At 54.0% G+C, this 45,817-nt stretch carries 45 protein-coding genes, 2 tRNA genes and 3 rRNA genes (1 of these 50 only partly in view); 25 read left to right on the top strand and 25 right to left on the bottom strand.

Going from position 1 to position 45,817, the window contains the following annotated elements; all coding sequences use genetic code 11:
• The 5 genes from CBW42_RS01375 to rrf form a co-directional block, all read left to right on the top strand.
• Positions 1–91 (top strand): 16S ribosomal RNA (locus CBW42_RS01375); the annotation flags it as partial.
• Positions 92–435: 344 nt separating this feature from the next.
• A 23S ribosomal RNA gene (locus CBW42_RS01370) occupies positions 436–3,274 on the top strand.
• Positions 3,275–3,378: 104 nt separating this feature from the next.
• Positions 3,379–3,454, top strand: a tRNA-Lys gene (locus tag CBW42_RS01365).
• Positions 3,455–3,492: 38 nt separating this feature from the next.
• Positions 3,493–3,567, top strand: a tRNA-Glu gene (locus CBW42_RS01360).
• Between the two features lie 67 nt (positions 3,568–3,634).
• Positions 3,635–3,751 (top strand): 5S ribosomal RNA (rrf, locus tag CBW42_RS01355).
• 357 nt (positions 3,752–4,108) lie between these two features.
• Here rrf and CBW42_RS01350 read toward each other — a convergent pair.
• The gene (locus CBW42_RS01350) at positions 4,109–4,351 is read right to left on the bottom strand and encodes a helix-turn-helix domain-containing protein (RefSeq protein WP_087016977.1); all 243 of its coding nucleotides are present in this window, start codon (positions 4,349–4,351) and stop codon (positions 4,109–4,111) included.
• 114 nt (positions 4,352–4,465) lie between these two features.
• On the opposite strand from CBW42_RS01350, the gene CBW42_RS01345 reads away from it, so the two are divergent.
• Both CBW42_RS01345 and CBW42_RS01340 read left to right on the top strand, forming a co-directional pair.
• Positions 4,466–4,882, top strand: a complete 417-nt coding sequence (locus tag CBW42_RS01345; RefSeq protein WP_087016975.1) for a hypothetical protein — start codon at positions 4,466–4,468, stop codon at positions 4,880–4,882.
• Positions 4,883–5,120: 238 nt separating this feature from the next.
• Positions 5,121–5,960: a prephenate dehydrogenase gene (locus CBW42_RS01340; RefSeq protein ID WP_087016973.1), complete on the top strand. Its 840-nt coding sequence runs from the start codon at positions 5,121–5,123 to the stop codon at positions 5,958–5,960.
• Between the two features lie 450 nt (positions 5,961–6,410).
• Here the strand turns inward: CBW42_RS01340 and CBW42_RS01335 are convergent, their stop codons facing one another.
• The 3 genes from CBW42_RS01335 to CBW42_RS01325 form a co-directional block, all read right to left on the bottom strand.
• Positions 6,411–6,713, bottom strand: a complete 303-nt coding sequence (locus tag CBW42_RS01335) for a sigma-70 family RNA polymerase sigma factor (RefSeq protein ID WP_165761002.1) — start codon at positions 6,711–6,713, stop codon at positions 6,411–6,413.
• A 538-nt stretch (positions 6,714–7,251) separates the two neighbouring features.
• Positions 7,252–8,196, bottom strand: coding sequence for a TIGR03943 family putative permease subunit (locus tag CBW42_RS01330; RefSeq protein ID WP_087016968.1), 945 nt, complete (start codon positions 8,194–8,196; stop codon positions 7,252–7,254).
• A 9-nt stretch (positions 8,197–8,205) separates the two neighbouring features.
• Complete coding sequence (locus CBW42_RS01325) at positions 8,206–9,342, bottom strand: CobW family GTP-binding protein (protein ID WP_087016965.1); 1,137 nt, start codon at positions 9,340–9,342, stop codon at positions 8,206–8,208.
• A gap of 245 nt (positions 9,343–9,587) precedes the next feature.
• On the opposite strand from CBW42_RS01325, the gene CBW42_RS01320 reads away from it, so the two are divergent.
• The 5 genes from CBW42_RS01320 (at position 9,588) to CBW42_RS01300 (ending at position 11,989) form a co-directional block, all read left to right on the top strand.
• Positions 9,588–10,187, top strand: a complete 600-nt coding sequence (locus tag CBW42_RS01320) for an HdeD family acid-resistance protein (protein WP_165761001.1) — start codon at positions 9,588–9,590, stop codon at positions 10,185–10,187.
• 26 nt (positions 10,188–10,213) lie between these two features.
• Positions 10,214–10,537, top strand: a complete 324-nt coding sequence (locus tag CBW42_RS01315; protein ID WP_087017004.1) for an ArsR/SmtB family transcription factor — start codon at positions 10,214–10,216, stop codon at positions 10,535–10,537.
• A gap of 100 nt (positions 10,538–10,637) precedes the next feature.
• Entirely contained in the window at positions 10,638–11,273 is a 636-nt protein-coding gene (locus CBW42_RS01310) for a hypothetical protein (RefSeq protein WP_087016961.1), read from the top strand.
• Between the two features lie 25 nt (positions 11,274–11,298).
• Positions 11,299–11,505, top strand: a complete 207-nt coding sequence (locus CBW42_RS15310) for an S-layer homology domain-containing protein (RefSeq protein ID WP_407922946.1) — start codon at positions 11,299–11,301, stop codon at positions 11,503–11,505.
• Positions 11,506–11,536: 31 nt separating this feature from the next.
• A complete protein-coding gene (locus tag CBW42_RS01300; RefSeq protein WP_242969756.1) occupies positions 11,537–11,989 on the top strand; it encodes a S24/S26 family peptidase in 453 nt (150 codons plus the stop codon).
• Positions 11,990–12,040: 51 nt separating this feature from the next.
• Here CBW42_RS01300 and CBW42_RS01295 read toward each other — a convergent pair whose 3' ends face one another.
• From CBW42_RS01295 to CBW42_RS01260, 8 genes are all read right to left on the bottom strand, one after another.
• Complete coding sequence (locus tag CBW42_RS01295; RefSeq protein ID WP_087016957.1) at positions 12,041–12,493, bottom strand: YjbQ family protein; 453 nt, start codon at positions 12,491–12,493, stop codon at positions 12,041–12,043.
• 26 nt (positions 12,494–12,519) lie between these two features.
• Complete coding sequence (locus CBW42_RS01290; RefSeq protein ID WP_087016955.1) at positions 12,520–13,518, bottom strand: ion transporter; 999 nt, start codon at positions 13,516–13,518, stop codon at positions 12,520–12,522.
• Positions 13,519–13,605: 87 nt separating this feature from the next.
• Positions 13,606–14,580 carry a phosphate acetyltransferase gene (gene pta / locus CBW42_RS01285; protein WP_087016953.1) on the bottom strand — a complete coding sequence of 325 codons (975 nt, stop codon included), beginning with the start codon at positions 14,578–14,580 and terminating at the stop codon, positions 13,606–13,608.
• Positions 14,581–14,830: 250 nt separating this feature from the next.
• On the bottom strand, positions 14,831–15,469 hold the full coding sequence (locus tag CBW42_RS01280; protein ID WP_165760999.1) for a VanZ family protein: 639 nt from the start codon (positions 15,467–15,469) through the stop codon (positions 14,831–14,833).
• Positions 15,470–15,557: 88 nt separating this feature from the next.
• A complete protein-coding gene (locus CBW42_RS01275; RefSeq protein WP_087016949.1) occupies positions 15,558–16,118 on the bottom strand; it encodes an RNA 2'-phosphotransferase in 561 nt (186 codons plus the stop codon).
• Between the two features lie 24 nt (positions 16,119–16,142).
• Complete coding sequence (locus tag CBW42_RS01270) at positions 16,143–17,954, bottom strand: ABC transporter ATP-binding protein (protein ID WP_242969755.1); 1,812 nt, start codon at positions 17,952–17,954, stop codon at positions 16,143–16,145.
• Positions 17,955–18,029: 75 nt separating this feature from the next.
• The gene (locus CBW42_RS01265) at positions 18,030–18,338 is read right to left on the bottom strand and encodes an AzlD domain-containing protein (RefSeq protein WP_087016947.1); all 309 of its coding nucleotides are present in this window, start codon (positions 18,336–18,338) and stop codon (positions 18,030–18,032) included.
• Positions 18,328–19,053 carry an AzlC family ABC transporter permease gene (locus CBW42_RS01260; RefSeq protein WP_087016945.1) on the bottom strand — a complete coding sequence of 242 codons (726 nt, stop codon included), beginning with the start codon at positions 19,051–19,053 and terminating at the stop codon, positions 18,328–18,330. The genes CBW42_RS01265 and CBW42_RS01260 overlap by 11 nt, the downstream gene beginning before the upstream one ends.
• A gap of 154 nt (positions 19,054–19,207) precedes the next feature.
• Between CBW42_RS01260 and CBW42_RS01255 the strand changes: the two genes are divergently transcribed.
• Positions 19,208–20,536 carry an MATE family efflux transporter gene (locus tag CBW42_RS01255; protein WP_087016943.1) on the top strand — a complete coding sequence of 443 codons (1,329 nt, stop codon included), beginning with the start codon at positions 19,208–19,210 and terminating at the stop codon, positions 20,534–20,536.
• 79 nt (positions 20,537–20,615) lie between these two features.
• On the opposite strand, the gene CBW42_RS01250 is transcribed toward CBW42_RS01255, so the two are convergent.
• Together CBW42_RS01250 and CBW42_RS01245 are read right to left on the bottom strand one after the other, a co-directional pair.
• Positions 20,616–21,773, bottom strand: coding sequence for an FprA family A-type flavoprotein (locus tag CBW42_RS01250; RefSeq protein ID WP_087016941.1), 1,158 nt, complete (start codon positions 21,771–21,773; stop codon positions 20,616–20,618).
• 134 nt (positions 21,774–21,907) lie between these two features.
• On the bottom strand, positions 21,908–22,393 hold the full coding sequence (locus tag CBW42_RS01245; RefSeq protein WP_087016939.1) for a helix-turn-helix domain-containing protein: 486 nt from the start codon (positions 22,391–22,393) through the stop codon (positions 21,908–21,910).
• A 223-nt stretch (positions 22,394–22,616) separates the two neighbouring features.
• Here CBW42_RS01245 and CBW42_RS01240 point away from each other — a divergent pair, with 223 nt between their 5' ends.
• From CBW42_RS01240 to CBW42_RS01225, 4 genes are all read left to right on the top strand, one after another.
• Positions 22,617–23,501, top strand: a complete 885-nt coding sequence (locus tag CBW42_RS01240) for a ComEC/Rec2 family competence protein (RefSeq protein ID WP_087016937.1) — start codon at positions 22,617–22,619, stop codon at positions 23,499–23,501.
• Positions 23,498–23,713, top strand: coding sequence for a DUF3006 family protein (locus CBW42_RS01235; protein ID WP_087016935.1), 216 nt, complete (start codon positions 23,498–23,500; stop codon positions 23,711–23,713). Before CBW42_RS01240 ends, CBW42_RS01235 begins: the two co-directional genes overlap by 4 nt.
• A 166-nt stretch (positions 23,714–23,879) precedes the next feature.
• Positions 23,880–24,083: a helix-turn-helix transcriptional regulator gene (locus tag CBW42_RS01230; protein ID WP_087016933.1), complete on the top strand. Its 204-nt coding sequence runs from the start codon at positions 23,880–23,882 to the stop codon at positions 24,081–24,083.
• The gene (locus tag CBW42_RS01225) at positions 24,080–24,550 is read left to right on the top strand and encodes a DUF6773 family protein (RefSeq protein ID WP_242969754.1); all 471 of its coding nucleotides are present in this window, start codon (positions 24,080–24,082) and stop codon (positions 24,548–24,550) included. The genes CBW42_RS01230 and CBW42_RS01225 overlap by 4 nt, the downstream gene beginning before the upstream one ends.
• Before the next feature lie 253 nt (positions 24,551–24,803).
• On the opposite strand, the gene CBW42_RS01220 is transcribed toward CBW42_RS01225, so the two are convergent.
• The 6 genes from CBW42_RS01220 to CBW42_RS01195 form a co-directional block, all read right to left on the bottom strand.
• Positions 24,804–25,517, bottom strand: coding sequence for a hypothetical protein (locus CBW42_RS01220; RefSeq protein WP_087016932.1), 714 nt, complete (start codon positions 25,515–25,517; stop codon positions 24,804–24,806).
• On the bottom strand, positions 25,514–26,290 hold the full coding sequence (locus CBW42_RS01215) for a hypothetical protein (RefSeq protein ID WP_087016930.1): 777 nt from the start codon (positions 26,288–26,290) through the stop codon (positions 25,514–25,516). Before CBW42_RS01215 ends, CBW42_RS01220 begins: the two co-directional genes overlap by 4 nt.
• Before the next feature lie 20 nt (positions 26,291–26,310).
• Positions 26,311–27,339 carry a hypothetical protein gene (locus CBW42_RS01210; RefSeq protein ID WP_087016929.1) on the bottom strand — a complete coding sequence of 343 codons (1,029 nt, stop codon included), beginning with the start codon at positions 27,337–27,339 and terminating at the stop codon, positions 26,311–26,313.
• A gap of 18 nt (positions 27,340–27,357) precedes the next feature.
• A complete protein-coding gene (locus CBW42_RS01205) occupies positions 27,358–28,404 on the bottom strand; it encodes a YARHG domain-containing protein (protein ID WP_087016927.1) in 1,047 nt (348 codons plus the stop codon).
• A 247-nt stretch (positions 28,405–28,651) separates the two neighbouring features.
• The gene (locus tag CBW42_RS01200) at positions 28,652–29,686 is read right to left on the bottom strand and encodes a sugar ABC transporter substrate-binding protein (RefSeq protein WP_087016925.1); all 1,035 of its coding nucleotides are present in this window, start codon (positions 29,684–29,686) and stop codon (positions 28,652–28,654) included.
• Positions 29,687–29,876: 190 nt separating this feature from the next.
• Positions 29,877–30,620, bottom strand: a complete 744-nt coding sequence (locus CBW42_RS01195) for a tyrosine-protein phosphatase (RefSeq protein WP_087016923.1) — start codon at positions 30,618–30,620, stop codon at positions 29,877–29,879.
• Between the two features lie 229 nt (positions 30,621–30,849).
• Here CBW42_RS01195 and CBW42_RS01190 point away from each other — a divergent pair, with 229 nt between their 5' ends.
• From CBW42_RS01190 to CBW42_RS01180, 3 genes are read left to right on the top strand one after another with little or no spacing between them, the layout of a single operon-like run.
• Positions 30,850–32,787 (top strand): polysaccharide biosynthesis protein, encoded by a 1,938-nt coding sequence (locus CBW42_RS01190; protein WP_242969753.1) that lies wholly within the window; start codon positions 30,850–30,852, stop codon positions 32,785–32,787.
• A gap of 7 nt (positions 32,788–32,794) precedes the next feature.
• Complete coding sequence (gene galE / locus CBW42_RS01185; protein ID WP_087016921.1) at positions 32,795–33,808, top strand: UDP-glucose 4-epimerase GalE; 1,014 nt, start codon at positions 32,795–32,797, stop codon at positions 33,806–33,808.
• A complete protein-coding gene (locus CBW42_RS01180; RefSeq protein ID WP_087016919.1) occupies positions 33,805–34,710 on the top strand; it encodes an LCP family protein in 906 nt (301 codons plus the stop codon). The genes galE and CBW42_RS01180 overlap by 4 nt, the downstream gene beginning before the upstream one ends.
• Before the next feature lie 40 nt (positions 34,711–34,750).
• Here the strand turns inward: CBW42_RS01180 and CBW42_RS01175 are convergent, their stop codons facing one another.
• From CBW42_RS01175 to lepA, 5 genes are all read right to left on the bottom strand, one after another.
• Positions 34,751–35,110 (bottom strand): helix-turn-helix domain-containing protein, encoded by a 360-nt coding sequence (locus CBW42_RS01175; RefSeq protein ID WP_087016917.1) that lies wholly within the window; start codon positions 35,108–35,110, stop codon positions 34,751–34,753.
• A 559-nt stretch (positions 35,111–35,669) separates the two neighbouring features.
• Entirely contained in the window at positions 35,670–37,028 is a 1,359-nt protein-coding gene (locus CBW42_RS01170; RefSeq protein ID WP_087016914.1) for a PFL family protein, read from the bottom strand.
• Between the two features lie 14 nt (positions 37,029–37,042).
• A complete protein-coding gene (locus CBW42_RS01165) occupies positions 37,043–37,315 on the bottom strand; it encodes an ACT domain-containing protein (protein ID WP_087016912.1) in 273 nt (90 codons plus the stop codon).
• 12 nt (positions 37,316–37,327) lie between these two features.
• Positions 37,328–38,452, bottom strand: a complete 1,125-nt coding sequence (hemW, locus tag CBW42_RS01160; RefSeq protein ID WP_087016910.1) for a radical SAM family heme chaperone HemW — start codon at positions 38,450–38,452, stop codon at positions 37,328–37,330.
• Positions 38,442–40,253: a translation elongation factor 4 gene (gene lepA / locus CBW42_RS01155; protein ID WP_087016908.1), complete on the bottom strand. Its 1,812-nt coding sequence runs from the start codon at positions 40,251–40,253 to the stop codon at positions 38,442–38,444. Before lepA ends, hemW begins: the two co-directional genes overlap by 11 nt.
• Positions 40,254–40,736: 483 nt before the next feature.
• Between lepA and hrcA the strand changes: the two genes are divergently transcribed.
• The 5 genes from hrcA to CBW42_RS01130 form a co-directional block, all read left to right on the top strand.
• A complete protein-coding gene (gene hrcA, locus CBW42_RS01150; protein ID WP_165760998.1) occupies positions 40,737–41,777 on the top strand; it encodes a heat-inducible transcriptional repressor HrcA in 1,041 nt (346 codons plus the stop codon).
• Positions 41,778–41,814: 37 nt separating this feature from the next.
• Positions 41,815–42,411, top strand: coding sequence for a nucleotide exchange factor GrpE (gene grpE / locus CBW42_RS01145; RefSeq protein WP_087016904.1), 597 nt, complete (start codon positions 41,815–41,817; stop codon positions 42,409–42,411).
• Between the two features lie 44 nt (positions 42,412–42,455).
• On the top strand, positions 42,456–44,306 hold the full coding sequence (gene dnaK / locus CBW42_RS01140) for a molecular chaperone DnaK (RefSeq protein WP_087016902.1): 1,851 nt from the start codon (positions 42,456–42,458) through the stop codon (positions 44,304–44,306).
• Positions 44,307–44,470: 164 nt separating this feature from the next.
• Positions 44,471–45,625: a molecular chaperone DnaJ gene (gene dnaJ / locus CBW42_RS01135; RefSeq protein WP_087016901.1), complete on the top strand. Its 1,155-nt coding sequence runs from the start codon at positions 44,471–44,473 to the stop codon at positions 45,623–45,625.
• A gap of 150 nt (positions 45,626–45,775) precedes the next feature.
• Positions 45,776–45,817 carry the 5' end (the start) of a CvpA family protein gene (locus tag CBW42_RS01130; protein ID WP_133058239.1) on the top strand. The gene runs 1,794 nt beyond the window's last position, so the window shows 42 of its 1,836 coding nt (coding positions 1–42); the start codon lies at positions 45,776–45,778; its stop codon lies off the right edge, out of view.

Below are 45,817 nucleotides of genomic sequence, written 5' to 3'. Positions count from 1 at the left end.
AAGGAGGACGCGGCCGAAGGCAGGACTGGTAATTAGGGTGAAGTCGTAACAAGGTAGCCGTATCGGAAGGTGCGGCTGGATCACCTCCTTTCTAAGGAGACCATGAAGCTTGAAACAGAGCTTTGTAAATTCCTAGGTCAATTCAGGAATGAGTCATTCAAACGAACGTTGTGTTAATTTAGAGGGCATAATGCCTTCTACTCTGCACCTTGAAAACTGAACAGCGAGAAAACGACAAAGCAACAATAGGAAATTAAAATTGTTATTCTGGGAAATTGCGAAAAGCAAACTGAAATAAAAGGTTTTAACGATCCAATTGTGGCGAAAGTACGAAAGTACTACTACAAATTAGCTATAACAAAAGATAACCGAGATTACTCACAATCTTAAGTTACTAAAATAATTCCTGATCTGACCGGATCAGGTCTTACAGCTGGTCAAGCTGTAAAGGKCGCAAGGGKAATGCCTTGGCACCAGGAGCCGATGAAGGACGTGACAAGCTGCGATAAGCTTGGGGKAGCTGCAAATAAGCATTGATCCYAAGATTTCCGAATGGGGAAACCCGCATGAGAGAAGCTCATGCAGCTCATACTGAATCAAATAGGTATGAGTGGGGAACCGCCTGAACTGAAACATCTAAGTAGGCGAGGAAGAGACATCAACAGAGATTCCGCTAGTAGTGGCGAGCGAACGCGGAAGAGGCCAAACCTGAGGTAGCAATATCTCAGGGGTTCGGACTGCAATATGTAGTGTGAAAGATAGCTGAACGCTTTGGGAAGAGCGGCGAAACAGGGTGACAGCCCCGTAAGCGACATCGGAAGCACGCTAGCAGTATCCAGAGTACCACAGGACACGAGGAACCCTGTGGGAAGACGGGTGGACCATCATCCAAGCCTAAATACTACCTGGTGACCGATAGCGAAGCAGTACCGTGAGGGAAAGGTGAAAAGGACCCCGGGAGGGGAGTGAAAGAGAACCTGAAACCTTGTGCCTACAAGCACCGAGAGCACGTTCATGTGTGATCGGGTACTTTTTGTAGAACGGTCCGGCGAGTTAATGTATGTAGCAAGGTTAAGTGACTGGAGTCACGGAGCCGCAGCGAGAGCGAGTCTGAACAGGGCGAATTAGTTACATGTATTAGACCCGAAACCGGGTGACCTATCCATGAGCAGGCTGAAGTTGCGGTAAGACGCAATGGAGGGCCGCACCCACGTCCGTTGAAAAGGCCGGGATGACTTGTGGATAGCGGAGAAATTCTAATCGAACTCGGATATAGCTGGTTCTCCCCGAAATAGCTTTAGGGCTAGCGTTATGATAGATTACCGGAGGTAGAGCACTGAATGGGCTAGGGGCCGCGAGGTTACTGAACCCTATCAAACTTCGAATGCCGGATAATTGGTTCATGGCAGTCAGACCATGTGAGATAAGTCGCATGGTCAAAAGGGAAACAGCCCAGATCCGCAGCTAAGGTCCCAAATGAATACTAAGTGGAAAATGATGTGAAATTGCTAAGACAACCAGGATGTTGGCTTAGAAGCAGCCACTCATTCAAAGAGTGCGTAATAGCTCACTGGTCGAGTGATTTTGCGCAGAAAATTTAACGGGGCTAAGTATTCAACCGAAGCTCGGGCAATGTTTGAAACATTGGGTAGGGGAGCGTCGTATGCGGGGTGAAGCATGATCGGAAGGACATGTGGACTTCATACGAGTGAGAATGCCGGAATAAGTAGCGAGAATTATGTGAGAATCATAATGGCCGAAAATCTAAGGTTTCTTGGGGAAGGTTCGTCCGCCCAAGGTTAGTCGGGAGCTAAGGCGAGGCCTAACGGCGTAGTCGATGCACATACGGTTGATATTCCGTAACCACCGAAGATGTTAAGCTGAGGGACACTTTCATTAAGTCTGACCCGGGCGATGGTTGCCCCGGGCGTAAGGGACCGAAATATAGTAGGGAAGCAGACGGCGTGAGAGGCGAGAAAAGCTCAGTGTATTGTCCAGGTGCCCGTACCGCAAACCGACACAGGTAGATGGGATGAGTATTCTAAGGCCAACGGGAGAATGGTTGTTAAGGAACTCGGCAAATTGGCCCCGTAACTTCGGAATAAGGGGCGCCTCTGAGAAGAGGCCGCAGTGAAAAGGCCCAAGCGACTGTTTAGCAAAAACACAGCTCTCTGCTAAATCGAAAGATGACGTATAGGGGGTGACGCCTGCCCGGTGCTGGAAGGTTAAGAGGAGATGTTAGAGCAATCGAAGCATTGAATTTAAGCCCCAGTAAACGGCGGCCGTAACTATAACGGTCCTAAGGTAGCGAAATTCCTTGTCAGGTAAGTTCTGACCCGCACGAATGGCGTAACGATTTGGGCACTGTCTCAACAGCCAGCCCGGCGAAATTGTAGTACCGGTGAAGATGCCGGTTTCCCGCAACTAGACGGAAAGACCCCATGGAGCTTCACTGTAGCTTGATATTGGATTTCGATATTTCATGTACAGGATAGGTGGGAGGCTTGGAAGCAAGTGCGCCAGCATTTGTGGAGCCAACCTTGGGATACCACTCTTGGAATATTGGAATTCTAACCTGCGGCCATGAATCTGGTCGGGGGACACTGTCAGGTGGGCAGTTTGACTGGGGCGGTCGCCTCCTAAAGAGTAACGGAGGCGCTCAAAGGTTCGTTCAGCACGGATGGAAATCGTGCAGTGAGTGTAAACGCAAAAACGAGCCTGACTGCGAGACTGACGGGTCGAGCAGGAACGAAAGTTGGAGTTAGTGATCCGGCGGTATGTGAATGGAAATGCCGTCGCTCAACGGATAAAAGCTACCCTGGGGATAACAGGCTGATCTCCCCCAAGAGTCCACATCGACGGGGAGGTTTGGCACCTCGATGTCGGCTCATCGCATCCTGGGGCTGAATTCGGTCCCAAGGGTTTGGCTGTTCGCCAATTAAAGCGGTACGCGAGCTGGGTTCAGAACGTCGTGAGACAGTTCGGTCCCTATCTGTTGCGGGCGTAGGAAATTTGAACGGAGCTGTCCTTAGTACGAGAGGACCGGGATGGACATACCTCTGGTGCACCAGTTGTTCTGCCAAGGGCATAGCTGGGTAGCTAAGTATGGACGAGATAAACGCTGAAGGCATCTAAGCGTGAAACTCCCCGTAAGATAAGATTTCCCATTCTTCGGAAGTAAGACCCCACGTAGACGATGTGGTTGATAGGTCAGGAGTGGAAGTACAGTAATGTATGCAGCGGACTGATACTAATAGGTCGAGGGCTTGACCTGAATTATGATTTGGGTAAACTCGGAAAAAGCTTCTGTCACGAGTATTGCTGTTCAGTTTTGAGGGCGCAGATAATGCAAAACTCACGAGAAAAAGTTGACGAAATGCACCATTAGCTCAGATGGTAGAGCAACTGACTCTTAATCAGTGGGTCCTGGGTTCGAGTCCCCGATGGTGTACCACTTCTTTCTGGACACCGATAAATACGGTGTGTGGAAATGGCCCGTTGGTCAAGCGGCTAAGACGACGGCCTCTCACGCCGTAAACGGGAGTTCGATTCTCCCACGGGTCACCAATTTTTTCTTGACATAACGCAGAGAATGTGTTATAGTAACAAAGGTCTTTTCTGAAAAGAAAAGGTAGTAGGTGTTTTTTGTGATGAGGGTACACCCGTTCCCATTCCGAACACGGTAGTTAAGCTCATTTACGCCGACAATACTTGGCTGGCGACGGCCCGGGAAGATAGGTCGATGCCTACACAAACGAAAGACAGATCCAGTTTGGATCTGTCTTTTTTTCTATCTTTATGAAAGACTGGGCTGTTCCCGGAATATATGCTCTATCTGAAAAGTTCCGGAGAAATTTTCCATGGCAGCATTGTGATAAGGGCATCGGGGAATCTATATCGTTCGGATTACGCAACCAGATCTGATATTGAGCAGTTGGTTTTTCAGTTGTCTATTGCTACAATTTTCAACGTATCAACATGAAAAACGGTCTCACTCCCTTTGAAATCAGGAGCAAGACCGCGTAAATTCTCGCTATTCTACGATAGTGTTTTGTTTTTCTGTCTGTTCAACGGGGAACAGTCCAAAACACTCCAATGGGAGTTTTTTCTACTTAATCTCTACATCTAAATGATTGAATTCCTCAGTATCAAAAAACTCTGCCAGTGTCATCCCCAAACCATCGCAAATGAGCTTGATTGTCACAACCTTCGGGCTCTGGCTTTTTCCGTATAAAATATTTTTGATACTGGACTGCGGCATGGCGCAAATTGCAGAAAGTTTATAAATTGACATATTATACTCATCCAAAAGTTGTAAAATACGATTTTTTATTGCAGAATTTAGACTCAAATGATCACGCTCCTTTTACCTATTGTAAAAAGAACTGCTTGACAAATAGGGCTAAGTTTGGTACTATAGGGCTAAAAATAGCCTATCTTAAAATTAAAAATGGAGGATGATAGCATGAAAAAGATCATGGCGATGATGTTAGTGCTGACAATGATGGTAACTGCTCTGGCGGTTCCAGCAAGTGCAGCCAGTGGCGCTTCCAACGTATTTAATGTGAGGCTGAGCAGTGACTACTCGAAGGTGAATACAGGCAACAACAATGGGGCTAAAATGATTTCCCATCGGTGGGATGATAAATACGGCGTCATTAAGTTGTACACCAGATTTGACTTGCCCTTTATTTCTTTGGGAAATGGGGATGAGCTCACGTATAAAATTACAGGTTCGATCAAAGAGGGAGCGACAATTCAGTTGGCATATGCGGGTAGAACTGTGAATGCGAAGATTCACACGTATAATGGGGGAACACATTTCGGAAATATCACAAAAATTGACGGCATTGGCGGCGGGTATTATCTCAGATATAATTGATTTGCGATAGTTTCCGTGAAATTTGGGGGTATAAACACAGATCTTGACATCGGTCGGAGTTCTCCGGCCGGTGTTTTTCTATATAATTCATTGTTATTCTCTGCGGCGTTCGCTTTTGTTATTACAGAAATACAGGTAAATTTCATGCTTTAAACAGTAAAAGTATCCCGCGGCATTGACTTTGCATTTTCCCCTTGCTACAATAAAGTGAGCATAAAAAATACGAAGGAACGATGATATGAAACAGAAAACCATAGCCATTGTCGGTCTCGGACTGATCGGCGGATCATTTGCCCGTGCATTTAAAAAGTACACGGATTACATAGTGATTGGCTTTAATCGCACGCGGAGCACCGCAGAGCTTGCGCTGGAACAGGGTGCAATTGATGCCATTGGCACAGAAGAAAATCTGAAGGAAGCAGATGTTGTCCTGTTGTCTATGTATCCGAAGGTTTCATGTGATTTTGTTGAGCAGCATATTGACTGCTTTAAGCCGGGCTGTATTATTACGGATGACTGCGGGATCAAAAGCTATCTGGTGGAACGGTTGACAGGGTTGTGTAAGGCACATGGACTGTATTATGTTGGCGGACATCCGATGGCAGGACGTGAGGTTTCCGGCTATAAAGCATCCAGTGCGGATCTGTATAAGGGTGCAAGCATGTTGATTGTGCCGACGGAGGCGTCCACACCGGATATTGTCCATGAGGTCAAGCATATGTTTGCGGCAATCGGTTTCAGCCAACTGGTGATTACGACACCGGAACATCATGACCGTATGATTGCCTATACCTCGCAGCTGTGCCATATTGTTTCAAGTGCATATATTAAGAGCCCATCTGAGATGGAACACAAGGGATATTCCGGTGGCAGCTATCGGGATTTGACGCGTGTGGCATATCTGAATGAGACTATGTGGACAGAGCTGTTTATTGAGAACAAAAAGCCGCTGGTGGCGGAAATTGATGAAATGATTCGGCACCTGACGGAGTACCGCGACGCCATCGATCAGGAGGACGCCGACACGCTGTTTTCACTCCTGCGCGACGGTCGCCTGCGCAAGGAACAATTCGGCTAATCTTTTCTTTGCGAAAAGAAAAGATTAGAACAAAAGAAACGTCTGGCGCGCTTCCGCGCGCAGCGAACATGCCGGACGGATGGTCCGGCAGTTGCCCCACCGAGAGTTGAATTGAGAAAAACAGTTTATTTTTGAAAGTATGCAGCGCTTGATGGCTTTTCTATTAGAACAAAAGAAACGTCTGGCGCGCTTCCGCGCGCAGCGAACATGCCGGACGGATGGTCCGGCAGTTGCCCTGCCGAGGGTTGACTGAAAGGGCTGTACAAAATTGTTATTCCCAGATAGAGCGCAAAAGTCCGGACAAGCTGTCCGGACTTTTTTATATGATCCGCCCGGCTGCATATATTCTGGGCAGGAAATAGAGAGAAAACAGGGAGAATATAAATGAATCAGGAGTACGTTGGATGTGTGCTTTGGGGGGACGCAGCTGGACGGGATCATGCAAACAGGTCAATCCACTTCGGTTTCATAGAAATCCTCATCGGGATCAGGCGGTTCAAAGGTATAGCCCAACGCAAGACGCAGGCGGTATTTTGCTGCCGCAACGGTTTTACATACGGCTGAACGGGACAGGCCGAATTCAGCCGCGATTTCCTTTTGCGGCATTCCTTCGAGAAAGTTCAGAACGAATACCTGATACTGTTGGCTTGTCAGCGTTTCTGCCATGCATGACAAGAGCCGGCGTCGCAGTTCCATATCCGTAGCGACTGAATTTCTTTTTTGGCCTGCCGCGCTGTGGCTTTGGTTTGACATAGACAGCTCCTTCCTCCGGCTTGTCATAATAGTGTTCAAGATGAAATGCAGTCTGTCGGCTTTCACATACCATAATGTGCAGGGTATTGATCCGTCTGCGCAGTTTTCGGCGCACTTCGAGGGAAATCGTGCGGGAAGCCTGAGCCTCCAGCTGTTGGATGCGTGCTTCCATTACAGCTGCGTTATGCAAATATTCTTCTGAAAGTTCTTTTAACGAACACATACCCAACACCCTTCATTTGAGAATATTGTCGGAAAATGGCAGAAAATTGTTTTGACGAAAATTATGTCGAAATATCTCGTTTTTGCGTGATATATTCTGCTTAAATTCTTTTATAATTAAATAATAGTCTGAGAACAATGCAAAGTCAATGTTGTATTCTGTCAAATATAATGATATAATGACAGAAAAATTCGGTCTGGAAATCAATAGATATTTTTTTGTGGAACGCGCTGTCATCCTGCCCGGATCGGGCGAAATCAAAAAAATTCCCCTCAATCCTTCAGAAAGATCGAGGGGAAAGTATGCGGGACAATTTTATTTGATATAGCAGATATCATCCTGCGGCTTTTCTGCCGGGACAAGGGACTTGACATAAAGCACCGGGCCTTTTCCCTGATATTCCGGGAAAAATTCATCGCGGACTTCCGCTGTCACCATGTACCAATCGCGGTCAACCAGTGTATCTGCGGATGGATGTTTGCATACCATGGCGAGGAAGGTAATATCCTCTGCACAGCACAGCATGGTAAACCGTCCGGCAGCAAAGCAGTTTTTCTGCATGCCCTTCGGACGATATACCTGGCACAGATAACGCACGGTATGTCCGGCATATTTTTCGGTGTGCTCCATCGCGTCGAAATACCACTGACCATAAACCGATTCCGAGATATCGACGATATCGGCGGAGAGGTCGAGATTTGCGCTCAGATCCTCCTGATAGACTTCACTTTCACCGTTTGGATAGTCGAGGAAAATGTCTGCACGGCGGTTAATCAGGCGCACACGGCGGTTTTTGACGATTTCCTTTGTCTTTTCATCTGAACGGTTGAACACAATCATATCGGTCTGCTGGAGCATTTCAAACATATAGCCGCCCATATTCTGGAAATAGACGTCAAAGGTCTGCGCATTCACGGTTGTGACGGTCTGATAGAGCGTCCAGCTCTTCGGGAAGGTGCCGGGCTTGATATCCGATAGCTTCCACATGCCGTTCCACTCGACAATGACACGTTCCGGCTTGTATTTGCGGTTGCATTCGTGCAGCAGCAGACGGTTGAAATCCTCCTGGTTTTCCACCAGCTTGAGCACACAGTTGGTATCGCGCAGAAGCTCGTAATCATATTCGACTTCGCCATCTTCGCACATCAACAGCAGGGTGCGCTCGCCTTCGGCAAAATTCGGGTCCTTCAGGATGGATTCAATGAATGAGGTTTTGCCGCTTTCCAGAAAGCCGGTAAAGAAATATACAGGTATTTCCATACAGGCACCTCAGGCGAACAGCTCTGCGAGTGCGTCTTCCTTGATGCCGGAGCCGATGACGCACAGGCGACCGGTGTAATCCGCACTGCCGCGGCGCAGTTCGATTTCTTCCGGAACCATGTCGAAGTGCAGCCAGCCGCCATCCTGTGCCGGGACAATGCCCTTGGCGCGCAGAACCATACCGAACAGTTCGGTATCCCCCAGCTGTTCCAGGCGGGCGCGCAGGTCGTCCTCCGTGTATTTGTGTGCGGTTTCCATACCCCAGCTTGTGAAGACTTCATCCGCGTCGTGGTCGTGATGGTGATGGCCGCAGGAGCAGACGCCGTTTTCATCATAATGATGCTCATGATGGTGCTCGTGCTCGTCATGGTCGTGATGATGGTGTTCGTGGTCATGCTCGTGGTCGTGACCGCAGCCGCAGTGCTCGTCATGCGCATGATGGTGCTCATGTTCCTCATGGTCATGATGATGATGCTCGTGGTCATGGTGATGGTGGTGATGCTCCTCATGCGCATACAGCTCGGCGGCATCCAGCAGGGCCTGGTGGCCGTCGGCACACATGACGTCATAAATCTGCTCGCCGGTCAGCTCATCCCACGGCGTGGTGATGATGCTGGTGTGCTCACCCGCGTGCTCACGGATCAGCTTCAATGCTTCATCCAGGCGCTTTTCACTGATGTTCTGCGTGCGGCTCAGGACAATTGTGCCTGCGCTCTCCAGCTGATTGTTGTAGAACTCACCGAAGTTCTTGATATACATGCGGCACTTGGAGGCATCGCAGACGGTAGTCAGGCAGCCCATCTCGACCTCACCCTCTTTGAGTACCGGCTGGACAGCAGCGGCGACATCGGACAGCTTACCGACGCCGGACGGCTCGATGATGATGCGGTCCGGGGTGAACTGCTCGAGGACATCGTGCAGCGCCTTGCCGAAATCGCCGACCAGCGTGCAGCAGATGCAGCCGGAATTCATCTCAGTGATTTCAATGCCGGCATCCTTGAGGAAGCCGCCGTCAATGCCGATCTCACCGAATTCGTTTTCGATGAGGACGACTTTTTTGCCCTTCAGCGGGCCTTCCAGCAGCTTGCGGATCAGCGTGGTTTTGCCTGCGCCGAGAAAGCCGGAAATAATGTCAATTTTCGTCATATCAAACACCTTCTGTTAGATTTTATAAACGATTTTGTGATGGGGAAAAGTTCCCAATGATGATAGTACACCAAATAAGGAGAAATTGCAAGCAGCCGCGCACAACTGTCAGAGTTTATTCATTTTTTCACTCCGGAGGCAGAGGGACATGGCAGCACAGCTGGTCATTGACACAGCGAGTGGGATGCCGTACAATCAAAGTAAACCATGCGGCACATTTGCCGCATTTGAGGAGGGATTTTATTATGTTTGAAACATTCCGCAGTATCCGCAGCAGTATGATTCTTACGGCTGTCGGCTGCCTTGCACTGGGCATCGCACTGCTGCTGTTCCCCGATATGTTTTTGAAGATTGCATGTTATGTCATCGGTGCGCTGTTGATTGCCTGGGGCGTGTTGGGCGTGCTCGGCTGTCTGCGCGACCATGTCGCTCGCGTGGGCACGATTCTCATCAGTGTCATTGCGGCGGGGACTGGTATTTTTGTCATCAGCCAGCCCAAAACCATCAGCTCGATCCTGCCGATTGTGGTCGGCCTGATTTTGTTGATCGATGGCATTGTCAATGTGCGGCACGGCATTGGCCTGCGCCGCTTCGGTGATCCGTCCGGCACCTCGGTGCTGGTTCTGGGCATCATTACGGTTGTTTTTGGTGCGGTGATCCTGATGAACCCCTATTCGACTGCGGAGCTGACCTTCCGCCTGATCGGTATTGCGCTGGTATACAGCGGCCTGTCCGATCTGATTATTATTTTCCGCATGAACCGCGCAAATAAAACCTATGAAAACCAGAAAATTATCGATGTGGAAGCGCGTCCGGTCGATGACGATGAGGAGGAAGAACCGTGAGTGTAGACAAAAAAGAACTGGAAAACATGCCGGCGGGCACGGATTTCTTTTCTCTCAGCGATCAGGTGCCGACGGAGGAGGAGCTGTATGATCTCGCAGAGCTGTTCAAAGTGTTCGGCGATTCCACGCGCATTAAAATCCTGTATGTACTGGTCGAGAGCGATATGAGCGTAGGCGATATTGCACAGGCGCTCAACATGACGCAGAGCTCAATTTCCCACCAGCTGCGTGTGCTCAAGCAGAGCCGTTTGGTGCGGTTCCGCCGTGAAGGGAAAAATATCGTGTATTCCCTGGCGGATGACCATGTGCATACGATCATGAGCCAAGGTCTGGAACATCTGGAGGAGTAAGCCTGCCGGCGGCTTGACGGTGCACAGCGTACATGGTACAATAGTATGACAGAGATACGGAATGTAACAATATGCGCGTCAGGCAGGAGGAGGGATTTCCATGACAGCGAAGACGATAATAACCAGTGCCGACAGCCTGTATGCAGGCGAGCTGCACCGTTCGAGTGAAAACTTTTCGCTGGAAGCGTATGGACGCTATGCGGATTTGTTTTTCCGCGCCTATTATGACTATGGCACGGCTGCACAGCGCGAGGCAGAGGATGTCATGTTTGATATCTGGATTGATGAGCCGATGCGCCGTGATCCGGTTTACCTGCGCGATATCCGTTCCGGACATGCCGCGCCGGGCATGCGGTGTGACCGGCTGTATCTTGCCAATCCGCGCGGGGCGCAGAAGGATTTTACCGTTGTTGTGGAGTCTGCTGTCCGTGTCGACAGCCAGGCGACCACCCTGTCCGATCACAAGCATCGTTCGAGTGACAATTTCTCCGTCGACGGCCTGCCGGAAGGAGAGATCAGCTTCCATTTGTTCTATCATTACGGCACGCCGATACAGGCGCGCGCGTCCGGCATTTCGTTTGCTGTCCGGCAGAACCGGCTGATGCACCATCCGCCGGTCATCTGGGAGCAGGTGACGGATGGCGCATGTGTCCGCAGCTACGGCTATGAACGGCTGTATATCGCTGACCCGCAGGGCGCGTCGGAACCGTTCACGGTGATTATTACAGAAGCATAGGGTGTCCGGCCGAGCGCAGAATGCCATGCAGTGGGCTGCTTCAGAAGGCGTGATGAGCGGCATAAATACGGGAAACCTCAACCCGAAGGGTACGCTGACGCGTGCAGAGGCTGCGTTCTTTGGTTCGCGCGACTGTATCGAAGGCATAACAAAATCTATGTCATATTGTGCGCCGTCCGCCGGAGAATCCGGCGGACGGCGTTGTTTGTGCCTGCGTTTTGTGCTATCATAGGGAAGTCAAAAACAAGAAGGGAGAGCCTGCCGTGAAGGTTGTCGATACAACAGAATATGTCTCCATGCTGCGCGGTCTGGTCGAAGAGGGCCGAGAGGTCAGCATGGTGGTTGCGGGCAACAGCATGGCTCCGTTTCTCGTGCATCGGCGGGACAGCATCTGCTTCCGGGCACCTGACCGTGCGCTGCGTGCGGGCGATATGGTGTTTTACCAGCGCGCCACAGGACAATATGTCATGCACCGCATCTGCCGCGTTCGGCGGGAGGGCTATGACATCGTCGGCGATGCACAGACACAAATCGAAGGCCCGGTGCGCCGCGAGCAGATTTTTGCGTTGGTCACGAAGGTACAGCGCAAGGGAAAGTGGATTGGGCCGGGCAGTTTCTGGTGGGAATTTTTTGCCCGCGTGTGGATTCATGTCATTCCGCTGCGTCCGGCTCTTCTGCGTGCATATCAGCGTTTGTTCCGGCACAGGGCTGTATAAACAAAAAAACATGCCTGCGCCGTCCGGTTTGGACAGTACAGGCATGTTTGCTTATTCTCCCATAACCTGGAATACGATTTCGCGGTGGCGGTCGCGGGTGTCACACTCGACGAGCGTGAGGTTCTGCCACGGGCCGACCGTGATCCGGCCGTCGATGAACGGCACGGTGATAAACGGGCTGAGCAGTGCAGATTTGATGTGGCTCGAGCCGTTGTCATCATGCCAGGTGTTGTGGTGCTCATACGGGATGACGCGGCCACGCTCATCGGTATACGGCGAAAAGATATCCATTGCCGCCTTGAGGTCATGGTTTACCATGCCCGGCTCAAATTCAAGCGTCGTCAGAGCGGCAACGCCGCCGGTGGTAAAGCCGGTGACAATGCCGCTCTTGATGCCGCATTCCCGGCAGGCGTCGGTGACAGCCTGCTGGAAGTCGCCGGTTACGTCAATCATACCCATGTGTGCACGGGTGTGGTATTCCTTTACAGAACTGTGAACTGCCATTTCTTTTGTTCCTCCAGTTACAAGTGTCAGTGGTTATTGTTCTCGGTTATTTTACCATGATACAGGGCATTTTTCAAATCCTCGGACAGATCCTGCAACAATACCGCATCGGTTTCGCGGTCATCCTGTACCTGCTGCACCTGCGCGGCAATCTGTTCGATTTTTTCCTCCAGCCCGCGCTCTCGCTGCTCCTGCCGCAGCTGGCGAATTTCATCCAACAGTTCTGCCACTTCGGCCTCCAGCTTGCGTTCATTGCGGTAGCGTGTGCGGTTGACCTCTTCGATAAAGCTGGCGGTGATGATGCCGGACGGCAGGGCGACGATGGCAATGCCAAAAATGGCGGAGATCATACTCACGCCGCGCCCAATGGCTGTCATCGGATGGATATCGCCATAGCCCACCGTAGTCAATGTTGCCGTTGCCCAATACAGCGCATCGAAAAATGAGCTGAAGGTATTCGGTTCAACAGAGAACATCACCGCTGCGGAGACAAAGATATACAGTGCCGCGACAATCAACACCATGGCGAGAATTTTGCGTTCACGCATCAGCGCGCGGTACATGTATATGCAGCTTTTGGAATACCGTATGGTCTTCAGCAGACGCATGCAGCGGAACACGCGCATCAGCCGCAGCAGCTGCAAAAAGGTTGTGAGCGAAATCTTCATTCCGCGGAGCAGCCGGAAGGTGGTGATGACAGGCAGGATGGAGAGCAGGTCAATGATTGCCATCGGTGTGAGCGGGTAGCGCAAAAATGCTTCCTTGTTCGGCAGGCCACGGAAGCGCGGGTCAAAATCTGCCGTAATCCACCGCAGCAGGTAGTCCAGAATAAACAGGCCGGTTACAATGCGGTCGAGCAGGACAATGCCCTGCGTCCAGATTTTGAATACCAGCGGCACCACGCTCAGGCAGACCAGTACAAGGATATAGCGGTCATACCACCGACTGAATTTGTCCTGTCCCTGGTCTTTGGCGATGATTTCATACAGGCGTTCCCGCCTGCTGACAGGCTTTTGGCTCCCCATTGTTCTCATTCCCCACATTTTCATATCAGGATGCAGACAGCCGCTGTCCAGAGGGACAGCGGCTGTACCGATTTCATGGTAATGCTTTTACTTCAGACCAGCGGTGATAATCGCCATCTTGTAAACTTCCTCAGCATTGCAGCCGCGGGACAGGTCGTTGATCGGTGCATTCAGACCCTGAAGAATCGGGCCAAATGCCTCGAAGCCGCCCAGACGCTGTGCAATCTTGTAGCCGATGTTGCCGGCATTGATGTCCGGGAAGATGAAGGTATTTGCCTGGCCTGCAACCGGGGAATCCTTTGCCTTGGTCTTTGCGACAACCGGGGAGAATGCCGCGTCGAACTGCAGTTCGCCGTCAACAGCGAAGTCCGGATTGGTTGCCTTGACCTTGTCGGTTGCATTGCGCATCATGGTAACGGTATCGCCCTTGCCGGAGCCCATGGTGGAATAGGACAGCATAGCAACCTTCGGGTCGATGCCGAATGCCTTTGCGGTGCGTGCGGTCTCAACAGCGATTTCTACCAGATCGTCTTCGCCCGGATTGATGTTGATCGCGCAGTCGCCCATTGCATACAGCTCATCGCTGCCGTCCGCTGCAGGGCGGCACAGAATGAAGCAGGAGGATACGATCTTGTTGCCCGGCTTGGTCTTGATCAGCTGGAGTGCCGGACGAACGGTGTCAGCGGTGGAATATGTAGCACCGCCCAGAAGAGCGTCAGCCTTGCCCATCTTGACGAGCATGGTGCCGAAGTAGTTGCCCTTGGACAGAGCAGCGCGGCATGCGTCTGCATCCATCTTGCCCTTGCGGAGCTCAACCATCTTCTCAACCATAGCGTCCATTTCGCCATAGGTTGCCGGATCAATGATCTCAGCGCCTTCGATATTGAAGTTGCCGACAGCGGCAGCGCCCTTGACTTCATCCTCGGAGCCGATCAGGATAACATCCATCAGGCCTTCCTTCAGCAGGCGTGCGGTTGCTTCCAGAATACGCGGGTCGGGACCCTCGGTGAAAACAATCGTTCTGCGATCTGCCTTCAATACGGAAATCAGATTCTCAAACATTGGTGTTCCCTCCAAAAATAAATATTTACACGTTACTGACACCGCTTCTGCACGGGGTGCAGGTGGTATTTTCATTATACAACCATTTGATAAAAATGTTCAAGTGATATCACCAATTTTGTGAATTTTCGCGTAAAAAAACCGCACCGCCATGGGAACATCACCAACAGGGCGGCGCGGAGGGCTATTGCTTTCGGGCATTTGATACACGAATGGCTGTACGGGTGCCGCGGACAGGGAAAGTGTGCAGTCAGTATCCGTACAGCGAAAGAGCGATATGGGAAACCAGAGGGCCTGCAAGGATAAACTGTATGGCAAACATCGTGCACAGGCTACCGACAGCAGCGCAGGCAGTTTTTCCCGCAGCATTCGCCTCGAACTGGGGGATTCTGCGGGCGAGCAGCTGCCAGACACCGTACCCAGCGAGTGTGCCGAGCGTGTTCATGAGCAAATCGTCAATATCCGTCGCCCGGAAATTGAACAGCTGGCTCAGCTCGATGAGCAATGACAGTAGGAAGCCTGCGCCTGCGGTGCGATACCAGCGGCGGCAGTCCTTCCACAGCAGCGGCAACAGCATGCCGAGTGGGACAAACAGCAGCGCATTGAGTGCCATGCCCATCGCGCCGCCGCCGTCGTGCAATGGCAGGAGGTTGACTGAACCGCTGCTGAGCTGGGACAGCCCGAACCGTTGGATGTCATCCAGCCCTCCGGTGCCTGTGAAATAAAACACGGCGCATACATAGACCGCCAGCACCTGCCAGCCTATGATGAAGCCCGTTTCATAGGCAATGCCACGTTTGCGGTATAACCGGCACAGCAGCCAGCCGAGTAGCAGATATACCGGGAGCACGACGAGATAATTTTCAAATATCGATACAATTGACAGCACAGGTATTCCCTTCCTTCTGATCTTTGACACCTATGCTATCATGCGGATTTGAATGCCAGATTGCGGGTTTCTTTCAAAATTCTTACGGTTATCCATCAATTGGGTGTAAATACCGCGCCGGAACATGCTCCGTCAGCCATACATGGTTGACCGATTCATAAAACAGCAAGCCGTCGCGCGCCATCTGCGCGGCATCCACGCGATAGACAAAGCAGGTGCCGTGCCGCTGGCCGACAGCCACGGCGGTGTCGATGTCGCGTGACAGGTGGACATACAGCCGCCGCATGTGCAGCAGGCCCTGCCGTTCAATCGATGGGACATATTTCAGCCCTGTGCCGTGGTACAGTACGGCAGGCGGCATTTTGGGGGACAGCTCGAGATCGACCGGAATGGAATGCCCCTGATTGGCGCGGATTTTGCGCCTGTCTTCGCTGAAGCTGTAGCGCTGCTTGCTGTCCGTGCGCACGATTTCCTCCAGAACTGGAAGGGAAATGCGGTGCTTTCCGGTCGCATTGATGCCGTCCAGCAGCTCCTGCGTGTCCGCCCAGCCGTGTTCATCGATCACAATGCCGATGGCCTCCGGATGGTGGCGCAGAATCAGGCTGATGAATTTGCTCAGCCGGGTGAGCGGGTCCTGTGAGCGGGACATGCAGTGTGCTCCTTTCCCAGATGGTTACCAGTCCTGTACCAGACGGGCGGATTCCGCTTCGTCCAGCTCAGTGACGCGGGTGTTTTTGACACGGTAGACGCGACGGCACATGCCGAGCACGCTCGGACGGTGCGTCGTGACAATGCAGGTTTTGTTCGGACGCTGTTGGATGATATTTTTCAGCACGCGGCGTTCGGTTTCGACATCCAGCGCACTGGTCGCTTCATCCAGCAGCAGAATCGGACAGTCGCGCAGGACGGCGCGCGCAATGGCAATGCGCTGTGCCTGTCCCTCGGAAACACGCCGCCCGCGTTCGCCGAGCGGGCTGTGGATGCCGTCCGGCAGGTTGCGGACAAAATCCCAGGCACAGGCAATTTTGAGCGCATCAATTATTTGCTCATCTGTCGCATCCTCGCGCACCATGCGCAGGTTTTCTGCAATGGTACCGGATACAATCGTATTGCCCTGTGGGACATACGAGAAAAACCGGCGGAGGTCGGCATTCATCGGGATTTCATTTCCCGTGCTGTCAATGAGCACTGCCGTGCCGCCGTCCGGATGAATCAGGCCGAGAATCATGCGCAGCATGGTGGTTTTTCCTTCACCGCTCGGGCCGACGAGCGCGACAATTTCATTCGGACAGGCGAGAAAATCGCTGTCCGTCAGCACAGAAGAGCTTTCGGTATAAGAAAAGTATACGCCGCGCATGCAGACGGTAAAGCCGTCATCTGCCAGTTCCTCCAGCTGGTGCGTGGTTTCCAGGGCGTGTTCTTCCTTCGGCAGCTCAAGCAGCTCGCGCACACGCTGTGCGGATACGGCACTGTTGAGCATGCTGGGGAAAATCCCGATGAGGGAATTGAAGTCGCTGCTCAGCTTGGCGCGCTGCTGCAAAAACAGTGTCATCGTGCCGTAGCTGATGGATTTTGTCCACAGCAGGAACAGACAATAGGCAAATGCAATAAAACTGACTGCGGCACCGAGCAGTGACATCCAGATATTCATCTTGATGCTGAACAGATTGTAATCCAGATTGCAGTCTTTGTATTTTTTCTGCCAGCTGCGCAATTTTTCGCCATAAAAGCCCATGATACCGAAGCTCTTGATGGTATCGATATTATAAAATGCTTCGGATTCAAAGCTCATCATTTCACTGTTCAATTCGAGCACATGCCTGCGGTATTCCCGATTTTTCCGCATGAGAAACCGGCTGCTGACCAGCAGCACAGGCGCGCTGAGAAAGGCAATCCATGCCATTGTCGTGTTGTAATGCAGGATGACGGCAAAGCTGGCAAAAAACGAATACAGGCTGATGATGACATTGGGTATCCATGAAACCGCATTGGTTGCAATGGTGTTGACATCGCTGTTAAAGCGGTTGAGCAGGTCACCGCTGGCATAACCGTTGAGCTTCAGCCAGTCGGCATCCATAATTTTGTCAAAAATTTCGGCCTGAATATCGTTGCCCACGGAAATGCTCAGGCGGGCGGAATAGCGGCTGACCAGGCTGGAAAAGACAAGGCTGAATACTGTGCTGCCGATCATCGCGGCAACGAGTACCCACAACCGGTTGATCTGATAGCCGGTGATGATGTCGATGAGGTATTTGCTCACGACAGAGGATACCAGACCCATTGAGGTGCTGAATATGCCCATCAGCGTATAAATCAGAATGGAGCGCTTATAGTTTGCAGAAAACGAAAAAATCCATCGCCAGTCGGCGAGGAATTCCCGATATGTGCCGTCATCCATGCGGTCGAGCAGCAGCTGCACCGCCCGGGATTTCAATATTCGATTGAACCGGGTGTAATGCTCCCCGTCCTGCTTCTGCCGGCTCACACAGTTTCCCCCTTACAATGCTTAGATTTGTATTTTATATAAAAATTTATACAGTTCGTATTCAAAAACTCCCTGTCAGCACAGGAACAGCTCCAACACGAATACCACTGCACAGGCAGTGACGGCGACCTGAAACAGGCTGCCGCCGCACCAGGCGAGCACAATGCCGACGAGCAATGCTGCCGCACCTGACCACACACTGCCCGTCGCATCGAGAATGGCGGGGAAGGTCATGACCGCGAGTGTGACATACGGCACGTAATATAAAAACGAACGGATGGTTTTGTTTTTGATTTCCTTTCGGATGAGCGTCAGCGGCAGCACTCGGATGAGATAGGTCACGCCTGCCATGACGGCGATGTACAGATAGGGATTATGCTGCATGGGTTTCCTCCTCCTCATGAATCGGGAACAGGACAGCGGCAATGCCTGCAATGACGACGGTGAGAATAATGGTGCGCATGCCGGAGGAAATACCGGACAGCATCGGCAGCTTGGCCATGGCAAAGCTCGCCGCCATCGAAACGGCAACCAGTCCCGCAATGACACGATTCTGTCGTGCGGGCGGGATGATAATGGCCAGAAACATGCCATATAAACCGACGCCGAGCGCACTGACAACATTGGCAGGCAGAATGTTGCCGACGACAATGCCCAGCACAGTGCCGAGCGTCCAGCCCGGGATAGAAAGCGCCATCATGCCGTAATGATAAAATGGATTGAGCCTGTCCGGTACACAGCTTGACACACCGAACATTTCGTCCGTAATACCCCAGCCGATGAGCAGGCGGTGGAAAAGCGGCAGATCGGGATCGAGCTTCTGGCTGAGCGAGCAGGACATCAACAGATAACGCGCATTGATGACGAGCATCATGACTGCCATTTCGACATAGGTCGCACCGGCGGCAATGACGTTGAAGCCTGCAAACTGTCCGGCACTGGCGAGCGTTGTCGCACTGGCAAGTGCACCCTGTATGGCGTTGAGCCCGGCATTTTTTGCGGCAATGCCCAGCGTAAAGGAGACTGCAAAATAACCCAGTGCAATCGGCACGCCATTTTTCATGCCGCGACGGAACCATGCGGCATTTTCATTGTTCATTCAAAATTCCTCCGATTTGTGTCATCTTCCCGTCTATTGTACCGTGAACCGGCGCTTCCGTCAAATGCTTTGATGCCCGTCTTGACAAGGGTGACAGTGGGCGCTATAGTAGAGAGACTTACCCAAAAGAATCAGAAGGAAAAAAGGAGGATGTATGAATTCGTTTGAGCGCCCGATTACACCGGGCTTTGTGCTGCGGTTTACATTGCCGGGCATGCTGATGATGTTATTCAATTCGTTTTATACCATGGTAGACGGCGGGTTTGTGTCCAATTTTGTCAGTACAGATGCACTTTCCGCCATCAATATTGTTTTCCCGCTCATCAATTTTGTACTTGCAGTGGGTATTATGCTGGCTTCCGGCGGCAGTGCGGTCACAGCGCGGCAGATGGGGGAAAAGGAACCGGAGCTGGCGCGCCAGAGCTTTTCTCTGCTGGTTGCCTTTTCTGCCGGACTGGGAATTGTGATTGCCATACTGTCGATTGTATTTGTCGATCCGATTGTGTGGGCACTCGGCTCGACCGATGCACTGTATGGCTATTGCCGCGATTATCTGGTTTTTATGAGCCTGTTCACACCGTGCTGTATGCTGCAAATCCTGTTTCAGTTCTTTTTCACGACGGCAGGCAGGCCACATCTCGGTCTGGCCTCGACACTGCTCGGCGGCATTGCCAATATGGTGCTCGACTATGTGCTGATTGTCCCGCTGCATATGGGCATCCGCGGTGCGGCGATTGCCACCGGCATCGGGCAGGCAATTCCAACTGTCATCGGGCTGGTGTACTTTTTCAGCCGGCACAATGATCTGTTGTATTTTGTGCGTCCGGTGATGCGCGGCTGGGTGCTGGGGCGCGCCTGTCTCAACGGCTCATCCGAAATGGTGTCCAATCTCGCCGTTGCCGTTACAACCTATCTGTTCAATATTATCATGCTGTCCTATCTCGGCGAGGACGGCGTTGCGGCAATTACAATTGTTCTGTATGCACAGTTTTTCTTCACCGCGATTTTCTTCGGCTATACCTCCGGCGTCGCGCCGCTCATCAGTTTTCATTTCGGTGCGCACAACCAGAACCGGCTGAAACAACTGGTACGGCTCAGCCTGTTGTTTGTTGTCGTGTGTTCGCTGCTGGCGTATGGCGGATCGGTCGTGCTGTCGCAGACGGTTGTCGGCATGTTCGCACAGCGCGGGACAGCAGTGTTTTCCATCGCGTCGGACGGCATGGAGCTGTTTGCCATCGGTTTTCTGTTCATGGGATTCAATATTTTTGCGTCCGGACTGTTTACAGCGCTGTCCAACGGCATGGTTTCCGCGGTTTTGTCTTTTCTGCGCACATTTGTGTTTCTTATCGCGGCCATTGAACTGCTGCCAAAGCTGTGCGGCGTATCCGGCGTATGGCTTGCGATCCCGGCGGCAGAGCTGCTTGCGCTGGTGGTGGCGCTCTTCTGCATTCTCCGGTACCGGAAACAGTATCAATACCTGTAACATGGCTGTATTGCAAAAGCAAAGGCTGGCAGAGTTGCTCTGCCAGCCTGTTTTTCTATGCTGTTTGAAATTTGAGAGCTTACAGCAGGGCGTCTGCCATGGCATCCAGCTGTGCCTCGTTTTCCGCGGTGAGGGCGGACTTGATGGTAACGGTGTCCAGCCAGGTGAGGTTCTTGCTGTTCTCAAGCAGACCGGTCATAACCTTTGCCGCCATCGGTGCCCACGAACCGTTTTCGATGATGCCAACCGTGCGGTTCTGATAGTTGCGCTCGGTCAGGTGCTCGATAAAGGTGCGCATGAACGGGAAGACCTCGCCGTTGTATGTCGTGCTCGCGAGTACCAGCTTGCCGTAACGGAACGCATCCTCGACAGCCTCGGCCATATCGGAGCGCGCCAGATCGGTCAGGACAACCTTCGGGCAGCCCTTTGCGGTGAGCTTGTCCGCCAGCAGCTTGGCAGCCTTTCTGGTGTTGCCGTAAACAGAGGTATACGCGATCATGACGCCCTCGGACTCGACGCCATAGGACGACCAGATGTCGTACAGATTGATGTAATACCCGAGATCCTCGGTCAGGATCGGGCCATGCAGCGGGCAGATTTTTGCGATATCCAGTGCAGCGGCCTTCTTGAGCAACGCCTGAACCGGTGCGCCATATTTGCCGACAATGCCGATGTAATAGCGGCGAGCTTCGCATGCCCAGCTCTCCTCGACATCCAGTGCGCCGAACTTGCCGAAGCCGTCCGCGGAGAACAGAACCTTGTCCTGTGCGTCATAGGTCACCATGACTTCCGGCCAGTGAACCATCGGTGCGAAGACAAAGGTCAGTGTGCGGTTGCCCAGCGACAGCGTGCCGTTGTTTGCGACAACCTCACGGTTCGGTGCGACATCTGCGCCGAAGAACTGCTGCATCATCGTGAAGGTCTTTGCGTTGCCGACGACGATGGCATCCGGATAAACCTTCAGAAATTCTGCGATGCTCGAAGAGTGATCCGGTTCCATATGCTGGATAATCAGATAATCCGGCTTTTTGCCATTGAGAGCGGCGGCGATATTGTCCAGCCACTCCTGTACGAAGCGGATGTCGACCGTGTCCATAACGGCGTTTTTTTCGTCCAGAATAGCATAGGAATTGTATGCCATGCCGTTCGGAACAACATACTGTCCCTCAAACAGATCGATTTCATGGTCATTGACACCGACATACAGGATGGAATCGGTTACTTTGCTGAAGCCCATTGCATTTCCTCCATTTCATGTGCGAGTCTGTGCGGCGGTACAGACTCGGAATCATTCTCATTTCAACTGCTTTTATTGTACCTGTTCTGTAGGTTTTTGTCAATGACAGCACGCTTGCCATATGGCAGCAAGGATTATTTTCTGTTTTGCCGATTTGGCAGGATAAGCAGGAAGATTCCCGTCAGCAGGCAGACAGCAGCGACCGCGATAACCGCTATGACCGGGAAATGCCAGAGGTATTCCGTCACATCGGTATACCAGGAGCCGGTTTGCATGTCGATACTCCGCATCCAGACGGCTGCGAACCCTGCGAGGATCAGACACACCACGCCCGCGAGGACGAGCACAGCGCCCACAATCAGCCGGGTTCGTTTTCCACTGGTTGCTTCCACAGGCTGTGGAAAACTGCGCGCATTCCGGAACGGTTCACCGGTCAGCAATTCGTCGATGGAAACATCGAACAGCCGGCTGATCTGAATGACATTGTCAATATCCGGCTTTGCCGCATCCAGTTCCCATTTGGAAACCGCCTGCCGCGATACGCCGAGCTGTTCCGCCAGCTGCTGCTGGGACAGGCCGTTCTGTCGGCGCAGCGTTTGAAGATTTTGTCCGAATGTCATGGGGAATCCCTCCTTTGCTGCCCTGATTGTATCATATCCGGCGGGGGCAATCTACCGTTTCCACCTGTCAAATGCGCAACCGGGCGTTGCGCACGCGTTCTGCGGTTACAAATGTGCCTGAAATCATACACTTTCTGTAAAAGAGTGAAATTTTTTGTGAAGTTTGTTTGCATCCATGATTGCATACTGGTATACTTAAAATAACAGTATGGGAGGATAAGATATGAAAAAGAGATCCAATCTGACGCTGGTGCTTGCCGTCTTCCTGATCGCGGCAATTATGCTCAGCAAGCAGTTTCTGCCATCTGCTGCGCCGGACACCGTTGCGGACACAGGGACAGAAACCACCATTCATTTTATTGACGTCGGACAGGGCGATGCATCGCTGATTGTCAGCGGTGACAGTGCCGTGCTGATTGACGGCGGCAAACAGTCCGCCGGGGATGCGGTTGTCGATTACCTGAGCCGCCATGGAATTGCGGATCTGGACGCAGTGATTGCCACTCATCCGCATGAAGACCATATCGGCGGCCTGGTGGATGTTTTCGAGGCATTTGATGTCAAATCGGTGTATCTGTCGGATGAAGCGATGGACACGCGCATTTATGAAAAGCTGCTCGATGCCATCGATGAAGAAGGCATTGAGCCGGAATTTCCGGATATCGGCGATACCATTCCGCTGGGCGAATCCGGCGGTGTATTCACGGTGCTTGCACCCGGGCCGAACAGCCGGGATACCTATGGAAATGACCCGAATACCTGGTCGCTTGTCCTGCGGCTGGATGCAAGCGGGTGCAGCGCCCTGTTTACGGGTGATACGACGACGCGCGTCGAACAGGATATGATAAAAAATACTCTCTCTCTGCTCGACTGCAATGTGCTCAAGGTTGCACATCACGGCTCGCGCACTGCTTCCAGTGCAGAATTTCTCGAAGCAGTTTCCCCGGAATTTGCAGTCATTTCCTATGAAAAGGGCAATTCCTACGGCTTGCCGGATGAGGAAGTGTTTGAACGGCTGGAGCCCATCGGAACGGAAATTTTTGAAACCGCAAAACACGGTTCGGTCGTGTTGACCATGGCAAATGGTGAGGTGGGTGTTGCATCATGAGGGGAACGGTTGACCGGATTGAAAACGGCATTGCCGTTGTGGAAACGGATGACGGCATGCAGGAATTTGCCGCTGTCGACGGCCTGTGCGACGGTGATGTCGTCGAGATTGCGGATGGCGTGATTGTGGCGATTGACCGCGCGGAAGCAGAGGCGCGCCGCGCGCGCATGCAGGCGCGGCTCGACCGTATGCTGAAAAAGAAAAAAACGTGATTTTAAATTGACACACCGACGAGTGTGTCAATTTTATTTTATAATTTGTAAAATATAATTGACATATCGTCGTATATATTGTATGATACAGATACGGAAGACAGAAAGCATACAGCGAAGGAGGGACTGCCATGAACGATGCAGCAAGCCGTTGGCGGGGTGCGCCATGAAGAACCGGAATATGAAACTGGCCCGTGTGGAAAAGGACCTGTCGCAGGAGGCGCTGGCGAAGCGCGTCGGCGTGACGCGGCAGACAATCAGCATGATTGAAGCGGGCAAATTCAACCCATCCCTGCGCCTGTGCCTGGATATCTGCCACGCACTGGGAAAAACACTGGATGATCTGTTCTGGGAGGAGGATTCGCAATGAAACGCATGAAAAACAATCTGGATGAACGGCAGGAGCAGGAGCTGCTGCACATAGAACATATCGGCGTGTGGTTCTGCTTCTGGGCACTGCTGGCGGCGCTGGTGATCCAGTCGCTGATGGGCGCGCCGTGGTCGCAGATCGCAGGCGAATGGATGATCTTTATGGTGCTGGCGCTCGGCATGGCAGTTGCATGCATCCGCCGCGGCATTTGGGATCGCTATCTGAAGCCGGATCTCAAAACCAATGTGGCTGCGAGCGCTGTCGGCGGTCTGGCGATTGCTGTCTTTGTGTTCGGCATGATATTGCGCAACACCGGCGGGGAATTTTGGGGCGTCAGCATTGTGCTGGCAGTCGGTACCGGGCTGTTCACCTTTGCGCTGTGCCTTGTCGCGCTGACGGTCTCCGCGCGGCTGACAAAAAAGCGACAGCAGAATCTGGAAAACATGGACTGTGACGACGACGAATAGACCCGATATGATAGAATAGGGCGTATCTGAAAAGTCGAAAATTTTGACTATGCTGCAAGTACAGACTGCTTCTTCGTGAAAAACACTTGAAATCCGAAGGGATTCCGGCGAACTTTTGCCTTGAACCAGTCTCGCCCTTTGCGAAATATTCGTCGTTTTGTTGGTTTTCAGATAGCGCCTGAAAAAAATGTACCGACTTCAAAAAGTTAGATCAAAAAATCTAACGATTGGAGGTCGGTACATTTTTCTATCGTCACGTGTCTGTCATCGCGCTGCGCATGCGGTCGGCGAATACATACCAGTCGGAGGTTTCGTCCACTGCGCCGAGCTTATATTTTTCCTCTCCGCGCACGACGCGCCAGGTTTTGGTGATGCGCGGCGGGACAATGCGAATTTCATCCGCAGGCATGCTGTCAGCGGGCTCCGGTTCTCTGGCGGGCGGCTGCGGCAGCAGGATGGTATGTTCCTCCGCCGATTTGGACGGCTCAAGCGCATACCAGTGAATGCCGTCGTCGGCGTACACAGCCGGGTCGAGATGGGTAAAGCCGACGGAATGCGGATGCATCTGCCGGGCCGTGTCGCGTGCGAGCTGCCGCGCACCGTGTGACAGCGACGGGTCATGCCGTTCCAGCCAGACATCTGCCGTGTCTGCACGTTCCGCGTGGAACAGCAGCTTGCCGGACGGCGGGGCGAGCAGTGTGCCAGGCAGAGAGGGCAGATAGGCCCATACCCACGGCTCCTGTGCCTTCTGGAAGGCATAGCCGCACACTGTCCATGTGCCGGTTTTCTCCGGCGCAAAGCGCACGAGCAGGGAACAGGTGGACATACAGAGAAAGGCGATATCTCCCGCGCCGCCATAATGCCGGGCGCGGTCGAGCAGACAGCACAGCCCTTCGTGCTCCTCCAGAGTGAGCAGACGGTGTTTGTCTGCGGGGTCAAGTGCAAACGGGAAACCGGTCAGCGTCATGGGTTGCCTCCTTTGTCCGGTGCATACTGCCAGCCGTGTTTGTCCAGCTCGGCTTCCAGTGCGGCGGCAGCGGCTTCCAGTGCGGAAAAGCTCCAGCCGTCTGCCTCGCGCGCAATGTCCGCGCTGCAGGCAATGGGATACGGCATATTGCCGCGGCTGACCGCTTCCAGCCGGGCGGCTTTTGTTTTGCGGTCGAGCGTCAGGCGGATGTCACAGCGGCGCGGTTCCTGCGGATGCCAGCGTGTGCGTCCCTGTGTGGGGGGCTGTTCGGAGAAATGCAGTCCGTCCGCATCAAAGGTGAACGAAACCGGTGCATCTGCGGCAAAAATGGCGCGCTGCATCGCTTTTGTATGCGGATTTTTCGGGCTGTATTGTGCACAGGCATCCATCAGCCGCGCGGGCGGCAGCGGGACGGTCTTGCCGTCCCGGACAATCAGGGCATAGATGGAAGAGGCAGACCAGAAACCGGGGACAAGGTGCGGCAGGCACAGCCAGAACGGGCGCACATCTGCCGCGGGGCAGTACAGCCCTTCGAGCGACAGGATGGGGCGCGCATACAGATCACGGGTGCCGCTGTCAACCGCGCGCACCAGCACGGCATCGGTGTCGCTGAGGAAAAAATGTACCGTGCCGTCGGCCTGTCCGCGCTGCATGTCGGCGAGGCGCTGCTGTAAAAACGCGCCGACGGCATCGGATTTTTGCGGCGGGAGCGGAACCAGATAGCGGTAATCCGCTTCGGGCGTGCGGCTGAATAAAAAGAGTTCCGGTTTCATGGTGTCACCTCCTTTGTCTGTCAGACTTCGATGATCTGCGATCCGCAGAGCGGGTCGAGAATGGAATGCAGATTGCCGGCATACTGGCGATACAGGGAAATCTGTTCATTTTCCTGTCCGGCAAGGCGCTGTAAAATATGCCGCCACTGGAAACCGGAGACAAAGCCGGGCTTGCGCTCTACTTGTTCCGGGATCTCTTCGCTGTCATCATAGCCGAGGCGCACACGGTTTTCCAGCTCATTCATGACGCCGTATAAAATCGCAAGATCGAAGCCATAGGGCTGCGGCGGTGCGGTCATTTCGGAGTGATAGATGCCGCCTTCGTCGCGCCAGGAGTTGGAATTGCCGTCGCCGCAGGTCGAAGTGGGGACAACGGCGATTTTCCAGCCCGGCTGGTTGATGCAGAAACGCACGGTCGGGTCGAAGACCTGTAATGCGCGGTTGACCAGACCGTGGAAATGGTTGTCCTTGAGCTCCTGCGGGATTAAACCGGAATCGCATTTGGTCAGCAGGAGCAGGACGGTGCGCGGCTTGCTGACAAAGGCGGTGTCGCGCTCCGTGCTCAGGATTTCAAAAATTGTGTTGATTTCCAGTGCAATTTTCTGGCGGGCGGGCTCTACGCCGCCTTCTTCCGACAGGATATTCGCATCTGCAAACAGCAGCAGCACATCGGTATCCATAATGCGGTGCAGCAGACGGCTGGATTCCTCCGAGCCTTTGCCCAGCATGGTTTTGAGCACGCCGCCCGGATAGTCGATCAGCGGCATATCCAGCAGCGGATAGGTGGGTACATCCGGGCGGAAATGTCCGCCGAATGCAAACGGGAATTCCGTGGTAATCATGGTACCGGTGCTGACAAAGCCCTGATTGATGTCCGCATAACGGTTGATGATGCCGGAATTGCGGATGCGCTCCTCCGGCGTCGCGCCGCAGGCGGTGAGATAATAGCTGTCACGGCGGCGCACCTTGAGCAGCTCCATGATTGCGCCATAGGCATTGCTCTTGCCGCTGCCGCTGACGCCGACGGCGGTCACAATAATTTTACTCATATGATTTTAACCCCTTTGTTATGACCTGAGTCTGCTGCGGCAGGAAATCAGGAAGTCCAAGTTTGTGTTTTCTGTGTCATTGAATTCCGCGCGGACTTCATCCTGTGATTTGTCCGGGTCGGGCTTGTACCAGCTTTGTTCGGCGAAATAGGCCGCATCGACCGAGTTGGACAGATCGTAGCCGTGGCGGGCATACATTTCATTGATGGCGCGCTGGATTTGTGCAGCGTCCATGCCTGCTACATCGCTGTCAGTCAGTATGCGGCGGTGGGACGGCAAAATATAATTGCCGCCGAACAGGCCGGAAAACCAGTCACTGACACCGCCTGCCCAGCTGCTGATGGTATCACCGATGCCGCCGGAGGAGGTTTCTTCCTGTGTGTCAGGTTCCGTGGTCTGCGTGCTGTCAGCCGGCGTGGCAGTTGCCGGCTCATCTTCCAGGTTTGTAGCTTCCGGCTCCGTGTTCGTGTCCGACGGGTGGTTTGCTTCACCGGACAGCAGCTGCGGCAGCTCGACCGGTTTGACATCGAGATAGGACATACCGTTCGGATGTACCGTCAGCCCGACACCGGCGAGCAGCGTGCCGATGCTGCGGTTTGCCGCATTGACATAGGACAGCGCGGACAGCGGGCCGAGCAGGATGACCGCTACAAGGGCAGCCGCAATCAGGCGTTTCGGCAGCAGCAGCTTTTGATGCTGGCGCACAGTGAACAGCAGGGAGCCGTCCTCTGCGCGGTAGGTGCGCACGCCCTCCAGCCAGCCGCCGGGCAGGCGTTCCAGCTTGCCGTATTTGGTTTTGTCGAATGCACCGCCGATGCGCCCATAGGCGCCGGGTGCGATGGTGACGAGGTATTCCTTCCGGTCAATGGGTGCGGCAGAGGCTTTTTTCCCCTTGCGGATGAACGTCAGATACAGGCACAACAGCAGCACAACTGCGGCGGTCGGGACGGGGAATGATCCGACCAGAACGCCCAGAATGCTGAGTTTCGTGCCCAGCCAGATGAGCGCCTCAAATACCACCAGTGCGAGCAGAATGCCGCGCACAACTTGAAAAAATTGCTTCATAGAAATAAGTACCCCCTGCCCGTCCCAATACGTCTGTGCAGGGGACAGGGCAAACAGAAAATGGAGTGGAGCGGCGCGCCGACAGTCGGCGCGCCGCGACAAACTGCGACAGTTTACGCTTCTCACTATACGGAAAAAAATCCTGTGTGTCAATAGCAGACGGGAACAAGACAGGCACAAAAAACGCCCAAACAGGCTGGTTTTGCCCGTTTGAGCGCATATTCACAGAAAATTTACCGGATTGTTATCATTTTGTCTTTTTGTGGCGCAGGCGGCGGTTGACCTCGTCCATATGCTCCTGTGCATTGCCCTGTGTAATCAGCTCCACATCGGTGTGAATGGTTTCCGGCACTTCCTCGCCCTGATACAGCCTGACGGCAGTGCGGACGCATTCCCGTCCAATTTCATAGGCATCCTGTGCGAATACCGCGTCGATTTCTCCCACGCGAACCAGCTCGGAAACTTCCTGCATGCCGTCGAACGAGACAATATGAATGCTGTCACTGCGTCCGGCCTGTGCAATGGCGCGCTGTGCGCCGACCGCCATGCTGTCCGAGGTGGTGCACACCAGATGAAGTGTTTGCTGTGTCTCGAGCAGTTCCGCCATGGCTTGCTCTGCTTCTTTCTCAGAGGAGTTGCAGATCTTCGTATCCAGTACCTGTACGCCGCCGTCATGCAGTGCGTCTTCCAGTCCGTATTCGCGCAGGGTGTGTGCCCTGTCCTCTGCCTGCCCGCGCAGGATGACGGCGCAGGCACCTTCATCGACCAGTCCGGCCGCATATTGTCCCTGCTGATAGGCGGCGTTGTAATTGTCCGTGCCGATATAGCAGGCGCAGCCGTCGTAGTCCAGTGCGGTGTCGACGGACAGAATGATTTTGCCGTTTTTTTCGGCGCGCGCAAGCCCGTCTGCCAGCGCAGACTCATCAATCGGCGCAATGGCGATGACGTCTACTGCCATGTTCGCCATGGTCAGCAGCATATCCGCCTGATCGTCTGTGTCATCCTCGTCATCGGGGGAAAAGACCATCACTTCGACACCGAGCGCATCCGCCTCATCCTCCGCACCTGCCTTGATGAGATCGAAATACGGATTGTCCAGCGACTTGAGCAGGATTCCGATATACGGCATATCCAGTACAGACGGCTGAGTCGCGGCACCGGAACCGGTGTCGGTGGGGTCTTCCGTGTGGTCGCGTTTTGCGGAGCCGCCCCCGCATGCACAGCACAGCAGCGAGCACAGGGTCAGCAGCCCGACCAGACAAAATTTGCGTATGTTTTTCATGCGGATGCCCTCCTTTCGCGCGTGTAGGGTAAATCATTATATCATTTCTGCCTATCTGTCGGCAACTGCATTTGTGTACAAAAAAAGAATCCGGTTTTGTACCGGGCTCCCCCTCCGGGAGGGTGGCGGATTCGATGCTTTGCCGGGAAAACGGAAGGAGCTTTTGTTCAGCGGCGGCGTTCGGGCCGGATTAAGAATCAAACACCGACTCGACCGGTTCATCGCGCAGGATATGCGCGGGATTGCGCTCGAGCAGCAGCTCCGGGCAGCCGTCGCCATAGGTATCGCGCAGAAATGCGCGGATATCCGCCAGCCATGGCGTGCGCGCTGTGTCGCTGTGTGCATCGCTTGCAACCAGATGCACCAGCCCGATCTCCAGCATCCGGCGGGATACGCGCAGAGCACCTTCGCCGAACCGTCCGAGTGGACTGCCCCGGTTGATTTGCAGGACACAGCCCATGTCCGCGAAGACAGGCAGCAGCCCGCCGGGGTCGCGCTGCACAAACCGGTAGCGTTCGGGATGGGCAATGATCGGCGTATAGCCCGCATCCAGCAGCGATTCCAGCCCGTCCAGCACGCGGGACGGGCGGTCGTGAAACGAAAATTCCACCAATGGATACCGTGTGCCGCCCAGCGTCGGCACGGTGCCGCGCCGCAGCATGTCGGCCACATCGCCGTCAAAATAAATTTCCGCACCGGTGACAATTTCCAGCGGGATATTTTGCTGCTTCAGCAGGGTGCGCAGCGCTGTAAAGCGTGCGTCCAACTCGTCTGAGGCGTAATTTTCAAACATGCGGGCGATGTTGGTGTGCGGTGTGGCGGCGATGGTTGCCACACCCGCATCCACGGCGAGTCGCGCCATGTCCAGTGCCTGTTCCGGTGTCTGTGCGCCGTCATCTACGCCCGGCAGGATATGGCAGTGCAGGTCGATCATGTCGACATATCTCCTTTTCCAAATGATACAGAGTACGTATAGTATACCACAGAATGGCAGGCGTGCGGCTGTTTTGGGCGATATCTTTGCCGAAATCATACAGAAAAAGCGATATACTGTGTGCTGTATGCAAAACTGTCGATTGACAGTGAGGAAAAAGCGGGTTAATATGATAGAAGAATGTCTGTATATGCAAATTTGTAATAGAATGAGGGGATGAGACAGGACAATGAAATCAATGGGGGATAAACAGAAAACAGGAAGACATCGGTGGCGGCAGCAGCTGGTGCTGCTGCTTGATGTCTGCATTTTGCTGGCAGTCAGCATGGTTATTTTCCGCCTGACACCGGATACCAACGGTACCGGCTCGACCGACTGGAACAATCTCTGGCCGGGGCTTGTGCAGATGAGCGTGTGCATCCTGCTGTTCCAGCTGCTGATGCGCACCTATGATACCCTGTGGCGCTATGCGGAGACACGGGAATACCTGACCCTGCTCGTCGGCATGGCGGGCGGTACATTGCTCAACCTGTTGTCGATGTATGTCTTCGGGCAGCGGCTGTCCCGTATGTTTGTCTGCACGGCGGCGGCATTTTCCCTGCTCGTGATGCTTGCGGTGCGCATGCTGTACCGTCGATATCGGGAGCTTGTCACACGGCATACGCCGAGGGGCGGCGTGTATACCGGTATCATCGGCGCGGGGGATGCGGGGATATCCCTGCTGCGCGAGATGCGGCGGAGCCCGGAGGGACGGTATCAGCCGCACTGCTTCTTTGACGACGATTCGGAAAAAATCGGCACGCGCATTCACGGCTTGCCGGTCTATGGCCCAATCAGCGCATTGCCGGAGCGCATTGGCAATCTGCCGGTGTCCGAGTTGGTGGTGGCTATGCCGACTGTATCGGCGGAACGCCGCCGCGAAATTCTGGGGATTTGTACCCAGACCAGCTGTCATGTCAGTGTATTGCCTGACCGGCTGGATCTGCTGGAGCATCCGAACAATGCCTCCCCGCTGCGCACCTCCATGCGTGAGGTACGCATTGAGGATCTGCTTGGCCGCGCGCCGGTTCAGCTGGATTCCGCGCGCACAAAGACATTCTTACAGGGCAAGACTGTTATGGTCACAGGCGGCGGCGGTTCCATCGGTTCCGAGCTGTGCCGCCAGATTGCCCGCTGTCAGCCCAGTCGGCTGGTTATTCTGGATATCTATGAAAACGGCGCATATGATGTCCAGCAGGAGCTGGTGCGCCGGTATGGTGATGCGCTCGACCTTCGGGTGGAAATTGCATCAGTGCGTGACCGCAGGCGGCTGTATCAGGTGTTCTCCATGCACCGCCCACAGGTGGTATTTCATGCCGCAGCACACAAGCATGTGCCGCTGATGGAGGAAAGCCCGACCGAAGCGGTCAAAAACAATGTCTTCGGCACATGGAATACCATTTGTGCCTGTGAGACATTCAGCGTGGAAAAATTCGTGTTGATTTCGACCGACAAGGCAGTGAATCCAACCAATGTCATGGGCGCGACCAAGCGCATGTGTGAGCAGCTGATGCAAAGCCGCAAGGGGATTTCACGCACGGAATTTGCGGCAGTGCGTTTCGGCAATGTGCTCGGCTCCAATGGTTCGGTTGTGCCGCTGTTCCGGCGGCAGATTGCCGCGGGCGGCCCGGTCACGATTACAGATAAGCGCATTATCCGGTATTTTATGACCATTCCCGAAGCGGCACAGCTCGTGCTGGAGGCCGGGGCAATGGCACATGGCGGCGAGGTCTATGTACTCGACATGGGTGAGCCGGTCAGGATTCTGGATCTCGCGGAAAAACTGATCCGGCTGTCCGGGTATATCCCGTACAGCGATATTGATATCGTGGAAATCGGTTTGCGTCCGGGCGAAAAGCTGTATGAAGAGCTGCTGATGAAGAGCGAAGAACTGAGCAAGACCGAAAACCAGAAAATCTTTATCGAACGGCAGGAGGAAGTTTCGCCGCATGTGATGGGGCGCATGCTTGAGCAATTGAAGCAGGCTGCGGATTCCGGCAGTGCCGATGAGGTGCGCCGGGCATTGCATGCCTGTGTGCAGACCTATCACAGCGCGGAAGAGGTCAACCGTGAGGCAATCGAACAAATGGAGCTGCAAACGCAGCAGGCAGCAATGGCGGAGGGATAAAACAAATATGAAAACAATTCTTGTCACCGGCGGCACCGGCTATATCGGCAGCCATGTATGTGTACAGCTGCTCGAAGCGGGCTATCAGGTGGTTATTGCAGATAATTTAATCAATTCCAAGCGCGATGTCGTCGACCGCATCGCGCGCATCACCGGCAAAACGCCGGCGTTTTATCAGACGGATTTGCTTGATCTGGACGGCATGCGCGCGATTTTTCGCGCACATCACATCGATGGCGTCATTCATTTTGCCGGGCTCAAGGCAGTCGGCGAATCGGTGGCACAGCCGCTGCGCTATTATTCCAACAACCTGACCGGCACGCTGAATCTGCTCACTGCGATGCAGGAAGCTGGCTGTCCGGTGATTGTCTTTTCGTCCTCTGCGACGGTATACGGCGAAAACAATCCCGTGCCGTTTGACGAGAGCATGCCGACTTCGGCAACCAATCCATATGGCTATACCAAAGTGGCACAGGAGCGCATCCTGTCGGATATCGCGGCGGCACAGCCGGACATGAGCGTGCTGCTGCTGCGCTATTTCAATCCGGTCGGTGCACATCCGAGCGGACTGATCGGGGAAAATCCGAATGGCATTCCGAACAACCTGATGCCGTTTGTCGCAAAGGTTGCCACAGGCGAGCTGCCGCGCATCAATGTGTTCGGCGATGATTACGATACGCCGGACGGCACAGGCGTGCGCGATTATATCCATGTCTGTGATCTGGCGCATGGACATGTGCTCGCGCTGGAATATGCCTTCGGGCGCACGGGTACAGATATTATCAATCTCGGCACAGGCCATGGCAGCTCGGTACTCGAGCTGATTCATGCCTTTTCCGAAGCGTGCGGACAGGAACTGCCGTATGTCATTACGCCACGCCGTCCGGGTGATATCGCGGAATGCTGGGCAGATACCAAAAAAGCAAAGGAAGTGCTCGGCTTTACCGCGAAAGCGACTCTGGCAGATATGTGCCGTGACAGCTGGAACTTTATCTGCCACCAGCGAGAGGAAGCGGAATGATCGGAAAAAAAGGAATTGTCCTCTATATCATTGCGCTGGCTGCTGCGCTTGCGGGCATTCTGTTCGGAGCATATCACTTCTTTTTCGGCGGCGTACAATCGGATGACACCATGAAAAATATGGTGAACAATCAGACAAGCAGTGAAGCCGAACCGCTTGACCCATTCGATTGTGTCGCGCTGTTCGGCATCGATACAGCGGAGGGCGAAAGTGGCCGCTCGGACGCAATCATGCTGGCATCCATTGACAGCCACAACAACCGCATCCGTCTGTGTTCCATTGCGCGTGACACGCGTGTTGATATCGAAGGACATGGCAAATGCAAGCTGAATGCGGCATATGCGTATGGCGGCGGGGAGCTTGCCCTGCAAACCATCAATGAAAATTTCGGACTGAATGTGGGCAGCTATATTGCGGTGAATTTTTCCGGCATGGCGGATATCGTCGACCAGCTGGGCGGCGTAGAGGTCGATCTGTCGGACGGTGAGCTGGAATATATGGGCAAACACGGCGAAGGGTTGGAAAGCGGGAAAGATGTTCAGCTGAACGGCGAACAGGCGGTGGCATACAGCCGCATTCGTTATCTGGACAACGACGATGTGCGCACCTCGCGCCAGCGCGAGGTATTGCAGAGCCTGCTCGACCGGGTGCGCGGTCTGGACAGCGCGCAGTATCCGCAGCTGATAGATCAGCTGCTGGAGCAGTGTACAACCAACCTGTCACAGGCACAGCTGCTTGCGCTGCTCGCGCAGCTCACGCCGGAGGAGACAGAGATTCGGCAGCATGCTGTACCGTCAGAACAGACGCAGGCGGAAGGGCAGACCATCGGCGGCGCATGGTTCTATGTGTATGACACACAGAAGGCCGGAGAGGAAATCCGGGACTTTCTTGCAATTGAATAAAACAACAGCCTGTACATCGCATGGTACAGGCTGTTTTGTGTTATGGTGTTGCAAATTCCTTTAGCAGGGAATCCAGCAGGAAAATTTGCCGGTCAGACAGACCTGCGTATTTGGGAGAGGTGTCCTGAAGTTCTGCAACCAGTGTGCGCAGGATTTTCTTTTGCTGTTCAGACAACGCCCGGATAGACAGCATTTCTTCTTTATCAATACCGACGGGATAATCAAGTGATACATGAAAGACGAGAGCCATATCCGTCAGCACATCGAGCGGAGGCAGTTTGATGTTGTTTTCATAGCTGCTGATGACTGATTTGCTGCGTCCCACGCGGAGCCCCAGTTCTTCCTGGGACAGGTGATGCTGTTCACGCAATTCGCGTATGCGCAGACCAAAGTCAAACATAGGTACAGTCCTCCAAAAGAAGTTTTCATTTCATAATCATCTTACTGCACTTGAGTTTTGAAATCAGAAACTATATAATAATGTTGTTTCTAAAACAGAAACATTATACTGAAAAAATTTGCTGTTAGAGTACGTGAAGAAACAATGGTGATGAAATGCGAAAAAGGACTGTAGTTTTTATCGGACACAGGGAATGCGCTGCCCTGATGGTTACATACGAAGCGCTGTTTGCGTATACAATGGTACTCATCGGCATTGTCAGTCTGGTCATCCAGATTATAAAAAAGTAACCCGCCTGATCTCCCAATAAGGCGGGTTACTTAAACTCAGTCACGGAGGGCGAACCGTCTGTCGGTGTGCCTTGTTTTTCTGTTTACAGAATACAATGTTTTTGACCAATTGTCAAGCAGGCGCACGGGCAGAAGATTTCCGCAGCCGTGCGCCTGTATTTTTTACTTTTTTCGTCCGAGCAGCCCGAGCAGAGCGGTCATGCCGAACATGCCGGCGGCATACCATGTGCGGAACCGCCGCCAGAGCTGTTTGACCCGTTTCATATCGGTCAGTTCTTGAGCGAATGCATCGGCGCGGGGATACGTCCGCCGCGGTGGATGAACTTCGCAGAGGAGAACGGATGGACATCCATAACCGGAGCCGAACCCAGCAGACCGCCGAATTCAAGCTCGTCGCCCACCTTGTGACCGATGGCCGGGATGACACGGACAGCCGTGGTCTTGCAGTTGACAACACCGATGGCAGCTTCATCCGCGATAATAGCGGAGATGGTTTCTGCCGGAGTGTCACCCGGAATGGCGATCATATCCAGACCGACCGAGCAGACCGCAGTCATGGCTTCCAGCTTGTCCAGATGCAGCGCACCTTCCTGTACGGCATGAATCATGCCCTCGTCTTCCGAAACCGGGATAAATGCACCGGACAGACCGCCGACCGAAGCGGAGGCCATGACGCCGCCCTTCTTGACCGCGTCATTCAGCATGGCGAGAATTGCCGTTGTACCATGTGTGCCGCAGCATTCCAGGCCGACTTCCTCCAGAATGCGTGCGACTGAGTCGCCAACTGCCGGGGTCGGTGCGAGCGACAGATCGACAATGCCAAACGGTACGCCGAGGCGTTCGGATGCAATCGAACCAACCAGCTGACCCATACGGGTGATCTTGAATGCAGTCTTTTTGATGATATCTGCGACTTCGTTAATCGAACAGTCACCTGCACGGCGGATGGCCGAATGAACAACGCCCGGGCCGGATACACCGATATTCAGCACACAGTCCGCTTCACCGACACCGTGAAATGCACCTGCCATGAACGGATTGTCCTCAACGGCATTGGCAAAGACAACCAGCTTGCCTGCGCCGATGCACTGCTGATCGGCGGTCAGTTCGGCGGTCTCACGGATGACCTCACCCATCATGCGGACAGCGTCAAGGTTGATGCCTGCTTTGGTGGATGCGACATTGACCGAAGAGCATACCAGATCGGTCGTAGCCAGTGCTTCCGGAATAGAGCGGATCAGAATTTCATCGCCCTTGGCAAAGCCCTTCTGAACGAGGGCAGAAAAGCCGCCGACAAAGTTGACACCACAGGTCTCTGCCGCGCGGTTGAGTGCCTGTGCCAGCGGGACATATGAGGTTGCATCAGTCGCCGCACCGATCATGGAAATCGGGGTGACAGAAATGCGCTTGTGGATAATCGGAATGCCAAGCTCAGCTTCAATCTGCTCGCCGGTTTTGACAAGATTTTCCGCCTTGCGTGTAATCTTCTCATAGATTTTGTCGGAAACCGCATTGATGTCATCGGAGATACAGTCGAGCAGGGAGATACCCATGGTAATGGTACGGATATCCAGATGCTCATCCTCGATCATCTTGATGGTTTCCATGATGTCAAAGCTGTTAATCATAATGCGGACTCCTCTCAGATGCGGTGCATGGCGTTGAAGATATCCTCATGCATCAGGTGCACCTTCATGCCCAGCTCTACGCCGTCCGCTTCCAGCTGTGCGGTCAGTGCCGGGAAGCTGATATCACAGTTTTCCAGCTCGACGAGCATAATCATGGCGAACAGGTCGCCGCCCATGATGTTCTGACGGACATCAACGATGTTGATGGAATGACTGCTCAGGGTGTTGGAAATCCGGGCGATGACGCCGGTACGGTCCTTACCTGCTACGGTTAACATTGCACGCATGTTTGTTTCCTCCTAGTGCGTTTCAGCCGCGTCGAGCGCGGCGAGAATAATGGGATTGGAAATCAGGAATCCGGCGTCAGTGAGATGCCAGTGGCTTCCTGTATGACTGATATGGGTTGGTGGCAGGACGGAAAATGCCTGCTCAATAGGGGTGGGATCGCGTCCGAATGTGGCGCGGTAGTATGCTGCATCCCAGCCGTCCGAGGTGCGGAGGGAGAGCATGATATATTCCAGTGCGCGGTCAATGTGCTCGTCTTCTATGACCGGGCGGGCAGTCCCTGCCAGCCATGTGCTGAGGTCACGCGGCCATTCGATGCGTTGTCCGCCGAAATCGGCGTGTGCACCGGGGCCGAAGCCGAGATAGGGCGACTGTGCCCAATACCGGCTGTTGTGGCGGCTGCGGAAGTGGCTTTCGCGCGCAAAATTGGAAATTTCGTAGTGTTCAAAGCCTGCCTGTGCCATTTTTTCACATAGCAGCAGATACATATCTGCCTGTGTGTCTTCCTCCGGCAGGATGGGATTCTGTTGTCCAAGCGGCGTGTGCGGCTCGACAGTTAGCCCGTAGCACGACAGGTGTTCCGGCTCCAGTGCGAGCAGCGCGTCAATCGACTGTTCCAGCTGTGGGACAGTCTGTCCCGGCAGAGCATACATCATCAGATCGACACTGAGGTTATCAAAGCCCGCACGCCGGGCACGGAAAAAGGCATCCTGTGCCTGAGCGAATGTATGGATACGCCCAAGGGCGCGCAGCTCTTCGTCGTGCGCCGACTGAATGCCCATCGACAGGCGGGTTACACCTGCTTCGCGCGAGATTGACAGAAATTCGTCTGTCATGGAGTCCGGATTGGCTTCGACGGTGATTTCCGCATTTGGCTCGACAGCATACCGCCGCCGCAGCTCGTCCAGCGTGCGCGCGATGCGCGCACCGCCCAGCAGGCTGGGCGTGCCGCCGCCGAAGTAAATTGTATCGATGGTATAATCGGTACAGTCCGGCGCGGCCTGGACGAGCTGCGCCAGCAGGCGGTGCACATAGGCATCCCACTGCTGCGGCTGTCCCGCAACGGAATAGAAATCACAGTAGGCACATTTTGCCGCGCAGAACGGCACATGGATATAGATACCCAGCTTATTCTTCATCCAGCTTAAGCACCGCCATAAAGGCTTCCTGCGGCACCTGGACGGAACCGAGGGCACGCATACGCTTTTTGCCTTCCTTCTGCTTTTCCAGCAGCTTTTTCTTTCGGGTGATGTCGCCGCCATAGCACTTGGCAAGGACATCCTTGCGCATTGCCTTGATGGTTTCACGCGCAATGATCTTGTTGCCGATGGCGGCCTGAACCGGGATTTCGAACAGCTGACGCGGGATATTATCCTTCAGCTTTTCGACAATTTTACGTGCGCGTCCATATGCTTTGTCCGTATGGACAATGAATGACAGCGCATCGACCGGGTCGCCGTTGAGCAGGACATCCAGCTTGACCAGATCGGACTTGCGGTAGCCAATCAGCTCGTAATCGAGCGAAGCATAGCCGCGCGTACGCGATTTGAGTGCGTCAAAGAAATCATAAATAATTTCACCCAGTGGCAGCTCATAATGCAGCTCGACACGATCGGTGTCGATGTACTGCATGTCCTTATAAATGCCGCGTCGTTCCTGACACAGATCCATGATATTGCCGACATATTCACTCGGCGTCATGATGCTCGCTTTGACATACGGCTCTTCAGCGTAATCCAGCGTAGTCGGGTCAGGATAATTGAGCGGGTTGTCGATATATTCCTCCTCGCCGTCCGTGCGTTTGATTTTGTAGATAACGCTCGGTGCGGTGGTGATGAGGTCGAGATCATATTCGCGTTCGAGGCGTTCCTGAATGATCTCCATATGGAGCAGGCCGAGGAAGCCGCAGCGGAAGCCAAAGCCGAGGGCAATGGAGCTTTCCGGCTCGAAGGTCAGAGAGGCATCATTTAACTGGAGCTTTTCCAGTGCGTCGCGCAGATCGGGATAGCGTGCGCTGTCCGCCGGATAGACACCGGAAAAGACCATCGGCTGTACCTTGCGGTAGCCGGGCAGCGGCTCGGCGGCACGGTTTTCGGTACCGGTGACGGTATCACCGACGCGCGTATCAGATACATTTTTAATGGAAGCGGTAAAATAGCCGACCTCACCGGCACACAGGCCGTCTGCGGACGGTTCGAGCGACAGCGGGCGCATATAACCGGCTTCGACAACCTGGAACTGTGCACCGGTCGCCATCATGGAAACCTTCATGCCGGGCTTGATGCAGCCTTCCATAACGCGGACATAGACAATGACGCCGCGATAGGTATCATACTGGCTGTCGAAGATGAGGGCGCGCAGCGGTGCATCCGGATCGCCATCCGGCGCAGGGATATCGCTGACAATGCGTTCGAGCACTTCTTCAATATTGATACCCATTTTGGCAGAGACCTCCGGCGCATCCTCTGCGGGTATGCCGATGATATCCTCGATTTCATGCTTGGCGCGCGCCGGGTCAGCGGACGGCAGATCGATTTTATTGACGACCGGCAGAACCTCCAGACCGTGCTCGATGGCGAGATAGGTGTTGGCGAGTGTCTGTGCCTCAATGCCCTGCGTGGCATCGACGACGAGTACAGCGCCTTCACATGCAGCGAGTGAGCGCGATACCTCATAATTGAAGTCGACATGTCCGGGCGTGTCGATCAGGTTCATCTGATATGTTTTCCCGTCCTGCGCTTCATAGTCCATGCGCACGGCACGGGCTTTGATCGTAATGCCGCGCTCACGTTCCAGATCCATATTGTCCAGCAGCTGGCTTTCCATTTCGCGCTGGGTAACGGTATGGCATTGTTCCAGCAGGCGGTCAGCCAGCGTGGATTTGCCGTGGTCGATGTGCGCCACAATCGAAAAATTGCGGATGAGAGATTGGTCTTTCATGATTGCTCCTTTTGCGCCGCACAGCAGGAGAAGCTGCTCTGCGGCAGGCGTTCACGGCGGCAGGTATGCCCGCCGTTTTATCGTAAATACTAGTATATCATAGCATTTCGTGCTGGACAACGGAAATTGCGCATAAAAACAACGGAAAAAGTAGTGCCGACGCGCACAGAGGAGAGACGGAACCGGTTCGTGCAATCCAAGCGGCTCCTTCTGCGGGTCTGGCTCGCGCCGTGAAACCGGCGCGCGCAGGGAACAGACACCTGATTTGAAAAACTGCCCAAATCCCGCCGGGAAATTCTGCCCCAAACGGTCAATTTTACAGCAATTTTCAACATTCACAAATTATTCACAGAATTTCCCCGGCTTTTCCTTGACATTGCGGGGGACGGGTGGTATCTTGTATTTAGCACTCAGAGAGGTTGAGTGCTAACACTCAAAGCAAGACAGTGCTAAAGCACCCGGAATCATCAGGAGGTGAACACCGTGGAGCTGTCCGCACGAAAAAAACTGATCTTAAAGACAATCATCGGCGATTATATTCGCACGGCAGAGCCGGTTGGCTCCAAGGCGATTGCGAGCCGTCCGGAGCTTGGATTTTCTTCCGCTACCATCCGCAATGAGATGAGCGAGCTGGAGGAAATGGGCTATCTGGAAAAACCGCACACCTCTGCCGGACGCATTCCGTCGCCCGCAGGCTATCGCCTGTATGTCGATGAGCTGATGGGTCAGCCAAATCTGACCGCCGCTGACGTCGACCGCATCAATTCGGTTATGAAGCTCAAGGTCAAGGAGCTTGACCGCATGGTGTCTGAGGCCGGCAAGCTGATTTCCAATCTGACCGATTATACGACGCTCGCCGTCACGCCGGTGATGCAGCGCGTCACCATCCGGAAATTCCAGATTATCTCAGTCAGCCCGGTGGATTTTGTCATCGTTGCCGTCACCGACAGCGGCGTTGTCAAAAACAAGATGCTGCGCACTGCGGCTCCGGTGACAGCGGATGAGGCGGAGCTGCTGACTTATGTGCTCAACCAGACGCTGACCGGCATCCCGATCGATGCCATCACGCCGGAACGGTTCGACATCGTCCGCCGCGCCGCAGGTGTCACCGCACTGCTGACACTGGTTGCAGAATTTCTCAATGAGTTCATCGAGGAGATGAGCGAACAGAAGGTATTTTTGCAGGGTGCCTCCAAGCTGCTGGCATATCCGGAATATAGGGATGTGCACAAGGCACAGGAGCTGCTGGATTTCATCTCGGATGAAAGCAACATGCCTGCCCTGCGGGCGTTTACCCGCGACATCGACGGCGTGCGCATCACCATCGGGCCGGAAAACGGCAAGGGACCGATGCAGAACGCGAGCATGGTCTATGCGACCTATAACATCGGCTCAGTCGGACGCGGCCTGATCGGGATCGTCGGCCCGACCCGAATGGATTACGCGAAGCTGTCCGCACGGCTGGCGCTGTTCTCCAAAGGGCTCAATCGTTTGATTGCCGAGACCTTTTTCGACGAAGACTAGCATGCAGTTGCATAGCATATGATTACCCCGCCGCGGCATGGCGGCGATGGAGGAGGAACGACCACACATGGAAACCAAAGACAGCGTAGAGCAGGAAACCGTTCAGCAGGAAGCGGAAACCGCAGCGGCTGCGCAGGCGGAAAAGGCTGCCGGAGCTGCTGAGGCGGAATCGGCCGAAGAAAAAAAAGAGCTGACCGCAGAGGAAAAACTGCAAAAGCAGTTTGATGAGCTGAATGACCGCTATATGCGCATGGCTGCCGAATACGACAACTTCCGCAAGCGCGTCGTAAAGGAACGCGATATGATCCGCTCGGAGGCAACCGGAAAGGCCCTGTCCGCCATCCTTCCGATTTATGACAATCTGGAGCGTGCGCTGGCGCAGGAAACCGCCGATACCGAATATAAAAAAGGCGTCGAAATGACAGCACGGCAGTTTGAGTCTGCGCTCGAATCGCTCGGCGTCGAAATCATCACCGCGGAGCCCGGCTCCGCATTCGATCCGACCGTACACAACGCGGTCATGCATATCGAAGACGAAGACCTCGAGGAGAACAGCATTGTAGAATGCTTCCAGAAGGGCTTCCGTCACGGCGACAAGATCATCCGCACGGCGATGGTCAAGGTCGCAAACTGAATTCTTTGTAAAATAACATCTTTTCTAAATAGGAGGAACTTATCATGGGCAAGATTATCGGCATTGACTTAGGTACTACAAACTCTTGTGTCGCTGTCATGGAAGGCGGCGAGGCTGTCGTCATCCCGAACAGCGAAGGTGCAAGAACCACCCCGTCTGTCGTAGCATTCAATAAGCAGGGCGAGCGCATTGTCGGCCAGACCGCAAAGAACCAGGCTGTCACCAATGCAGACCGCACCATCATTTCCATCAAGCGTCACATGGGCTCGGATTACCGTGTTGCCATCGACGACAAGAAGTATTCCCCGCAGGAAGTTTCTGCAATGATCCTGCAAAAGCTGAAGGCGGATGCGGAAGCCTACATCGGCTCTCCGGTTACCGAGGCAGTTATCACGGTTCCGGCATACTTCACTGACGCACAGCGTCAGGCAACCAAGGACGCAGGCAGAATTGCAGGCCTGGACGTCAAGCGTATCATCAACGAGCCGACCGCAGCTGCACTGGCTTACGGTGTAGATAAGGAATCGGAGCAGAAGATCATGGTCTATGACCTCGGCGGCGGTACGTTCGATGTCTCCATTCTGGAAATCGGCGACGGCGTTCTGGAAGTTCTGGCAACCGCAGGCAACAACCACCTCGGCGGCGATGACTTCGACCAGCGCATCATCGACTGGATGGCTTCTGAGTTCCAGAAATCCAACGGCATCGACCTGCGCGGCGACAAGATGGCAATGCAGCGCCTGAAGGAAGCTGCTGAGAAGGCAAAGATCGAGCTGTCCGGTGTCGCAACCACCACCATTTCCCAGCCGTATATCACCGCGGACGCAACCGGCCCGAAGCATCTGGAGCTGACACTGTCCCGCGCAAAGTTCAATGAACTGACCCATGACCTTGTTGAAGCAACCATGGGCCCGGTTAACCAGGCAATGAGCGACGCAGGCCTGTCCGCTGGCGACCTGTCCAAGATCCTGCTGGTCGGCGGTTCCACCCGTATCCCGGCGGTTCAGGAAGCCGTTAAGAAGATCACCGGCAAGGATGCATTCAAGGGCATCAACCCGGATGAATGTGTCGCAGTTGGCGCAGCTATTCAGGGCGGCGTACTCGGCGGCGATGTCAAGGACGTCCTGCTGCTGGATGTCACCCCGCTGTCCCTCGGCATTGAGACCCTTGGCGGCGTATGCACCAAGCTGATCGACCGCAACACCACCATCCCGACCAAGAAGAGCCAGATCTTCTCCACCGCAGCTGACAACCAGCCGTCCGTTGAGATTCATGTCCTCCAGGGCGAGCGTGAGATGGCAGCTGACAACAAGACCCTTGGCCGCTTCAATCTGGATGGCATTGCTCCGGCACGCCGCGGCGTGCCGCAGATCGAGGTTACGTTCGACATCGATGCAAACGGCATCGTAAACGTATCCGCAAAGGATCTGGGCACCGGCAAGGAGCAGAAGATCACCATCACCGCATCGACCAACCTGTCGGATGACGAGATCAACAAGGCAGTTGAGGAAGCGGAGAAGTTCGCAGAAGAGGATAAGAAGCGCAAGGAGCAGGTTGAAATCCGCAACAATGCGGAGCAGCTGGTCTTCCAGTGCGAGAACACGCTGAGCGAGCTGGGCGATAAGGTCGACGCGGCGGATAAGTCCGCTGTTGAGGCTGAGATCACCAAGGTCAAGGATGCACTCAAGGGCACCGACACCGATGCGATCAAGGCAGCATCTGACAGCCTGATGGGCAAGTTCCAGGAAATCTCCGCAAAGATGTACCAGCAGGCAAATCCGCAGGGTGCTGACCCGAACGACTTTGCAGGCGGCGCACAGGGCGGTGCACAGACCGGTGCAAACGGCGAGCAATATTATGATGCAGATTTCAAGGATGTTTCTGACGACAAGTAATCCAATAGAAACAAGACGGCAGGCAGGTTGGGATTCAACCTGCCTTGTCGGCTGTTCGGATGAGAAAAACATGTGCATTCCGGCAGCCGCAAGATAACCTCATTTATTCCGGCGACACGGTTCATCCCGGTTCGCCCCTTACATTTGCAGGAGGGTCATAGCATATGGCTGATAAAAGAGACTATTACGAGGTGCTTGGCGTCAGCAAGGGTGCGACCGATGACGAGATCAAAAAGGCGTACCGCAAGCTGGCAAAAAAATATCACCCCGATCTGAATAAAGATAACCCGGAAGCCGCAGACAAGTTCAAGGAAGCCGGAGAGGCATATGAAATCCTCTCCGACAAGGAGAAGCGCGCGCGTTACGACCAGTTTGGTTTCGCGGGTGTCGATCCGAACTATGGCGCAGGACAGGGCGCAGGCGGCTTCGGCGGCTTTGAAGACGTCGACCTCGGCGACATTTTCGGCAGCTTTTTCGGCGGCGGTTTCGGTGGTTCTTCGCGCCAGAGCCGCGCGAATGCACCGCGTCAGGGTGAGTCCATCCGCCGATCTGTCGTACTGAGCTTTGAGGAAGCGGTATTCGGCTGTGAAAAGGAAATCACGATTGACCGCGTCGAGAAGTGCACCGAATGCGGCGGCACGGGCGCGGAAAAGGGCTATACTCCGGAAACCTGTCCGACCTGTCACGGCACCGGCACGGTACAGCAGACCCAGAGAACGCCGTTCGGCGCATTCTCCAGCTCTTCGCCGTGCTCCAACTGCCGCGGCACGGGCAAGATCATCAAGAAGCCGTGTAAGAAGTGCCACGGTACCGGTACGGAGCGCCGTTCGCGCACGCTGAAGGTCTCCATCCCGGCGGGCATCGATGACGGTCAGAGTGTCGCACTGCGCGGTCAGGGCGGCGCAGGCACCAACGGCGGCCCGGCAGGCGATGTCATTGTCACCGTATCCATTCGTCCGCATCCGCTGTTCCAGCGCGATGGGTATGACGTATGGTGTGAGGTTCCGATTTCGTATGCACAGGCATGCCTCGGTGAAAAGCTGATTGTTCCGACGATTGACGGCAAGGTGGAATACAGCATGCCGGCAGGCACCCAGCCGGGTACCGTCTTCCGCATGCGCGGCAAGGGCATCCAGATGGTCAACGGGCGCGGCCGCGGCGACCAGTATGTCAAGGTCACGCTCGAGATACCGAAGAACCTGAACGACAAACAAAAGGAACTGCTGCGTGAGCTGGAGGACAGCGATACGCCGCAGAACCATCCGGGCCGCAAGTCGTTCCGCGACAAGATGAAGGATCTGTTCGGCAAAAAGGACTGATGACACAGCAAAAGCCGCCCACGACGGGCGGCTTTTTCGCGCGGCGAACCCCCGCTTTTTCCTACACAAAATTGACTTGTTTGTCCAAATATAGTACCATAGGGGTAAACTTATCCGGAGGAACATTCCCCGGGGAGAGAGGGAGGAAACATGATGAACAACAACGATTTCTTTGGGCAACAAAGCCCGTTT

The organism is Butyricicoccus porcorum, assembly GCF_002157465.1.
Lineage (GTDB): Bacteria > Bacillota > Clostridia > Oscillospirales > Butyricicoccaceae > Butyricicoccus_A > Butyricicoccus_A porcorum.
Note: the sequence above shows the minus strand (reverse complement) of the source record. Positions and strands in the feature narration are given on the sequence as shown.

Excerpts from the sequence above, each read along its gene's own strand:
- CBW42_RS15310 (WP_407922946.1), top strand. The coding sequence starts at position 11,299 with ATGCAGTGGGCTGCTTCAGAAGGCGTGATGAGCGGCATAAATACGGGA.
- CBW42_RS01175 (WP_087016917.1), bottom strand. The coding sequence starts at position 35,110 with ATGTTTGACTTTGGTCTGCGCATACGCGAATTGCGTGAACAGCATCAC.
- CBW42_RS01230 (WP_087016933.1), top strand. The coding sequence starts at position 23,880 with ATGAAGAACCGGAATATGAAACTGGCCCGTGTGGAAAAGGACCTGTCG.
- CBW42_RS01320 (WP_165761001.1), top strand. The coding sequence starts at position 9,588 with ATGTTTGAAACATTCCGCAGTATCCGCAGCAGTATGATTCTTACGGCT.
- CBW42_RS01335 (WP_165761002.1), bottom strand. The coding sequence starts at position 6,713 with ATGTCAAACCAAAGCCACAGCGCGGCAGGCCAAAAAAGAAATTCAGTC.
- CBW42_RS01240 (WP_087016937.1), top strand. The coding sequence starts at position 22,617 with ATGAAAAAGAGATCCAATCTGACGCTGGTGCTTGCCGTCTTCCTGATC.
- hemW (WP_087016910.1), bottom strand. The coding sequence starts at position 38,452 with ATGAAGAATAAGCTGGGTATCTATATCCATGTGCCGTTCTGCGCGGCA.
- CBW42_RS01170 (WP_087016914.1), bottom strand. The coding sequence starts at position 37,028 with ATGATTAACAGCTTTGACATCATGGAAACCATCAAGATGATCGAGGAT.
- CBW42_RS01295 (WP_087016957.1), bottom strand. The coding sequence starts at position 12,493 with ATGGCAGTTCACAGTTCTGTAAAGGAATACCACACCCGTGCACACATG.
- dnaK (WP_087016902.1), top strand. The coding sequence starts at position 42,456 with ATGGGCAAGATTATCGGCATTGACTTAGGTACTACAAACTCTTGTGTC.
- CBW42_RS01220 (WP_087016932.1), bottom strand. The coding sequence starts at position 25,517 with ATGACGCTGACCGGTTTCCCGTTTGCACTTGACCCCGCAGACAAACAC.
- CBW42_RS01275 (WP_087016949.1), bottom strand. The coding sequence starts at position 16,118 with ATGTCCCGCTCACAGGACCCGCTCACCCGGCTGAGCAAATTCATCAGC.
- CBW42_RS01250 (WP_087016941.1), bottom strand. The coding sequence starts at position 21,773 with ATGGGCTTCAGCAAAGTAACCGATTCCATCCTGTATGTCGGTGTCAAT.
- CBW42_RS01260 (WP_087016945.1), bottom strand. The coding sequence starts at position 19,053 with ATGAACAATGAAAATGCCGCATGGTTCCGTCGCGGCATGAAAAATGGC.
- CBW42_RS01200 (WP_087016925.1), bottom strand. The coding sequence starts at position 29,686 with ATGAAAAACATACGCAAATTTTGTCTGGTCGGGCTGCTGACCCTGTGC.
- galE (WP_087016921.1), top strand. The coding sequence starts at position 32,795 with ATGAAAACAATTCTTGTCACCGGCGGCACCGGCTATATCGGCAGCCAT.
- CBW42_RS01195 (WP_087016923.1), bottom strand. The coding sequence starts at position 30,620 with ATGATCGACCTGCACTGCCATATCCTGCCGGGCGTAGATGACGGCGCA.
- dnaJ (WP_087016901.1), top strand. The coding sequence starts at position 44,471 with ATGGCTGATAAAAGAGACTATTACGAGGTGCTTGGCGTCAGCAAGGGT.
- CBW42_RS01330 (WP_087016968.1), bottom strand. The coding sequence starts at position 8,196 with ATGGAAATACCTGTATATTTCTTTACCGGCTTTCTGGAAAGCGGCAAA.
- CBW42_RS01205 (WP_087016927.1), bottom strand. The coding sequence starts at position 28,404 with ATGAAGCAATTTTTTCAAGTTGTGCGCGGCATTCTGCTCGCACTGGTG.
- CBW42_RS01255 (WP_087016943.1), top strand. The coding sequence starts at position 19,208 with ATGAATTCGTTTGAGCGCCCGATTACACCGGGCTTTGTGCTGCGGTTT.
- CBW42_RS01290 (WP_087016955.1), bottom strand. The coding sequence starts at position 13,518 with ATGGGGAGCCAAAAGCCTGTCAGCAGGCGGGAACGCCTGTATGAAATC.
- CBW42_RS01245 (WP_087016939.1), bottom strand. The coding sequence starts at position 22,393 with ATGACATTCGGACAAAATCTTCAAACGCTGCGCCGACAGAACGGCCTG.
- CBW42_RS01180 (WP_087016919.1), top strand. The coding sequence starts at position 33,805 with ATGATCGGAAAAAAAGGAATTGTCCTCTATATCATTGCGCTGGCTGCT.
- CBW42_RS01310 (WP_087016961.1), top strand. The coding sequence starts at position 10,638 with ATGACAGCGAAGACGATAATAACCAGTGCCGACAGCCTGTATGCAGGC.
- CBW42_RS01210 (WP_087016929.1), bottom strand. The coding sequence starts at position 27,339 with ATGAGTAAAATTATTGTGACCGCCGTCGGCGTCAGCGGCAGCGGCAAG.
- CBW42_RS01340 (WP_087016973.1), top strand. The coding sequence starts at position 5,121 with ATGAAACAGAAAACCATAGCCATTGTCGGTCTCGGACTGATCGGCGGA.
- lepA (WP_087016908.1), bottom strand. The coding sequence starts at position 40,253 with ATGAAAGACCAATCTCTCATCCGCAATTTTTCGATTGTGGCGCACATC.
- CBW42_RS01190 (WP_242969753.1), top strand. The coding sequence starts at position 30,850 with ATGAAATCAATGGGGGATAAACAGAAAACAGGAAGACATCGGTGGCGG.
- CBW42_RS01215 (WP_087016930.1), bottom strand. The coding sequence starts at position 26,290 with ATGAAACCGGAACTCTTTTTATTCAGCCGCACGCCCGAAGCGGATTAC.
- pta (WP_087016953.1), bottom strand. The coding sequence starts at position 14,580 with ATGTTTGAGAATCTGATTTCCGTATTGAAGGCAGATCGCAGAACGATT.
- CBW42_RS01235 (WP_087016935.1), top strand. The coding sequence starts at position 23,498 with ATGAGGGGAACGGTTGACCGGATTGAAAACGGCATTGCCGTTGTGGAA.
- CBW42_RS01315 (WP_087017004.1), top strand. The coding sequence starts at position 10,214 with ATGCCGGCGGGCACGGATTTCTTTTCTCTCAGCGATCAGGTGCCGACG.
- CBW42_RS01265 (WP_087016947.1), bottom strand. The coding sequence starts at position 18,338 with ATGCAGCATAATCCCTATCTGTACATCGCCGTCATGGCAGGCGTGACC.
- CBW42_RS01345 (WP_087016975.1), top strand. The coding sequence starts at position 4,466 with ATGAAAAAGATCATGGCGATGATGTTAGTGCTGACAATGATGGTAACT.
- CBW42_RS01165 (WP_087016912.1), bottom strand. The coding sequence starts at position 37,315 with ATGCGTGCAATGTTAACCGTAGCAGGTAAGGACCGTACCGGCGTCATC.
- CBW42_RS01225 (WP_242969754.1), top strand. The coding sequence starts at position 24,080 with ATGAAACGCATGAAAAACAATCTGGATGAACGGCAGGAGCAGGAGCTG.
- grpE (WP_087016904.1), top strand. The coding sequence starts at position 41,815 with ATGGCGGCGATGGAGGAGGAACGACCACACATGGAAACCAAAGACAGC.
- CBW42_RS01325 (WP_087016965.1), bottom strand. The coding sequence starts at position 9,342 with ATGACGAAAATTGACATTATTTCCGGCTTTCTCGGCGCAGGCAAAACC.